Source organism: Geodermatophilus sp. SYSU D00708 (assembly GCF_054050115.1).
Map to the genome: position 1 here is coordinate 1 of NZ_JBJGYS010000022.1, position 57342 is coordinate 57342.

49 protein-coding genes and 1 other RNA gene (1 of these 50 only partly in view) are annotated in these 57342 nt (G+C 74.3%); 30 read left to right on the plus strand and 20 right to left on the minus strand.

The window, feature by feature from the left end; genetic code table 11:
* Positions 1-76: 76 nt before the first annotated feature.
* A complete protein-coding gene (locus ACI79D_RS17635; protein ID WP_456919752.1) occupies positions 77-1579 on the minus strand; it encodes a flavin-containing monooxygenase in 1503 nt (500 codons plus the stop codon).
* A 320-nt stretch (positions 1580-1899) separates the two neighbouring features.
* On the opposite strand from ACI79D_RS17635, the gene ACI79D_RS17640 reads away from it, so the two are divergent.
* The gene (locus tag ACI79D_RS17640) at positions 1900-4569 is read left to right on the plus strand and encodes a putative bifunctional diguanylate cyclase/phosphodiesterase (RefSeq protein WP_456919753.1); all 2670 of its coding nucleotides are present in this window, start codon (positions 1900-1902) and stop codon (positions 4567-4569) included.
* A 6-nt stretch (positions 4570-4575) separates the two neighbouring features.
* On the opposite strand, the gene ACI79D_RS17645 is transcribed toward ACI79D_RS17640, so the two are convergent.
* Positions 4576-5526 (minus strand): helix-turn-helix domain-containing protein, encoded by a 951-nt coding sequence (locus ACI79D_RS17645; RefSeq protein ID WP_456919754.1) that lies wholly within the window; start codon positions 5524-5526, stop codon positions 4576-4578.
* A 207-nt stretch (positions 5527-5733) separates the two neighbouring features.
* Between ACI79D_RS17645 and ACI79D_RS17650 the strand changes: the two genes are divergently transcribed.
* The 5 genes from ACI79D_RS17650 to ACI79D_RS17670 all read left to right on the plus strand — a co-directional run bounded on the left by ACI79D_RS17650 (position 5734) and on the right by ACI79D_RS17670 (position 13273).
* Complete coding sequence (locus tag ACI79D_RS17650; protein ID WP_456919755.1) at positions 5734-6555, plus strand: alpha/beta fold hydrolase; 822 nt, start codon at positions 5734-5736, stop codon at positions 6553-6555.
* 12 nt (positions 6556-6567) lie between these two features.
* Positions 6568-7443 (plus strand): alpha/beta hydrolase, encoded by an 876-nt coding sequence (locus ACI79D_RS17655; protein WP_456919756.1) that lies wholly within the window; start codon positions 6568-6570, stop codon positions 7441-7443.
* A 969-nt stretch (positions 7444-8412) separates the two neighbouring features.
* Positions 8413-10224 carry a glycosyltransferase family 2 protein gene (locus tag ACI79D_RS17660; RefSeq protein WP_456919757.1) on the plus strand — a complete coding sequence of 604 codons (1812 nt, stop codon included), beginning with the start codon at positions 8413-8415 and terminating at the stop codon, positions 10222-10224.
* Positions 10221-12227 (plus strand): galactose oxidase-like domain-containing protein, encoded by a 2007-nt coding sequence (locus ACI79D_RS17665; RefSeq protein WP_456919758.1) that lies wholly within the window; start codon positions 10221-10223, stop codon positions 12225-12227. Before ACI79D_RS17660 ends, ACI79D_RS17665 begins: the two co-directional genes overlap by 4 nt.
* Entirely contained in the window at positions 12224-13273 is a 1050-nt protein-coding gene (locus ACI79D_RS17670; RefSeq protein ID WP_456919759.1) for a glycoside hydrolase family 6 protein, read from the plus strand. Before ACI79D_RS17665 ends, ACI79D_RS17670 begins: the two co-directional genes overlap by 4 nt.
* Before the next feature lie 15 nt (positions 13274-13288).
* Here ACI79D_RS17670 and ACI79D_RS17675 read toward each other — a convergent pair whose 3' ends face one another.
* Positions 13289-13525 (minus strand): hypothetical protein, encoded by a 237-nt coding sequence (locus ACI79D_RS17675; protein ID WP_456919760.1) that lies wholly within the window; start codon positions 13523-13525, stop codon positions 13289-13291.
* Between the two features lie 61 nt (positions 13526-13586).
* Here ACI79D_RS17675 and cutA point away from each other — a divergent pair, with 61 nt between their 5' ends.
* The gene (gene cutA / locus ACI79D_RS17680; RefSeq protein WP_456919761.1) at positions 13587-13916 is read left to right on the plus strand and encodes a divalent-cation tolerance protein CutA; all 330 of its coding nucleotides are present in this window, start codon (positions 13587-13589) and stop codon (positions 13914-13916) included.
* A 121-nt stretch (positions 13917-14037) separates the two neighbouring features.
* Positions 14038-15801, plus strand: coding sequence for a putative bifunctional diguanylate cyclase/phosphodiesterase (locus ACI79D_RS17685; RefSeq protein WP_456919762.1), 1764 nt, complete (start codon positions 14038-14040; stop codon positions 15799-15801).
* Positions 15802-15814: 13 nt separating this feature from the next.
* Here the strand turns inward: ACI79D_RS17685 and ACI79D_RS17690 are convergent, their stop codons facing one another.
* Complete coding sequence (locus ACI79D_RS17690; protein ID WP_456919763.1) at positions 15815-16105, minus strand: DUF6343 family protein; 291 nt, start codon at positions 16103-16105, stop codon at positions 15815-15817.
* 44 nt (positions 16106-16149) lie between these two features.
* Here ACI79D_RS17690 and prfB point away from each other — a divergent pair, with 44 nt between their 5' ends.
* The 3 genes from prfB (at position 16150) to ftsX (ending at position 19161) form a co-directional block, all read left to right on the plus strand.
* Positions 16150-17265, plus strand: a complete 1116-nt coding sequence (prfB, locus tag ACI79D_RS17695; RefSeq protein ID WP_456919764.1) for a peptide chain release factor 2 — start codon at positions 16150-16152, stop codon at positions 17263-17265.
* Positions 17266-17542: 277 nt separating this feature from the next.
* On the plus strand, positions 17543-18232 hold the full coding sequence (gene ftsE / locus ACI79D_RS17700) for a cell division ATP-binding protein FtsE (protein ID WP_456919765.1): 690 nt from the start codon (positions 17543-17545) through the stop codon (positions 18230-18232).
* A 44-nt stretch (positions 18233-18276) separates the two neighbouring features.
* Entirely contained in the window at positions 18277-19161 is an 885-nt protein-coding gene (gene ftsX, locus ACI79D_RS17705) for a permease-like cell division protein FtsX (RefSeq protein ID WP_456919766.1), read from the plus strand.
* A gap of 68 nt (positions 19162-19229) precedes the next feature.
* Here ftsX and ACI79D_RS17710 read toward each other — a convergent pair whose 3' ends face one another.
* A complete protein-coding gene (locus ACI79D_RS17710) occupies positions 19230-20693 on the minus strand; it encodes an Nramp family divalent metal transporter (protein WP_456919767.1) in 1464 nt (487 codons plus the stop codon).
* 285 nt (positions 20694-20978) lie between these two features.
* Between ACI79D_RS17710 and smpB the strand changes: the two genes are divergently transcribed.
* From smpB to ACI79D_RS17745, 7 genes are all read left to right on the plus strand, one after another.
* Positions 20979-21455 (plus strand): SsrA-binding protein SmpB, encoded by a 477-nt coding sequence (gene smpB / locus ACI79D_RS17715; RefSeq protein WP_456919768.1) that lies wholly within the window; start codon positions 20979-20981, stop codon positions 21453-21455.
* The gene (locus ACI79D_RS17720; protein ID WP_456919769.1) at positions 21455-22378 is read left to right on the plus strand and encodes an NADP-dependent oxidoreductase; all 924 of its coding nucleotides are present in this window, start codon (positions 21455-21457) and stop codon (positions 22376-22378) included. The genes smpB and ACI79D_RS17720 overlap by 1 nt, the downstream gene beginning before the upstream one ends.
* Positions 22375-23271 carry an amidohydrolase family protein gene (locus ACI79D_RS17725; protein WP_456919770.1) on the plus strand — a complete coding sequence of 299 codons (897 nt, stop codon included), beginning with the start codon at positions 22375-22377 and terminating at the stop codon, positions 23269-23271. Before ACI79D_RS17720 ends, ACI79D_RS17725 begins: the two co-directional genes overlap by 4 nt.
* Positions 23268-23681 carry a VOC family protein gene (locus tag ACI79D_RS17730; protein ID WP_456919771.1) on the plus strand — a complete coding sequence of 138 codons (414 nt, stop codon included), beginning with the start codon at positions 23268-23270 and terminating at the stop codon, positions 23679-23681. The genes ACI79D_RS17725 and ACI79D_RS17730 overlap by 4 nt, the downstream gene beginning before the upstream one ends.
* Positions 23681-24055, plus strand: coding sequence for a VOC family protein (locus ACI79D_RS17735; protein ID WP_456919772.1), 375 nt, complete (start codon positions 23681-23683; stop codon positions 24053-24055). Before ACI79D_RS17730 ends, ACI79D_RS17735 begins: the two co-directional genes overlap by 1 nt.
* A 97-nt stretch (positions 24056-24152) precedes the next feature.
* Positions 24153-25637 (plus strand): FAD-dependent oxidoreductase, encoded by a 1485-nt coding sequence (locus ACI79D_RS17740; protein ID WP_456919773.1) that lies wholly within the window; start codon positions 24153-24155, stop codon positions 25635-25637.
* Complete coding sequence (locus ACI79D_RS17745) at positions 25634-26509, plus strand: alpha/beta fold hydrolase (protein WP_456919774.1); 876 nt, start codon at positions 25634-25636, stop codon at positions 26507-26509. Before ACI79D_RS17740 ends, ACI79D_RS17745 begins: the two co-directional genes overlap by 4 nt.
* 51 nt (positions 26510-26560) lie before the next feature.
* On the opposite strand, the gene ACI79D_RS17750 is transcribed toward ACI79D_RS17745, so the two are convergent.
* The gene (locus ACI79D_RS17750) at positions 26561-26881 is read right to left on the minus strand and encodes a GYD domain-containing protein (RefSeq protein WP_456919775.1); all 321 of its coding nucleotides are present in this window, start codon (positions 26879-26881) and stop codon (positions 26561-26563) included.
* A gap of 168 nt (positions 26882-27049) precedes the next feature.
* Between ACI79D_RS17750 and ACI79D_RS17755 the strand changes: the two genes are divergently transcribed.
* From ACI79D_RS17755 to ACI79D_RS17770, 4 genes are all read left to right on the plus strand, one after another.
* The gene (locus ACI79D_RS17755) at positions 27050-28045 is read left to right on the plus strand and encodes a GNAT family N-acetyltransferase (RefSeq protein ID WP_456919776.1); all 996 of its coding nucleotides are present in this window, start codon (positions 27050-27052) and stop codon (positions 28043-28045) included.
* On the plus strand, positions 28042-28461 hold the full coding sequence (locus tag ACI79D_RS17760; protein ID WP_456919777.1) for a protein-tyrosine phosphatase family protein: 420 nt from the start codon (positions 28042-28044) through the stop codon (positions 28459-28461). The genes ACI79D_RS17755 and ACI79D_RS17760 overlap by 4 nt, the downstream gene beginning before the upstream one ends.
* 196 nt (positions 28462-28657) lie before the next feature.
* On the plus strand, positions 28658-29521 hold the full coding sequence (locus tag ACI79D_RS17765; RefSeq protein ID WP_456919778.1) for an SCO6745 family protein: 864 nt from the start codon (positions 28658-28660) through the stop codon (positions 29519-29521).
* A 102-nt stretch (positions 29522-29623) separates the two neighbouring features.
* Positions 29624-31240, plus strand: a complete 1617-nt coding sequence (locus ACI79D_RS17770) for an SLC13 family permease (RefSeq protein ID WP_456919779.1) — start codon at positions 29624-29626, stop codon at positions 31238-31240.
* Here the strand turns inward: ACI79D_RS17770 and ACI79D_RS17775 are convergent.
* On the minus strand, positions 31237-31863 hold the full coding sequence (locus tag ACI79D_RS17775; protein ID WP_456919780.1) for an ATP-dependent Clp protease proteolytic subunit: 627 nt from the start codon (positions 31861-31863) through the stop codon (positions 31237-31239). The genes ACI79D_RS17770 and ACI79D_RS17775 overlap by 4 nt on opposite strands.
* 396 nt (positions 31864-32259) lie before the next feature.
* On the opposite strand from ACI79D_RS17775, the gene ACI79D_RS17780 reads away from it, so the two are divergent.
* On the plus strand, positions 32260-33402 hold the full coding sequence (locus ACI79D_RS17780) for a magnesium and cobalt transport protein CorA (RefSeq protein ID WP_456919781.1): 1143 nt from the start codon (positions 32260-32262) through the stop codon (positions 33400-33402).
* 33 nt (positions 33403-33435) lie between these two features.
* Here ACI79D_RS17780 and ACI79D_RS17785 read toward each other — a convergent pair whose 3' ends face one another.
* The 6 genes from ACI79D_RS17785 to ACI79D_RS17810 all read right to left on the minus strand — a co-directional run bounded on the left by ACI79D_RS17785 (position 33436) and on the right by ACI79D_RS17810 (position 40165).
* The gene (locus ACI79D_RS17785; protein WP_456919782.1) at positions 33436-33915 is read right to left on the minus strand and encodes a (2Fe-2S)-binding protein; all 480 of its coding nucleotides are present in this window, start codon (positions 33913-33915) and stop codon (positions 33436-33438) included.
* On the minus strand, positions 33912-34796 hold the full coding sequence (locus ACI79D_RS17790) for an FAD binding domain-containing protein (RefSeq protein ID WP_456919783.1): 885 nt from the start codon (positions 34794-34796) through the stop codon (positions 33912-33914). Before ACI79D_RS17790 ends, ACI79D_RS17785 begins: the two co-directional genes overlap by 4 nt.
* Positions 34793-37168, minus strand: a complete 2376-nt coding sequence (locus ACI79D_RS17795; protein ID WP_456919784.1) for a xanthine dehydrogenase family protein molybdopterin-binding subunit — start codon at positions 37166-37168, stop codon at positions 34793-34795. The genes ACI79D_RS17790 and ACI79D_RS17795 overlap by 4 nt, the downstream gene beginning before the upstream one ends.
* Positions 37165-38085 (minus strand): dioxygenase family protein, encoded by a 921-nt coding sequence (locus ACI79D_RS17800; RefSeq protein WP_456919785.1) that lies wholly within the window; start codon positions 38083-38085, stop codon positions 37165-37167. The genes ACI79D_RS17795 and ACI79D_RS17800 overlap by 4 nt, the downstream gene beginning before the upstream one ends.
* On the minus strand, positions 38082-39899 hold the full coding sequence (locus ACI79D_RS17805; protein WP_456919786.1) for a CocE/NonD family hydrolase: 1818 nt from the start codon (positions 39897-39899) through the stop codon (positions 38082-38084). The genes ACI79D_RS17800 and ACI79D_RS17805 overlap by 4 nt, the downstream gene beginning before the upstream one ends.
* Before the next feature lie 110 nt (positions 39900-40009).
* Entirely contained in the window at positions 40010-40165 is a 156-nt protein-coding gene (locus ACI79D_RS17810; RefSeq protein WP_456919787.1) for a hypothetical protein, read from the minus strand.
* A 181-nt stretch (positions 40166-40346) separates the two neighbouring features.
* On the opposite strand from ACI79D_RS17810, the gene ACI79D_RS17815 reads away from it, so the two are divergent.
* Positions 40347-41324, plus strand: coding sequence for an ornithine cyclodeaminase family protein (locus ACI79D_RS17815; protein WP_456919789.1), 978 nt, complete (start codon positions 40347-40349; stop codon positions 41322-41324).
* A 108-nt stretch (positions 41325-41432) separates the two neighbouring features.
* Here the strand turns inward: ACI79D_RS17815 and ACI79D_RS17820 are convergent, their stop codons facing one another.
* On the minus strand, positions 41433-44867 hold the full coding sequence (locus ACI79D_RS17820) for an Ig-like domain-containing protein (RefSeq protein ID WP_456919790.1): 3435 nt from the start codon (positions 44865-44867) through the stop codon (positions 41433-41435).
* A 287-nt stretch (positions 44868-45154) separates the two neighbouring features.
* Between ACI79D_RS17820 and ACI79D_RS17825 the strand changes: the two genes are divergently transcribed.
* Positions 45155-45667, plus strand: coding sequence for a DinB family protein (locus ACI79D_RS17825; RefSeq protein WP_456919792.1), 513 nt, complete (start codon positions 45155-45157; stop codon positions 45665-45667).
* Between the two features lie 10 nt (positions 45668-45677).
* Here the strand turns inward: ACI79D_RS17825 and ACI79D_RS17830 are convergent, their stop codons facing one another.
* The 3 genes from ACI79D_RS17830 to ACI79D_RS17840 all read right to left on the minus strand — a co-directional run bounded on the left by ACI79D_RS17830 (position 45678) and on the right by ACI79D_RS17840 (position 48842).
* Positions 45678-46865: an anti-sigma factor RsbA family regulatory protein gene (locus tag ACI79D_RS17830; RefSeq protein WP_456919793.1), complete on the minus strand. Its 1188-nt coding sequence runs from the start codon at positions 46863-46865 to the stop codon at positions 45678-45680.
* 196 nt (positions 46866-47061) lie between these two features.
* Positions 47062-48261 (minus strand): MFS transporter, encoded by a 1200-nt coding sequence (locus ACI79D_RS17835; protein ID WP_456919794.1) that lies wholly within the window; start codon positions 48259-48261, stop codon positions 47062-47064.
* A gap of 17 nt (positions 48262-48278) precedes the next feature.
* Positions 48279-48842 (minus strand): TetR/AcrR family transcriptional regulator, encoded by a 564-nt coding sequence (locus ACI79D_RS17840; protein WP_456919795.1) that lies wholly within the window; start codon positions 48840-48842, stop codon positions 48279-48281.
* A 221-nt stretch (positions 48843-49063) separates the two neighbouring features.
* Here ACI79D_RS17840 and ACI79D_RS17845 point away from each other — a divergent pair, with 221 nt between their 5' ends.
* Both ACI79D_RS17845 and ACI79D_RS17850 read left to right on the plus strand, forming a co-directional pair.
* Positions 49064-49237, plus strand: coding sequence for a hypothetical protein (locus tag ACI79D_RS17845; RefSeq protein WP_456919797.1), 174 nt, complete (start codon positions 49064-49066; stop codon positions 49235-49237).
* A 91-nt stretch (positions 49238-49328) separates the two neighbouring features.
* Entirely contained in the window at positions 49329-49904 is a 576-nt protein-coding gene (locus tag ACI79D_RS17850) for a dihydrofolate reductase family protein (protein WP_456919798.1), read from the plus strand.
* Positions 49905-49989: 85 nt separating this feature from the next.
* Here the strand turns inward: ACI79D_RS17850 and ACI79D_RS17855 are convergent, their stop codons facing one another.
* Together ACI79D_RS17855 and ssrA are read right to left on the minus strand one after the other, a co-directional pair.
* On the minus strand, positions 49990-52347 hold the full coding sequence (locus tag ACI79D_RS17855) for a WD40 repeat domain-containing serine/threonine protein kinase (RefSeq protein ID WP_456919799.1): 2358 nt from the start codon (positions 52345-52347) through the stop codon (positions 49990-49992).
* 322 nt (positions 52348-52669) lie between these two features.
* Positions 52670-53044: a transfer-messenger RNA gene (ssrA, locus tag ACI79D_RS17860) on the minus strand.
* A 169-nt stretch (positions 53045-53213) separates the two neighbouring features.
* Here ssrA and ACI79D_RS17865 point away from each other — a divergent pair.
* Positions 53214-54182: an AraC family transcriptional regulator gene (locus ACI79D_RS17865; protein ID WP_456919801.1), complete on the plus strand. Its 969-nt coding sequence runs from the start codon at positions 53214-53216 to the stop codon at positions 54180-54182.
* A gap of 8 nt (positions 54183-54190) precedes the next feature.
* On the opposite strand, the gene ACI79D_RS17870 is transcribed toward ACI79D_RS17865, so the two are convergent.
* Positions 54191-54742, minus strand: a complete 552-nt coding sequence (locus ACI79D_RS17870; RefSeq protein WP_456919802.1) for a cupin domain-containing protein — start codon at positions 54740-54742, stop codon at positions 54191-54193.
* Positions 54743-55107: 365 nt separating this feature from the next.
* On the opposite strand from ACI79D_RS17870, the gene ACI79D_RS17875 reads away from it, so the two are divergent.
* Together ACI79D_RS17875 and ACI79D_RS17880 are read left to right on the plus strand one after the other, a co-directional pair.
* Positions 55108-56172, plus strand: a complete 1065-nt coding sequence (locus tag ACI79D_RS17875) for an ABC transporter permease (protein WP_456919804.1) — start codon at positions 55108-55110, stop codon at positions 56170-56172.
* Between the two features lie 116 nt (positions 56173-56288).
* On the plus strand, positions 56289-57342 hold the 5' portion of the coding sequence (locus ACI79D_RS17880) for a sugar ABC transporter substrate-binding protein (protein ID WP_456919805.1). 38 nt of this gene lie beyond the right edge of the window; the window shows 1054 of its 1092 coding nt (coding positions 1-1054); its start codon is at positions 56289-56291; its stop codon lies beyond the right edge, outside the window.

Below are 57342 nucleotides of genomic sequence, written 5' to 3' on the forward strand. Positions count from 1 at the left end.
GCTCTGCCCAGCACCGTGGGCAGAGCACGAGCACCCGGCAGGAGGGTGTGCCGGTCGGGGCTCGCGGCCGGCTACCTCACTTGTAGAGGAGAGCGCCGTCGTCGAGGTCGGCGGCGGGGAGGATGTCGCGCTCCTCGTAGTACTCGTGCAGGTGCACCCACGGCTCGCGGTCGCCCTGCGTGGGCATCAGGTGCATCGATCGGGCCAGGTAGCCGGGGTTGAAGTTCTCCGGGTCCACCCACGGCCGGCGCGGCATGTCGACCTCGTCGTCCCGCAGCGTCGGGACGACCATCGTCGCCCCCTGCTCCTCCATGTGCGCCAGCAGCCGGCAGACGAAGTCGGCGATCAGGTCGGCCCGCAGCGTCCAGCTGTGCCGGAAGTAGCCGAAGACGTAGGCCAGGTTCGGGACGCCGGTGAACATCAGCCCGCGGTAGGTCACCGTGCCGGAGAAGTCGACCGGCTCGCCGTCCACGGTGAACGCGATGCCGCCGAAGACGCTGAGGTCGAAGCCGGTGGCCGACACCACGATGTCGGCCTCGAGCACCTCGCCGGAGGAGACCCGGATGCCGGTCTCGGTGAACGTGTCGATGGTGTCGGTGACCACCGAGACCCGGCCCTCGCGGATCGCGGTGAACAGGTCGCCGTCGGGCAGGACGCCGATCCGCTGCTGCCACGGCCGGTAGGTCGGGGTGAAGTGCTTCTCGATGTCGTAGCCCTCGGGCAGCTGCGGGCGCATCGACTCGATGAGGAACGCCCGCAGCTCCTCGGGCGCCTCGTAGGACATCCGGGCCAGCTCGCTGAACTCGGCGATGTGCTGCCGCCGGAGGATCTCGTGGGTCCACTCCTCGGGGACGTCCAGCGCCCGCAGCGTCGTCGCCAGCTCGTGCGTCTTCGGCCGGGCGATGAAGTACGTCGGCGACCGCTGCAGCATGGTCACGTGCGCGGCGGTCTCCGCCATCGCCGGCACCACCGTCGCCGCGGTCGCGCCGGAGCCGATCACCACGACCCGCTTGCCGGCGTGGTCGAGGTCCGCGGGCCACTTCTGGGGGTGGACGACGGTCCCCTGGAACCGGTCCATGCCCGGCCACTGTGGGCGGTGCGGCTCGCTGTGCTTGTAGTAGCCGTGGCACATCCACAGGAAGCCGGTGGTGAAGCGCAGCTGCTCGCCGGTGTCGCCGCGGGTGACCTCGACAGTCCAGCGGCGGTCGTCGGTCGACCAGGTCGCCGCGGTCACCTCGTGGCGGTGGCGGATGTGCCGGTCCAGGCCGTTCTCGGCGACGACCTCGTCGAGGTAGGCGAGGATCTCCTCCGACGTCGCGATCGACGGGCCGCGCCAGGGCTTGAACCGGTAGCCGAAGGTGAACAGGTCGCTGTCGGAGCGGACGCCGGGGAAGCGGTGGGTCCACCACGTCCCGCCCGAGCCGTCGAGGGCGTCGAGGATGACGAAGCTCGTCCCCGGGCGCTGGGTCAGCAGGTGGTAGCCGGCGCCGATGCCGGAGATCCCCGCGCCCACGATGAGCACGTCGACGTGCTCCACGTGCTCCGCGGTCGCCGTCTGCGACTCCTCGGTCATGGTCATGCCCTGGCTCCCCTCGGTCGGTCCGCGGCGCGGTTCTACCACCGGGACGACCGACAGTTGTGGTGTACGTCACAACCATCGGGCGGGTGGGCACGCACGGTGCCCGTCCCGACACCGGCGGCTGACCAGCGTCGTCGCGGCCCGGCCGGAGGACCGGGCCGCGGGACGTGGCGCTGGAGCAGCTGCTGACCGCGGACGAGGACCCGTCGGCACCCGGTGGGGTGGGTCACCCCGGGGGGTGAGAACCCCGGCCCGCCCGTACAGCGCGGCCCCGGTCGCGTCGATCCCCTCGGCACCCGACGAGGAAGAGGCGGTGCCGAGTGCGTGCACGAGTGCTCCAGCGGGGCGGCCGGCGCCGGCCGTCGTCCGCCGGTGGCCTGCTGCTGGTCGTCGCCGTCCTGGCGGTCTACCCCGCGGTCTACGGGACGAGTGCGGCCGACGCGGTCTACCTCGCCGTGATGGCCGTGGCCTCGGGCGCGGCCTGGTGGGGTGCGCTGCGGCAGGGGTTGCGGTCGGCCGCCGTGCTCGTCGCCCTCGGCGTCACCCTCACCACCGCGGGGGACGCGGTGTGGTTCCTCTACAGCTGGACCGGGTCGGTGCCCGACATCTCCGTCGCCGACGTCGCCTACCTCGCCGGCTACCTCGCGCTCGCCCTCGGCCTGTGGCGGATGGCGAACACCCGCGGCCGCTCCCGGGGGCAGCAGCTCGACGGCTGGCTCGACGGGACCGGCGTCTTCATCGCGGTGCTCATGCTCGTCTGGCAGCTGTCGGTCGCCGGCACGGTGACCGACAGCTCCCTCCCGGTGCTGACCCGCGTCGTCTGGGCGCTCTACCCGGCGCTGGACGCCGCCTTCATCGGCCTGGTGTTCCGGCTGGTCAGCACCCGGTCCCGCGGGGAGCGCGCACCGCTGGCGGTCGCGGCCGGCGCCGCCTGCTGGCTCGCCTCAGACCTGGGGTTCCTGCTGATGGCCGACCCCGAGGTCGCCAGCGTGTGGTTCGACACCGGGTGGCTGCTCGGCGCGCTGCTGCTGGCCGCCGCCGCCGGTGTCCGCGGTGGCCCGGAGGGCGCCGCGGAGCCGGTCGAGGCCGTCCCGTCGCTGGCCCGGCTCGCGGTCAGCCTCGGCGCCCTGCTGGTGCCCGCCGGCCTCGAGGTGTCCCGCGACGTCACGGGCGCCACGAACGCGCCGGTGACCGTCTTCGGCGGCACCTCGGTGCTGACCCTCCTGGTGTTCGTGCGGGTGGCCCGGCTGCTGCGCGCCGCGGCCGCCGCCCGCGCCCTCGTCGGCTCCCAGCAGCGGTACAGCGCGGCCCTGGCCCGGCACTCCTCGGACGCCGTCGCGGTCGTCTCCGCCGACGGCCGGCTGCTCGGCGACCCCGCCGCCCTGCGCAGCGTGCTGGGCGCGGACGCGCCCGCCGTGCCGACCGCCGGCGACATCGTGCGGCTGTCCGGCGTCGACGGCGACGAGGCCCGTCGCGTGTTCGCGCAGGCGGTGGCCGCCGACGGCGCCGTCGTCGACGCCGAGCTGCGGTGCCGCCGCGGCGGCGAGGAGCGCTGGCTGGGCGTCCGGCTCGCCGACCTCAGCACCGACCCGGACGTCGGCGGCGTCGTCGTCCACATGACCGACATCACCGACCGCAAGCGCGCCGAGGAGGCGCTGACCCACCAGGCCTTCCACGACGCCCTCACCGGCCTGGCCAACCGCGCGCTGTTCGCCGACCGGGTCGGCCAGGCACTGCACCGCCGCGCCCGGGGGGACGGCGCCGCGGCGGTCGTCTTCATCGACCTCGACGGCTTCAAGGCGGTCAACGACACCCTCGGCCACCAGGCCGGCGACGCGCTGCTGCGGGAGGTGGCCGACCGGCTGCGGTCGACGGTCCGCGCCGGGGACACCGTCGCCCGGCTCGGTGGCGACGAGTTCGCCGTCCTGGTCGAATCCGCCGGCGACGGCGTGGCGCCGGCCGGCGTCACGGCCGACCGGGTGCTCGCCGCCCTGGCCCGGCCGATGGAGCTGGCCGGCCAGCGGGTCACGATCAGCGGCAGCGTCGGCATCGCCGTCGCCACCGCGGACGCGACGGGGGAGTCACTGGTCCGGGACGCCGACATCGCCATGTACGCGGCCAAGGTGTCCGGGCGCGGGCGCTCCGTCGTCTTCGACCCGGGCATGCGCACGGCCGCCGTCGAGCGCCGCCGGCTGGAGCAGGAGCTGTCCGGGGCGCTCGCCGCCGAGCAGTTCCGGCTGGTCTACCAGCCCGTCGTCAACCTGGCCGACCAGCGGGTGCTCGGCTTCGAGGCGCTGCTGCGCTGGCAGTCGCCCACCCTGGGCGCCGTCCCGCCGGCTCGCTTCGTCCCGGTCGCCGAGGACCTCGGCCTCATCGGGGAGATCGGCGGCTGGGTGCTGCGCGAGGCCTGCCGGACCGCCGCCGACTGGCGCCGGGAGCACCGCGCCGCCGCGGACACCACCATGTCGGTGAACGTCTCGGCCGTGCAGCTCACCGCGCCGGACCTGCTCGACCAGGTGAGCGGCGCGCTCACCGCCAGCGGCCTGCCGGCGTCGGCGCTGGTCCTGGAGGTCACCGAGACCGCGCTCGTCGGCGACCCCGAGCGCGCCGCCGCGTCGCTCACCGCGCTGCGGGCCCTGGGCGTGCGGGTCGCCCTCGACGACTTCGGCACCGGCTACTCGTCGCTGGGCCACCTGCAGCAGTTCGCCGTCGACGTGCTCAAGATCGACCGGTCCTTCGTCGCCACGATCACCGGCGACGGCGAGATGCCGCCGATCGTCCGCGGCCTGGTCGACCTCGGCCGCGCCCTGGACCTGGAGGTCGTCGCCGAGGGCATCGAGTCGGAGGCGCAGCGGGCCATGCTGCTCGACGGCCGGTGCGGCCGCGGCCAGGGATACCTGTTCGCCCACCCGCTGGAGGCCACCGACGCCGAGCTGCTGCTGCTCGGCCAGCGCTCCGGCACCGGCGCCGCGGAGCTGCCGCGGACCTGACCGGCCTCAGCCGGGGGTGGACCGCTGCCACTCCCGGGGGGTCGTCCCGAACGCGGCCCGGAACCGCCGGGTGAAGTGGCTGGGGTCGGTGAAGCCGCAGGAGCGGGCCGTCGCCGCGATCGACCGCCGCCGTCCCGACGGCGACGCCAGCATCGAGCGCGCCAGCTCCAGCCGCTCGGCGATCACCGTCTGCTCCAGGCTCAGCCCCGCCTCGGCGAACTCCTTGTACAGCTGCCGCACCGAGACGTTGTGCGCCGCGGCGATCCGCTCCGGGGTGAGCCCGGGGTCGGTCAGCCGCCGGCGGACGTCGGCCAGCACCCGGGTCACCGTGGTCTCGGCGGGCGCCGCCGGTGTCGGCCGGTCGGGGGCCGCCGCCGACAGCAGCAGCGCGCGCACCAGCTCGGTCGTCGCCGTCCCCACGGTGGCCGCGCCGGGGTCCCCGGCGATGCGGTCGGCGTCCCGGGTCAGGCGCACGAGGTGGTCGCGCACCAGGTCGTGCAGCGGGCTGGCGCGCAGCCGCGGAGCCGCCGCACGGACGACGGCGACGGGCAGCCCGAGCTGCTCGGTCGACACCTGGAAGGCCCGCGAGCCGCCCGAGCCCGACCAGGAGAACGCGTAGGGCTCGGCGAGGTCGTTGACCATCAGCTCACCGGGGCGCACCAGCCGGTCGGTGCCGAACTGGCTGAACCGGCCCACCCCGCTGGACTGCACGGCCAGCGCCACCACGGGGGTGCTCGCCATGCGGACGTGCCGCTCGGTGCGCACCAGCGAGAACCCGGTCGAGTCGGTCGTGAACAGGTTGGTGGTGCCGTACTGCCACAGGTGCATGCGGGTGCGCAGCTCCCGGCTCGGGCCCAGGTGCTCGATCCGGCAGGGGACCGAGGCCTGGCCGAAGGCGGCGCGGAAGGCGGCGGGCCGGTCCTCCGGCGGCAACCGGGCGGTGTCGAGCAGGAGCATCGGGTCCCCTTCGGGCGCACGCGCGCGGAGCCGACGAAACGCCCGCCGAGTCTGGCAGGGCCGGGCCCCCGCGGAGAAGGGCCGCCGGACCACGTCCGTCCGTGCACGCAGGGGCCGGAGGTGTGCAGCCAGGGGCCAGCAGCCCGGACGGCGTCCTGCCAGGCTCCGCGCGGAGGGAGCCCGAGACCATCCGACGGGAGCTGCGCGATGAGCACCTTCACGACCTCCGACGGCACGGACATCTTCTTCAAGGACTGGGGATCGGGGCAGCCGGTGGTGTTCAGCCACGGCTGGCCCCTGTGCGCCGACGCCTGGGACGGCCAGCTGTTCGCGATGGCCTCCCACGGCTTCCGCGCCGTGGCGCACGACCGCCGCGGGCACGGCCGGTCGGGCCAGCCGTGGACCGGCAACGACATGGACACCTACGCCGACGACCTCGCCGCGCTCCTCGAACTGCTCGACCTGCGCGACGTGATCCTGGTCGGGCACTCCACCGGTGGCGGCGAGGTCACCCGGTACCTGGGCCGCCACGGCACCGGGCGGGTCGCGAAGGCCGTGCTGCTCGGGGCGATCCCCCCGCTGATGCTCAAGACCGACGCCAACCCCGAGGGCACGCCGCTGGAGGCCTTCGACGAGATCCGTGCCGGCGTCCTCGGCGGGCGCTCGGAGTACTACCGGCAGCTCGCCATCCCGTTCTACGGCGCCAACCGCCCCGGCAGCCAGGTGAGCCAGGGCCAGCTCGACGACTTCTGGCGGATGAGCATGATGGCCGGCCTCAAGGGCGCCCACGACTGCATCCACGAGTTCAGCGAGACCGACTTCACCCAGGACCTGGCCCGCATCGACGTCCCGGTGCTGGTCGCGCACGGCGACGACGACCAGATCGTGCCGTTCCATGACTCCGCGCCGAAGACGGCGGAGCTGCTCAAGAGCGCCGAGCTCAAGGTCTACCCGGGCCAGCCGCACGGCCTGACCGGCGCCCACGAGAAGGAGTTCACCGCCGACCTGCTCGCCTTCGCGCGGGCCTGACAGGAGGACGACGTGAGCGACGCGATCCCCACCCCGCGCGCCGAGGGCCGCCCGGCCGACGGCGCCCCCGACACCATCGTCCTGGTGCACGGGTTCTGGGTGACCCCGCGCAGCTGGGAGGAGTGGAAGGCGCGCTACGAGGCCCGCGGCTACCGGGTGCTCACCCCGGCCTACCCGGGCTTCGAGGTCGAGGTGGAGGCGCTCAACGCCGACCCCACGCCGATCGCCGAGCTGACCCTCCCGGAGATCGTCGCGCACCTGGAGTCGGTGATCGGCGAGCTGGACCGGCCGCCGATCCTCATCGGCCACTCCGCCGGGGGCACGCTGGTGCAGCTGCTGCTCGACCGCGGTCACGGTGCGGTCGGCGTCGTGCTCAACTCCGCCCCGACCGAGGGGGTGCGGGTGCTGCCGCTGTCGCAGCTGCGCTCGACGTTCGTCGCGTTCAAGAACCCGGCCAACCGGCACCGGGCGGTGCCGCTGACCCACGAGCAGTGGCACTACGCGTTCACCAACACGTTCAGCGAGGAGGAGTCGCGCCGGCTCTACGAGCGGTACGCGATCCCGGCGTCCGGCCGGATCCTGTGGAGCTCGGTGCTGGCCAACTTCATGCCGGGTCCCCAGGACGCCGCGGTCGACTACGCCAACGACGACCGGGCGCCGCTGATGTTCGTCTCCGGCGGCGAGGACCGCCTCATGCCGCCGAGCGTGCAGCGGTCGAACGCCAAGCACTACCGGTCCCCGCACACCGTCACCGAGATCCGGGAGTACGCCGGCTACGCGCACCTGCTGCCCTCCCAGCCCGGCTGGGAGGAGATCGCCGACTCCGTGCTCGAGTGGGCCGTGGAGCACGCGCGGCCGGGGCGCCCGGAGGTCGCCGGCACCCCGTGAGCACCCGCCCGGCGGGGACCGTCCGGCTCACCCACGACACCCACGGCGACGACCTCGACGCCGGGAACGCGCTCCTGCCGCCGGACGGTGTCGTCGCGACCACGCCCTCCGGCGCCCGGCGGCCGGCGGCTCGGCGCGCGGGCCGGCCCCGGAGGGGACGACGACGCTGACGGCGCCCGGCCGCCCGCCGATGGAGGTCACCGCGACCCCGCCCGCCACGGCCCGCCGCGCGGCCTGAGCCGGTCACCCGTCCGGAGGTCACCTTGCGTGACACCGGGCCACCTCGCGTCCGTCACCGACGGTAGCCGTGACCGCTGGCACTGCTGGGCGCTGCGAGGCACGTGACCGACGGATGTGTGGGCTGCTGTGCTGGTCAACGTCTCACCCCGGCGATGCGTCCCCGCGTACCGGTGACGGTGCGCGGCCGAGTCGACGCGCTGCGATGTAGCCCGTCCGGGTGAACCACTCGAAGTGGGTAGCTCTGCGTGATCGCACGTGACTAACGTCGGTCACGGCACGTGATCACGTGCCAGGACGACGTTGAGATCCGGGTGGTCCCACCGCCGCCGCATCGGTGCTCGGGGGAGAAGACGGTCGCCAGACCATCCGGGGAACGAGTGGCGAGACCGCCGTCCTGTCAGGGCCGACCCGCCTGAGCAGGAGAACCATGACCCGCGCCGCGCGCCCCCGTCCACCCACGCGAGTGGCCGCCACGCGCTGAGCACGCCGGCGTGAGGGGCGCCGTCCGCGCTCCCGTCGCGGACCGCAGCCCTGCGCCGCGCGGCTCCCGCCGGCCCCTGCTGACCGGTCCCGCTCCGGAGCACGCCCGCCTGCACCCCGTGCCGTCTCGCCGTACCGAAGGTCCTCCCATGCCCTCGTCCGCCCCCGAACTCCGTGCTGCGGAGTCCCCGGCCGCCCTCCGGCTGACCGGTTCCCAGGAAGGAGGCAGCCCCGTGGTCACGTCCCGGCGTGGCTGAGCCCGCCGCCCAGCCGACCTACCCCTACGCCGACTTCAGCGAGCTCGCCGGTCCGGTGCAGGAGCCGCCGGAGGACCGCCGCGTCCGGTTCCGGCCGGTGACCCGGGGCACGGCTCGCGTCCGGGCCTGGCTGCTGGTCAGCGCCGCCCTCGTCTTCGAGTTCGTGTTCCTGTCCTTCCTGCTGCGCCCGGTGCACTACCCGGTGTTCACCGGCGACTGGCAGTCGGTCCTGGCCGTGGGGCTCATCGGCAGCATCGCGGTGATCGAGGTCCTGCGCCTGGTCAACGTGTTCACCCTCGCGGTGGCGACCCTGAACGCGCGCGACCCGATCCCGATGACGCCGGTGACCGGCCGGCGCGTCGCCTTCCTCACCACCATCGTGCCGAGCAAGGAACCGCTGGAGATGGTGCGCCGGACCCTCGAGGCCGCCGTCGCCGTCCGGTACGACGGCACGTTCGACGTCTGGCTGCTCGACGAGGGCGACGCCCCCGACGTGCGGGCCATGTGCGCTGAGCTCGGCGTCCGCCACTTCACCCGGCACCGCGTGCCGGAGTGGAACCAGAGCACCGGACGGCACAAGACCAAGACCAAGCACGGCAACTACAACGCCTGGCTGGACGCCCACGGGGACGACTACGACTTCTGGGTGTCGGTCGACTCCGACCACGTGCCGCTGCCCAACTTCGCCGAGCGGCTCATGGGCTACTTCCACGATCCCGACGTCGCCTTCGTCGTGGGCCCGCAGGTGTACGGCAACTACGACAACTTCGTCACCCGCGCCGCCGAGTCTCAGCAGTACCTGTTCCACAGCGTGCTGCAGCGGGCCGCCAACCGGTTCACGACGGCCATGTTCGTCGGCACCAACAACGCCGTCCGCCTGTCGGCGCTGCGCGCCATCGGCGGGCTGCAGGACTCGATCACCGAGGACGCCGCGACCAGCGTCGTCTGGCACGCCAGCGTGAACCCGGAGACCGGGGCGCCCTGGAAGTCGGTCTACACCCCGGACGTCCTGGCGGTCGGCGAGGGGCCCTCGACCTGGCGCGACTACTTCACCCAGCAGGGCCGCTGGGCCCGCGGCACCGACGACGTCGTCCTGCGCCGGTTCCGCACGGCGTCCCGCGGGATGTCGTCCTGGCGGCGGGCGCACTACAGGCTGCTCATGGCCTTCTACCCGGCGACCGCGATCAGTTGGGTGCTGGGCATCTCCAACCTGGTCGCCTACCTGCTCACCGGCGTGGCCGGCCTGCTGGTCTCCGCGCAGCTGTGGGTGATGCTCTACGCCAACGCCGCGGTGCTCCAGGTCGCCGTCTACTTCTGGAACCGCCGGCACAACGTCAGCCCGCACGAGGAGGAGGGTTCCTCGGGCATCAGCGGCATGCTCGTGTCGGTCCTGTCGACGCCGGTGTACGTGAGCGCGCTGTGGGCGGCGATCCGCAACCGCGACATCAACTTCGCCGTCACCCGCAAGGGCACGGTCAGCGGTGACCGGGTGAGCTCGTTCGCCAAGCACCTGCGGTGGGCCGCCCTGCTCGTCGTGGCCCTCGTGCTGTCGGAGCTGTGGGGGCACACCCACCCCGAGATCCGCGTCTGGGCGGTGCTGAGCCTGGCGGCCTGCCTGCTGCCGGTCGCGATCTGGGCCACCGGCCGGGTGCGCGAGCGCCTCCACCGGCCCGTCCCGACGCCGTCCCGGCCGGGGCCCGGCGTCCCTGCCCTCGACCTCGTCGACGGTGACCGCACGCCGGCCGTCACGTTCGTCGGCAACCACGCCGCACCCGTCCCCCTGACGCAGGAGAGCACCCGATGACCCGCCGCAAGCCACGGCCGATGCGCCGGCTGCGCAACGCCGCCCTCGTCGTCGCCACGGCGGCCGGGCTGGTGGCGGCGAACGGCCCGGTCGTGACCGCGGTCGCGCAGGACGCCTACACCGACTTCCAGCGCAGCCGTCCCGACTACAAGGCGCAGTACGGCTCCTGGGAGACCATCGAGCTGCCCGAGGAGTACCGCGTCCAGGCCATCCACGCCGCGTTGCTGTACACCGGCAAGGTGCTGCTGATCGCCGGGTCGGGCAACAACGCCCGGGACTTCGAGGCGGGCACGTTCCGGACCATCGTGTGGGACCCGGTGACCGGGGAGTCGAAGGAGGTCCCCACCCCGGAGGACCTCTTCTGCTCCGGGCACGCGTACCTGCCCAACGGCAACCTGCTCATCGCCGGCGGCACCCGGGAGTACGAGGTCCTCGCCGCGGACGTGAGCCGGGCGGCCGGCGTCATGACCGTGAAGAACGAGCGCGACGGCGGCCCGGTCACCCTGCCCGCCGGCACCCGTTTCACCGCCGGCGGCAACACCTACCGGTCGACCGAGGACGTCACGGTGCCGCCCGCGCACACCATGCCCGACGGCAGCCGGATGGCCGGCGCGCAGACGGTGTGGGTCGAGGCCGAGGAGGAGGGCGACGCCTACGTCGTCACCGGCAGCCGGCAGTTCCAGATCCGGGACGTCGCGCCCGACCGGCGCAACGACGTCTACGGCCAGGCCGACAGCCTCACCCTCGACAAGCAGAACTACCGCGGCCTCGACGCCTCCTACGAGTTCGACGTCGCCACCGAGACCTACCGGCGGACCGGCCGGCTGACCGAGTCGCGCTGGTACCCGACGCTGGTCGGGCTGGAGGGTGGCGAGGTGCTCGCCGTCTCCGGCCTCGACGAGCACGGTGTCGTCATCGACGGGGCCAACGAGGTCTACGACCCGGCCACCCGGACCTGGGAGGAGCGGCCGGACCTGGAGCGCTACTTCCCGACCTACCCCCACCTCTTCCGGCTCGTCGACGGCCACCGGCTGTTCTACAGCGGCGCCAACACCGGCTACGGCTCGCACCTGGAGGGGCGCCAGCCGGGGATCTGGGACCTCCGCGACAACTCCTGGACCGACGTCGAGGGGCTCGCAGACCCCGGCTTCAACGAGACCGCCACCTCGTTCCTGCTCGCGCCGGCGCAGGACCAGCGGGTGGCCATCGTCGGTGGTGGCGGGGTCGGCGACAGCGAGGAGTCGACGGCCCGGTTCGACGTCGTCGACCTCACCGACCCGGAGCCGCGGTACGTCCCGCTGAGCGACTACCCGAGCCCCGCCCGCTACATCAACGCCGTCACGCTGCCCGACGACCGCACCCTGCTCACCGGTGGCTCGGTGGGCTACCGCGGCAACTCGCAGAGCGACCTGCACCTGACGAGGCTGTTCGACCCGGCTACGGGGGAGACACTGCCGGCGGCGCCGAACGAGGTGGGGCGCAACTACCACGCGACCGCGGTGCTGCTGCCCGACGGGCGGGTCATGACCATGGGCTCGGACCCGCTGTTCTCCGACGAGGAGAACACCATCCCCGGGCGGTTCGAGACGCGGATCGAGATCTACTCCCCGCCGTACCTGTTCGCCGGGGAGCGTCCGGCCCTCACCTCCGCACCGACCGAGATCACCCGCGGAAGCACCTTCCGCGTGTCCACCGCGGGCGTGGACGTCGCCGGGGCCCGGCTGCTGCGGCCCAGTGCCGTGACCCACCAGACCGACCCCGAGCAGCGCTCCATCGCCCTCCACGTGACCCCCGGTGCCGGCTGCCCGGCGGGCGAGGACGCCCCGACCGCCCAGGAGCCGCAGGGGCACTGCCCGGACGGCTGCTGCGGGTCCGGCGGGTCGGGGACCTTCGACCTGGCCGTCCCGGCCGAGGAGGGTCTGACGCCGTCCGGCTGGTACATGCTCGTCGTGCTCGACAGCGAGGGTGTCCCCTCCCCGGCGCGATGGGTGCACGTGGCATGAGCCGGCGGACCTCGCTGCGGCGATCCGTGCGGACGGTGGTCCTGGCCGCCGCGGCGGGCGCGACCGTCGCCTGCACCGGCGCCTCGACGGCCGGGCCCGACCAGGGCCCACCGGCACCGGCCGTCGTCCAGGACACCGACCGGCTGGCGGGCGAGCTGTGGGTCAACCCGGAGGGGCACGGCCCCCTCGCCGTCGAACAGGCGCTCGCGGAGGGCCGGACCGCCGACGCCGACGCCCTCGCCCCGCTGGCCGAGCAGCCCGCCGCCACCTGGATCGCCACGCCGGCCAACCCCTACGAGGCGGTGCTCGAGGTCTCCCAGGCCGCTGCCGCCGCCGGGCAGCTGCCCGTCCTGGTGGCCTACAACGTGCCGGGACGCGACTGCGGCTCGTACTCCGCCGGGGGCGCGGCCGGCGTCGACGAGTACCTGAGCTGGATCGGCAGCTTCGCCGCGGCCCTCGGCGACCGGCCCGCTCTCGTCGTGCTGGAGCCGGACGCCGTCGCGCACGCCGTCGTGGGCTGCGCGGGCGTCGACCCCGAGGCGCGCTTCGAGGCGCTGGCCCAGGCCGTGGCGATCCTCGACCGCCAGCCGCAGGCCCGCGTCTACCTCGACGCCGGCAACGCCAGCTGGATCCCCGACCTGCCTGCGCTCGCCGACGCCCTGCGGCGCAGCGGCATCGACCAGGCGGAGGGCTTCGCCCTGAACGTCGCCAACTTCGAGACCACCGAGGTCAGCGCCGAGTACGGGCTGGCCCTGTCCCGGGAGCTCGAGCGAGGCGCGGCGCCCGGGGCCCCCGCCATCCACTTCGTCATCGACACCAGCCGCAACGGCGCCGGCCCGGTGCCGGAGACCGGGTCGGACGAGGACCGCTGGTGCAACCCGCCCGGGCGGCGGCTGGGTGCGCAGCCCAGCACGTCGGTCGACCACGAGCGGGTCGACGCGCTGCTCTGGGTCAAGCAGCCCGGTGACTCCGACGGTTCCTGCCGGGGCGCGCCGCCCGCCGGCCAGTGGTGGCCGGCGGGCGCCGCCGAGCTGGTCGCCGGCTGATCCGGACGACGCCGGTCAGCCGCCGCGCTGCACCTCGGCCTGCACGATCCCGCGCAGCGCCGTGCGCAGCGCCTCGTCCCCGGTCTCGCCGCGCTCCAGTGCCGCCCGCGCGTCCTCGGGCAGGACGGCGGGGTCGACGTCGTCGAGCCAGCTGACCTCGCCGGCGACCCGGCGGCCCACACGCAGCCTGCTGCCCTCGGACCGCAGGACGTACTCCTCGCTGTCGACCCGGACGGTCATCTCGTCGCTCATGGCGGGGGACTACCCCGCGCGGCGACCGGTCCACCCGCGCGCCGGGAGCGAGGATGGGCACGTGGAGGACTGCTGCGAGGTCGTCGTCACCGGTGCCGACGCCGACTGGCTGGCCGGCTACACCCGGACGCTGGTGGAGGAGCGGCTCGCCGCCTGCGGGCACCAGCTGGCCGCGATCCGCTCGGTGTACCGGTGGGAGGGCGAGGTGCACGACGAGCCGGAGGCCCGGGTCGCGCTGCACACCCGCCGGTCGCTGGTGCCGGCCGTGGTGGCCCGCACCGCCGAGCTGCACCCGTACGACGTCCCCTGCGTCATCGCGCTGCCGCTGGTCGACGGGTCGCCGGACTACCTGCGGTGGGTGGTCGCCGAGACGCGGGAACCGGAGCGCTGACCCGGTCGTCAGCCGGTCGGGGGGACTGGGTATGACGGAGCTGTCCCGGCGGTCGCGCCGGCCGAGGGGAAGCGACGGAGTGGTCACCGGTGGCGGTGACCGGCAGACGGCAGGAGAACGCGTGCCAGGACCAGCGGTGCCACACCAGCTGCCGGTGGACGTGCGTCGCCGCGTCGGCGGGTCCAGCAGCTCGGCTGTCGCGGTCGAGGCGGTCCTCGACGCGCTGCCCTCGCCGACGCTGCTGATCGACGCCCAGGGCCGGGTGCTGCTGGCCAACACCGCCTGGCAGACCGCCGCGCCACTGCTCGACGACGACCGGGTCCGGCTGGGCCTCGACGACGACTACTACGCCATGGCCCGGCGGCTGAGCGCCGGTTCGGGCTCGGAGTCCCTCATCGACCGGCTCCGGGCGCTCTCCCGCGGCGAGTGCGCCTCGGTGCAGGCCGACTACGCCCTGGAGCGCGCCGACGGCACCCGCTGGTACCACCTGCAGGCGTCCCGGGTCGACCAGGCCGGGCAGGTCGTCGTCACCCACACCGACGTCACCTCGCGGGTCCGGGCCGAGCGGGCCTCGGACTGGCGGGCCCGCCACGACACCCTCACCGAGCTGCCCAACCGTGCGCACCTGCACGAGCTGATCGACGCCGAGCTGCAGCGGCTCGACCGCGGCCCGGTGTCGGTGCTCTTCCTCGACGTCGACGGGTTCAAGGACGTCAACGACTCCCTCGGGCACGACGCCGGCGACGACCTCCTGCGCCAGATCGCCGGCCGGCTGACCGGCAGCACCCGCGCCGGCGACACCGTGGGCCGGCTCGGCGGCGACGAGTTCGTCGTCCTGTGCCGGGAGTGCGACACCGCGGGCGCCGAGGCGCTGGCCGACCGCTGCCGCGCCAGCATCGACCGGCCCTTCGACCTCGGCGGCCGGATGGTCCGGCTGGGGGTGAGCATCGGCATCGCCACCGCCCCGGACCCCGGTCCACCGCTGCGCTCCACCGACCTGGTCCGCGACGCCGACCTCGCCATGTACGCGGCCAAGGCGGCCGGCCGCAACCGGGTCCGGCTGTTCACCGCCGACCTGCGCACCGCCGCGCAGCGGCGGGCCACCGTCGCCAACGAGCTGCGGGAGGCGGTCCTCGACGACCAGCTCGTGCTGCACTACCAGCCGGTCCTGCACCTGCCGACCGGGCGGATCACGGGGGTGGAGGCGCTGGTCCGCTGGGAGCACCCGCAGCGCGGGCTGCTCCCGCCCGCGGACTTCCTCCCGATCGCCGCGCAGCACGACCTGATGACGCCGGTCGCCCGCTGGGTGCTGCGCGCGGCGACGCGGCAGGCCGCGGCGTGGGGACGCACCGGCCTGCGGCTGGTGACCGGCGTGAACATCAGCGCCGGGCACTTCTCCACCGGCACCCTGGTCCGCGACGTCGAGGACGCGCTGGCCGACTCCGGGCTGCCACCCGAGCAGCTGGTCGTGGAGCTGACGGAGAGCTCGGTGGCCGAGGACGCCGACCGGGCCGCCGCCCAGTTCGCCCAGCTGCGCCGCCGGGGGGTCGAGGTGTGCATCGACGACTTCGGCAGCGGCTACTCGTCGCTCAGCCAGCTGGTCGCCATCCCCGCCGGGATCCTCAAGGTCGACCGCAGCCTGACCACCTTCCCCGAGGGGCGCCGCGGTCCGGCGGCCGCCGCGATCGCCGCCGTCGTGGCCCTGGCCCGGGCCTGCGGCATGCGCACCCTGGTCGAGGGGGTGGAGACCGCCGAGCAGCTCGAGCTGGCCGCGCAGCTGGAGTGCCCCCTCGCCCAGGGCTTCCACATCGCCCGGCCGATGCCGGCCGAGGAGGTCGCGCCGTGGGTGGCGGCGCGGAGGACGGCCGGCAGCGCGTCCGGCTGACCGGCGGCGCGCCTCAGCCGGGCTCGCCGCGCCGCTTGCGCCGCACCACCACCACCAGGTCGACCAGCGCGACGGCGGCGAGCACGAACAGCACGGCGGCGGCCCATCCCGGCAGGCCGGCGGCCAGCCACAGGACGCCGCCGACGACGCAGACGACCAGGCCGAAGGCGGCCAGCACCAGCCGCAGGGTCAGGGCCGACTGCGCCGGTGGCGCGCCGGCGAGACCGGCCGTGGGGTCGTGGTGGTCGGGCAGGCCGCGCTCGTAGTCCTCCCGCGACCGCGGTCGCCGCCGGGGATCGGTCATGCCGCACTCCGTACCCCCGCGGGAGCGCACTACCCTGGGTCGACGTGGCCGCTGACTTCTCCGTCGTCCTGGACGAGCTCGACACGACCCTGAGGTCGATCGAGGCGGTCCTCGACGTCGACCGCCTCCGCCGCGAGGTCGCCGACCTCGAGCAGCAGGCCGCCGCGCCCGACCTGTGGAACGACGTCGAGGCCGCGCAGGCGCTCACCTCGAAGCTCTCCTACCTGCAGGGCGACCTGCGCCGGGTGGAGGAGCTGCGCAGCCGGCTCGACGACGTGGGCCTGCTGCACGAGATGGCCGCCGAGGAGGGCGACGACGCCACGCTGGCCGAGGCCGAGCGCGAGCTGGAGAGCCTGCGCAAGGCGATCGACGAGCTGGAGGTCCGCACCCTGCTGTCGGGCGAGTACGACTCGCGCGAGGCGCTGGTGACCATCCGCTCGGAGGCCGGCGGGGTCGACGCCGCCGACTTCGCCGAGATGCTCATGCGCATGTACCTGCGCTGGGCCGAGCGGCACAAGTACCCCGTCGAGATCTACGACGTCAGCTACGCCGAGGAGGCCGGCATCAAGTCGGCCACGTTCGCGGTCAAGCAGCCCTACGCCTACGGCACCCTCTCGGTGGAGCAGGGCACGCACCGGCTGGTGCGCATCTCGCCGTTCGACAACCAGGGACGCCGGCAGACCTCCTTCGCCGGCGTCGAGGTGCTGCCCGTCGTGGAGCAGACCGACCACGTCGACATCCCGGAGAACGAGATCCGCATCGACGTCTTCCGGTCCTCCGGCCCGGGTGGGCAGAGCGTGAACACCACCGACTCCGCCGTCCGCATCACGCATCTGCCGACCGGCATCGTCGTCTCCTGCCAGAACGAGAAGAGCCAGATCCAGAACCGCGCTGCGGCGCTGCGCGTGCTGCAGGCGCGGCTGCTGGCGGTGCGGCAGGCCGAGCAGCGGGCCGAGATGGACGCGCTGAAGGGGGAGGGCGGCAGCAGCTGGGGCAACCAGATGCGCTCCTACGTCCTGCACCCGTACCAGATGGTCAAGGACCTGCGCACCGAGCAGGAGACGGGCAACACCGCCGCTGTCCTGGACGGCGACATCGACGGCTTCATCGAGGCCGGCATCCGGTGGCGCCGTCAGCAGGACAGCGTCACCGCCGGCTGACGGCCGCGGGAGCATCGCAGCGAGCGCCAGCGAGCGAGGAGCGGACCGTGGCGCGGAAGCCGGCCAGTGTCACCGCCGGCTGAACGAAGGCGCCGAGAGCGGCACCAGGCGTCCCGTTCGTCACAGGGGTCCCGCGGCGTGGAGCGGAATACGCCACGCTGGGTGACGGGGGACCTGGGACGTCGCAGGTCCCCGTCACGCTGCGCGGATACCGAGTCCAGGCGGTTCCGTGGCGAACAGACCAGGATGCCCCTCGCGGAAGGTACCGTGGCCCCTCGTGATCGAACTGCAACACGTCACCAAGCTGTACCCGGCGAGCTCCCGGCCGGCTCTCGATGACGTGTCCACGGAGATCGACAAGGGGGAGTTCGTCTTCCTCATCGGTTCCTCCGGCTCGGGCAAGTCGACCTTCCTGCGACTGCTGTTGAAGGAGGACGACCCCACCAAGGGCACGGTCAAGGTCAACGGCAAGACGCTGAACTCGATGAGCAAGTGGCAGGTGCCCAAGCTGCGCCGCACGATCGGCTGCGTCTTCCAGGACTTCCGCCTGCTGCGCAACCGCACCGTGGCCCAGAACGTGGCCTTCGCGCTGGAGGTCATCAACAAGCCCCAGCGCACGATCAAGCGCGTCGTCCCCGAGGTGCTGGAGATGGTCGGCCTGGAGGGCAAGGCCGAGCGGCTGCCCTCCGAGCTCTCCGGTGGTGAGCAGCAGCGCGTCGCCATCGCCCGGGCGTTCGTCAACCGGCCGCTGGTGCTGCTCGCCGACGAGCCGACCGGCAACCTCGACCCGGAGACCAGCGAGGGGATCATGCTGCTGCTGGAGCGGATCAACCGCACCGGCACGACCGTGGTCATGGCGACGCACGACTACCACATCGTCGACTCGATGCGCCGCCGCGTCATCGAGCTCAACGGGGGCGTGCTCACCCGCGACCAGTCGCGCGGCGTCTACGGCGTCGGCCGCTGACCGGTCGAGCCTCCCCGCCTGCCTGAACTCACGACAGGGAATCCATGCGCGTCAACTTCGTGCTCTCCGAGGTGGCCACCGGGCTGCGTCGCAACCTGACCATGACGGTCGCGATGATCCTGACCACGGCCATCTCGCTCGGACTCATGGGCACCGGCCTGCTCATCGCCGGGATGATCTCCGACATGAAGGAGATCTACTACGACAAGGTGCAGGTCTCCATCTTCCTGGCCGACGACGTCACCGACGACCAGCGGTCGGCGATCGAGCAGCAGCTCGAGGACTCACCCGAGGTGGCCAGCTACCTCTACGAGTCCAAGGCGGAGGCGTACGAGCGCTTCCAGCAGCAGTTCAGCCAGCAGCCCGAGCTCGTGGAGAACACCCCGCAGGACGCGCTGCCCGAGAGCTTCCGCGTCGAGCTGGTCAACCCCGAGCGCTACGAGGTCATCGCCGCGGAGTTCCCCAACGGGGAGAACGGCGTCGACCAGGTCCGCGACGAGGGTGACTTCCTCGACCGGCTGTTCAGCCTGCTCAACGGCGCCCGCAACGCGACGATCGCGGTGGCCGTCGTCCAGGCGCTGGCCGCCCTGCTGCTGATCTCCAACACGATCCAGCTGGCCGCGTTCAACCGGCGCAACGAGACCAACATCATGCGGCTGGTCGGCGCCTCCCGTTGGTACACGCAGCTGCCGTTCATCCTCGAGGCGGCGCTGGCCGGGCTGATCGGCGCGCTGCTCGCCGTCGGCGGTCTGGTGCTGACCAAGGTGCTGTTCGTCGACAAGACCCTCGCCGGGCCGATCAAGGCCGGGATCATCCCGCCGGTCGACTGGGGCGCCATCGCCACGATCAGCCCCATCATCGCCGCCGCCGGGGTGGGCCTGGCCGGCATCGCCGCCTACGTCACGCTGCGGCTGTACGTGCGGCTGTAGTCCGCGGCCGGTCCCGGCGAGGGCGCCGATCCCGGTGGGGTCGGCGCCCTCGCCGTGTCACGGGTGGCTCACCCGAACAGCTGGCCCGCCTGGTCCCACAGCAGGATGGCCGAGAAGAAGCCGTAGAACAGCACGGCCCAGCCGATCGCCACCAGCCGGCCACCGCGCAGCCCGATCTCGCGGGGCAGCGTCCGCCGGTTCAGTTGGATCAGCAGGCACGAGTACACGAACATCACCAGCCCGTTCAGGGCCGAGGCGATGACGAGCAGGACCAGCGGCTGGGTCACCCCCGACAGCAGGATGACCGACCCGAACACGATCTCGGCCCACACGGTGGCGAAGTAGATCCGGCTCTCGGTCCACGTCGTGCTGGCCGCCAGCGGCCCGGTCTTGAGCACGTCGGCCGTCACCCGTCCCACCATGTCCAGCACCGCGAGGTTGGTGGAGAACAGGACGACGGTGCCGATCAGCCAGAACGTCACCCCCAGCCAGTCGCCCTGGCGCGCCTGCAGCGCCTCGCCCTCGACCCGGATGAAGTCGAAGCTCTCGGCCGAGCCGCCGACCCCGACGGTCACGTACGTCAGCGCCATGAAGGTCAGCAGCGCGACCGCGCCGACGACGAAGAAGGTCACGAACTGCTCGCGGTCGGCGACCCGCCACCAGCCGCGCCACCGCCGCATGTTGCCCTCGTCGCGGCGGAAAAAGTAGCCGATCGAGGGTTCGGCCTCCTCCTCGCCCGTGATCGGCGAGACGATCTTCGGCAGCCGCGCGCCCATACCGAGGCCCTTGTCGCGGGCCCAGTTGGACTGGACGAGGTTGAGCGAGCCGCCCGCGCCGGCGAACGCGATCGCGCCCAGCAGGGTGGCGGCGCCGATCGCCTGGACCCCGTCGGGGATCCGGCCGACCTCGACGAACCCGCGGCCCAGCGCGGCGTAGCCGTCGGCGCCGAGCAGCGCGACGAGCGCGTACAGCATGAACAGGACGATCAGCCCGACGAAGAAGAACTGGATCTTCTCGACGGTCCGGTAGACGACCGGCGACACCGTGAGGACGGCGCCGATCAGCAGCAGGACGCCGATCGTGATGTAGGGGATCGCCGCCTCGGAGTACCCCAGCACGAAGCTGAGCGTCGTCGTCCCGCCCGTGGCCCAGCCGGGCCACGCCCACGGCACGATCGTCATCACGATGAACAGCGGGCCCCAGGCCTTCCACAGCCGGGTGAAGCCGGTGACCGCGGTCTCCCCGGTCGCCAGCGTGTACCGCTCGATCTCCATGTTGAGGAAGTACTGGGTGCCGACGCCGATCACGACCAGCCAGACCAGGCTCAGCCCGACCTGCGAGGTGATGTAGGGCCACAGCACGTACTCGCCCGAGCCGATCGCGCCCGCCAGCAGGAGCACGCTCGGCCCGAGCACCTTCCGCATGGGCAGTGGCTCCGGCAGGTCGGCGTACCTCAGCGGCGCCAGGTTCCTGCTGGGGATCTCGGTGGCGACGTCCCCGCCACCCACGGTCTCAGGGCGCGACTCGGCCACGGTCCTCTCCTCGGGGTGTGGGAGCCCACCGGCCCGGGGCTCCCGGGATCGCGGCGCCGGGGGAGGCGGCGGCCGGGGCGGTCGGCCCGCCCGCCCGTCGCGACGCCGACGTGGTGTGCACGGGGCAGCCGGGATCGGCGGGGGCGCCGGCTCCTGCGGCTGCGGCCATCGGCTCCTCCAGGGTGACCGGCCGGTCGTCCGTGGCGTGGAGCGGTCGTGCGTCGTAGCAGGTTAGGCCCGGTACACGCGCGGTGGAAGGTCCCGGTGCGGCGCTAACCTGGGGACATGCCGCGAGAACAGGGGCGGAAGCTGATCGCCCAGAACAAGAAGGCGCGGCACGACTACTCGATCCTCGACACCTACGAGGTGGGCCTGGTCCTCACCGGCACCGAGGTGAAGAGCCTGCGTGAGGGCCGTGCCTCGCTCGTCGACGGGTTCGCCACGGTGGACGACGGCGAGGTGTGGCTGCAGCACGTGCACATCCCCGAGTACACGCAGGGCACCTGGACCAACCACGCGCCGCGCCGCAAGCGCAAGGTGCTCATGCACCGGTCGGAGATCGACAAGCTGATCGGCAAGACCAAGGAGGGTGGCCTCACCCTCGTGCCGCTGGACCTGTACTTCAAGGACGGCAAGGTCAAGGCCACCCTCGCGCTGGCGAAGGGCAAGAAGTCCTACGACAAGCGGCAGGACATGGCCGAGCGGGACTCCCGCCGCGAGATCCAGCGTGCCTTCGGCCGGTACGTGAAGGGCCGCCGTTGATGCGGGGTGCCGCGTACGACCGGTTCGGCGGCCTCGACGTCCTGAGCGTCCGCGACGACCTGCCCGACCCGCCGGTCGGCCCGGACACCGTGCTGGTGCGGGTGCACGCCGCCGGGGTCAACCCCGTCGACCTGGCGATCCGGCAGGGATTCCTCGCCGGTGCCTTCCCGCACCACTTCCCGATCGTCCCGGGCTGGGAGCTGGCCGGGGTGGTCGAGGCGGCCGGCCCGGCGGTGGTCGACTTCGCGCCCGGCGACGAGGTGTTCGGCTACATCCGGCGGGACGACGTCCAGTGGGGCGCCATGGCCGAGTTCGTGCCGGCCCCGCAGCGGTGCCTGGCGCACCGGCCGCAGTCGCTGTCCTTCGCCGAGGCCGGGGCGCTGCCGCTGGCCGGGCTCACCGCCTACCAGGCGCTCACCGAGGTGCTCGGCGTCGGCGAGGGCGATCGGGTGCTGGTGCACCGCGCCGCGGGCGGGGTCGGCTTCAACGCCGTCCAGATCGCCGTCGCGCTCGGGGCGCACGTCGTCGGCACGGCGAGCCCGCGCAACCACGGCTTCCTCCGCGACGCCGGCGTGGCCGAGGTGCTCGACTACTCGGCCGGACCGATCAGCGCCCAGCTGGCCGAGCCGGTGGACGCCGTCCTCGACCTCGTCGGCGGGGACACGCTGGCCGACGCGCCCGCGCAGGTCCGCGACCGGGCCCGCGTCGCCAGCGTCGTCGACCCCTCGGTGAAGGCGATGGGCGGGCGCTACGTCTTCGTCCGCCCCGACACCCACGACCTCGAGGAGCTCGGCCGGATGGCCGACGCCGGCCAGCTGCGGGTGCCGATCGCCCGGGCGTTCCCGCTGGAGCAGGTGGCCGACGCGCAGGCCCTGGTCGCCGAGGGGCACGTGCGCGGCAAGGTCGTGGTCACGCTGCGGTGAGCGCTCTGCAGCCGCCGGTCGACGACGCCGACGTCCCGCGGTACTGGCGGGAGCTGGGCCTGCCGGGCCTGGTCGACGTGCACGTGCACTTCCTTCCCGAGCGGGTGCAGGCCAAGGTCTGGCAGTACTTCGAGGCGGCCGAGACCCACTACGGCGCGGCCTGGCCGATCCGGTACGCGCTGCCCGACGACGAGCGGCTGGCGCGCCTCGAGGCTCTCGGCGTCCGGGCGTTCCCCACGCTGCCCTACCCGCACAAGCCGGGCATGGCCGCCTGGCTCAACGACTGGTCGGCGGAGTTCGCCGCCGCGCACCCGCAGGTGCTGCAGTCGGCGACGTTCTACCCCGAGCCGGAGGCGCCGCACTACGTCGCCGAGGCGCTGGCCGGCGGCGCCCGCGTGTTCAAGGTGCACGTGCAGGTGGGCGCCTTCGACCCGCGGCACCCGCTGCTGGACCCGGTGTGGGCGCGGCTGGAGGAGACCGGGACGCCCGTGGTCATCCACTGCGGCTCGGGCCCGCTGGCCGGCGAGCACACCGGGCCGGAGCCGATGACCGGCCTGCTCGAGCGCCACCCGCGGCTGCGGCTGGTCATCGCGCACCTCGGCATGCCGGAGTACCGGGAGTTCCTCGACCTCGCCGAGCGGTTCGAGCGGGTGCACCTGGACACCACGATGTTCGCCACCGACTTCACCGAGCGGCTGATGCCCTTCGACCCCGCCGACCGGCCGCGGCTGGCCGGGCTGCGGGACAAGGTCCTGCTGGGCAGCGACTTCCCCTCGATCCCGTACCCGTACGCCCACCAGTTGGCCGCGCTGCACCGGCTGGAGCTGGGGGAGGAGTGGCTGCGCGCCGTCCTGTGGCACAACGGAGCGCGGCTGTTCACGATCGAGTCGTGACCCCGGCCATCCGCCTGACCGCCGCCGTCCTCGGCACGCCCGATCCCCGGGGACTGGCCCGCTTCTACGGCAGGCTGCTCGGCTGGCCGCTGCGCGACGACGACCCGGAGTGGGCCACGCTCCGCCCCGAGGACGGCGGCCCGGGGCTGTCCTTCCAGCTCGAGGCCGACCACGTGCCGCCGGTGTGGCCGCCCGAGCGGGGCACCCAGCAGATGCAGCAGCACCTCGACTTCGAGGTCGCGGACCTGGCCGCGGCGAGCGCACACGCGGAGGCCGTCGGCGCCCGCCTGCTGTCGCACTACACCGAGCCGCACGAGGACGTCCGGATCTACGCCGACCCGGCCGGCCACCCGTTCTGCCTGTTCGTGCGTCTGGGCGGCCGGCAGCCGTCGTCCGGTCGGGAGGGCTGATGCCGTCGTTCTCGCTGACCGCGACGGTCCTCGACACCCCCGACCCGCAGGGGCTGGCGCGGTTCTACCAGCGGCTGCTGGGCTGGCCGCTGGGCGACGACGACCCGCAGTGGGCGACCCTGCGCCCCGCGGACGGCGGGCCGGGCCTGTCGTTCCAGCGCGAGGAGCAGCACGTGCCGCCGGTGTGGCCGGCCGGGCCCGGCGACCCTCGCATGCAGCTGCACCTCGACATCGAGGTCGACGACCTCGACGCGGCCGTGGCGCTCGCCGTCGAGGCCGGCGCGACCGTGGCCGGGTTCCAGCCGCAGGACGGCGTCCGGGTGTGCCTGGACCCCGCCGGTCACCCGTTCTGCCTGTTCCTCCCCGGCTGGTGAGCCCCGGCCCGGTCAGGGCACTTGGCCACTGGCCGGGGCGCCACCGGGCGGTGTGGGCTTGTAGGCGGTTGGGTGCGTCGTCCGGGGAGGACGAGCGATGACCACGACACCCGCAGTTCGCAGCGAGACGGCCGCCGGCTCGGCCGTGGTGATCGGCGCCAGCATGGCCGGCCTCGTGGCCGCCCGAGTGCTGGCCGGCCACATGGACCGCGTGACGCTGGTCGAGCGGGACCGGCTCCCGGACGGCGTCGCCAACCGCAGGGGCGTGCCCCAGGGCCGGTTCGTGCACGCCCTGCTCGCGCGCGGGCTGACCGTCCTCGACGCGCTCTTCCCCGGGTTCAGCCGGGACCTGGAGGCGGCCGGGGCGGTACCGGTGCGCATCCCGGGCGAGACGGTCGCGCTCGGCCGGTCCGGGTGGCTCGACCGGCGGGCTCACGGGTGGACGGTGCTGTCGGCCAGCCGGCCGCTGATCGAGGCGACGGTCCGCCGGCGGCTGCTGGAGCTGCCGGGCGTGACCGTGGTCGACGGCACCGAGGCGACTGCCCTGCGCGCCTCGGACGACGGCCGGGTCGTGCACGGGGTCGCCCTGCGCCGGGTGGACGGCGAGGCCGAGGTGCTCTCCGTGGACGCCGACCTCGTCGTCGACGCCTCCGGTCGTGGGTCCCGCGCGGTGTCGTGGCTGGCCGAGCTCGGCTACCCCGAACCGGAGCAGACGCGCGTCGACCCCGACGTCGCCTACGGCAGCCGGGTCTACCGCATCCCCGCGGGGTTCGCGGCGGACTGGAAGGTCGTGCTCCTCTTCTCGTGCCCACCGGACGTGCCGCGCACCGGCTTCCTGTTCCCCATCGAGGACCGGCAGTGGATCATCGGGCTGATGGGGGCCGCCGGTGACCACCCACCCACCGACGAGGACGGCTTCACGGCCTTCGCCCGCAGCCTGCGCCACCCGGTCATCGCCGACGCGATCGCGGGCGCCGAACCGGTGACCCAGATCCGCGGCCACCGCGGCACGGCCAACCGGATGTGGCACTTCGAGCGCATGCCGCGCTGGCCGGAGCGCTTCCTCGTCGTCGGTGACGCCGTCAGTGCCTTCAACCCCATCTACGGCCAGGGGATGACCACCGCTGCCGTCGGCGCGCGGACCCTCGACGCGTGCCTGCGTGCCCAGCGGCAGCGGCGCCCGGACGACGACCTCGACGGCCTGGGCCGCCGGTTCCAGCGGCAGCTCGCCCGGGCCAACGCCGACCCGTGGATGTTCTCCACCGGGGAGGACCTGCGGTTCCCGACGACGACGGGCGCGAAGGCCGGCCTCGCCACCAGGGCCATGCACCGCTACCTGGACCGCGTGGAGACGGCGGCGACCCGCGACCCCGCGATCACCGAGGTCTACACACGGGCACTCGGCATGCTGGAGGGGCCGACGGCGCTGTTCCGGCCGTACGTCCTCGCCGCCGCGCTCCGGACCCGGCCGGTGCGCGTGACCGGCACGCCACCCGCCGCGGCCCCTCCCCAGGCCCCGCCGGTCACCGGCCTGCCTTCGCCCCGGACCCCCGTCGAGGCGACGCAGGAGGTGCGGTCGTGACCGCGGCGGGTCTGGCACCGGTGACCGAGGGCGCCGTCACCGTGGCCGGCGTCCGCTCCCCGTACCTGACCGCCGGACCGGACGACACCGAGGAGGCCGTGGTCTTCGTGCACGGCAACCCCGGTCCCGCGGAGGACTGGCGGCGCCTGGTGTCCCGCACCGGCGACTTCGCCCGGGCGGTGGCCCCGGACATGCCCGGCTTCGGCGGCGCGGACAAGCCGGACGCGTTCGTCTACACGGTCGACGGCTACGCCCGGCACCTCGCCGGCGTCCTCGACGAGCTCGGGATCCGCCGGGCGCACCTGGTGCTGCACGACTTCGGCGGACCGTGGGGGCTGTGGTGGGCAGCCGACCACCCGGACCGCTTCGCCGGCGCGACGCTGGTCGGTATCGGGGTGCTCCGCGGCTACCGCTGGCACTCGCTGGCCCGGATCTGGCGGACCACCGGGCTCGGTGAGGCGTTCCTGCGCACCAGCACCCCGCGGGTGTCGCGGCTGATGCTGCGCCGCGGCAACCCGCGCGGCCTACCCCGGGACGCCGTCGACCGCCTGTACCGGAGCCTCAAGGACCCGGGCACGCAGCGCGCCGTCCTGCGGCTGTACCGGGCCACCGACATGGCGGCGGTCTCCGAGGACCTGCACCGGCGGCTGGAGGGCGTCGACCGTCCGGTGCTGGCCGTGTGGGGACGCCGGGACCCGTACCTGCCGGTCGGGTACGCCGAGCGGCAGCGGGAGACCTTCCCGCAGGCGCAGGTCGTGGTGCTCGACGACAGCGGCCACTGGCCCATGCTCGACGACCCGGTCGGCCTCGAGCAGGTCGTCCTGCCCTTCCTGTGTCGGGTCACGGCGCGGGAAGGGGCCCCGGCGCGGTGACGGGCGCGGGCCGGGCCGCCCGACCGGGCGGCCCGGCCCGTCGACCCGCGTTCAGGCGCCAGGCGGCTGGTAGTCCGGGTGCACCTGACGTGCGGCGTCGACCTCCTCGGGGCTCATGAGGAGCACCGTGCGCACGTGGGCCACCCCGCTGGCGTTGACGGTGAGGGCCATCGCAGCCGCGGTCTTGTTGTCCGGCAGGTCGACGATCGTGTAGACGTCCTCCTCGCCGAAGGCGAAGTCGAAGGTCTCCAGGCGGCCATCCAGGTCGGTGACCATCTTCTCGATCGCGTTGCGGCGGGTGGTCCCGCCGGCCGCCATGATGGCCTTGGCGCCCTGCGGCGCGTACTTGGCGATGAACAGGAACCGGGGCATCGCGACCTCCGTGTCAGGCCCCCGTGCCCGTGCGATGGTCCGGACGGCCCGGTCGGCCCGCAACACCCGTCCCCACGCGGGGGGCGGTGGCAGCGTGGCGACGACGGACCGTCGGGCCCCCGGAACCGGGTCGACCACCGGACGTCGGCGTCCCTACGCTGCGACCCCGTGCACGCGCTGCCCGAGGGCCTGTCCGCCCGCCCGCTGACCCTGGACGACGTCCCCGCCGCGGCCGAGCTGCTCGCCGCCGCGGAGGCCGTGGACGCGACCGGTGAGCACGAGGACGCCGACGACCTCGCCGAGTTCTGGGGCGACGACCGCATCGACCTGACCCGGGACGGGCGGGCCGTCTGCACGGCGGACGGGCGGCTGGTCGGCTGGGCGACCGCCATCTCCCCGGGCAGCGGGCGCGACGCCTTCCGGGTGTGGCTCGAGGGCCGGGTGCACCCGGACGCGCGCGGCCAGGGCATCGGCCGCGCCCTGCTGGACTGGCAGCGCGGCCGCGGTGCGGAGCTGCACGCCGCCGTGCAGCCGGAGGCGCCGGCGCGGCTGACCGTCTCGGTGTACCCGGCCATGGCCTCCCTGGAGGCGCTGCTGCGGCGGGCGGCGTTCGAGCCCGAGCGTCGGTACTGGGACATGGAACGGCCGCTGACCGACCGGCCGGAGGTGCCGGCCGTGCCCGGGATCGACCTGGTGCCCTTCGGCTGGGACCGCGACGAGGAGGTGCGCCGCGCGCACAACGCCGCCTTCAGCGAGCACTTCGGGTCCACCGTGCTCGACGAGGCCGGGTGGGGCACCTGGTTCACCGGGCAGCGCGCGTTCCGCCCGGACCTCTCGGTGCTGGCCCTGGCCGACGGGGCGGTCGTCGGGTACGTCCTGGCCTACGTCTTCGAGGCCGACACCCGCGCCACCGGGACCCGGCAGACCCACCTCGGCCAGATCGGCGTGGCGCGGCCGGCGCGCGGCCGCGGCGTTGCCTCGGCGGCGATCACCGCCGCGCTGCGGGCCGCGGCGGAGGCCGGCTGCGCGACGGCGGGGCTGCAGGTGGACAGCGAGAACTCGACCGGCGCGCCGGCCCTCTACCGGCGGCTGGGCTTCGCGCCGGTCCGCACCCGCACCTCCTGGGCGGCGATCCTCCCGCCCGCACCGACCGCCGGCCCGTGAGCGGCGAGCCGTGGGGGGACGACGCGGGCCTGGTCGTCCTCCCCGGCGGCGCCCGGGTCCGCGGCCGCCGGCTCGCCGCCCCGGCGACCCCGGCCGACGCCGCCGTGGTCCTGGGCGCCGGTCCGCTGCCGGCCTGGCCGGCTCGGCGGGTCCGGTGGCCGGACTTCTGGGTGCCCCTCGACCGCGCCGACGTCCTCGACGCGCTGCGCGAGGCGCTGGAACGGGCACGCGCGGGGGAGCGGGTGGAGGTGGCCTGCCGCGGCGGCGTCGGGCGCACCGGCACGGCGCTGGCCGCGCTCGCCGTCCTGGACGGGCTGCCGGCCGACGCCGCGGTCGCCTGGGTCCGCCGGTGCCACCATCCCCGTGCCGTGGAGACGCCCTGGCAGCGCCGCTGGTTGCGGTCGATCGAGTCGTGAGCGCGGTCCCGCCGCGAGCGTGCGAGGGGTGAGGAGGACGGGGTCCCGCCTTGGCCGTTGGCCCCGTCCCGGGTCCCGCCGCGAGCGTGCGAGGGGTGGGGAGGACGGGGTCCCGCCTTCGCCGTTGGCCCCGTCCCGGGCCCCGCCGCGAGCGTGCGAGGGGTGGGGAGGACGGGGTCCTTCTAGGGTCCCCTGCATGGTCAGCGCCGATCACCTCGCCGACGTCGCCCGTGCCCACCGCGCGGTCGAGCCGCTGCACAACCACCTGTACTTCGCGCCCGAGCAGGACGAGCACCTCGGCGCGGTGGGCCTGCGCCCGGGCCGGATGTGCTATTTCGCCGGGCGGGCGGCCCCGATGGGCGCGGTCGGCCCCGGCCTGGTGACGGCGACCTTCTCCAACTTCGCCCCGGCCATCGTGGCCCGGCACGTGCCGCGCTGCTGGACCCTCGCCACCCCCGAGCAGGTGGTCGAGGCGCGCGCGGCCGCCGCGCGGGCCTCCCTGACCCGGCTGCTCGGTGCGGAGACCGCGGCCGGCCCGGAGGTCGCCGAGCTCGCCGCCCTGCTCCGGGAGGCGTGCACCGCCCTGACCCCCGAGGGCCGGCCGATCTTCGCCGGCACCGCCGACCTGCCCTGGCCCGACGAGCCGCTGCTCGCCGTGTGGCACGGCGCCACGCTGCTGCGCGAGCACCGCGGCGACGGCCACGTGGCGGTCCTCCTGCGGCACGGCCTGTCCGGGTTGGAGGCACTGGTCACGCACACCGCCACCGGCCGCGGCTTCACCGAGGCCGCCGCCCGGGCCACCCGCGGCTGGAGCGAGGAGGAGTGGGCGGCGGCCTGCACGCGGCTCGCCGAGCGCGGCCTGCTGGCCGACGGCGGCCTCACCGACGCCGGGCGGGAGCTGCGGGCGGGCATCGAGGCGGAGACCGACGAGCTGTCGGCGGCGCCGTGGGCCCACCTGGGCCGTGAGCGCACGGCCCGCGTCGTGGAGCTCGGCAAGGCGCTGTCGGGGCGGCTGGTGGCGGCCGGCGCCTACCCGGCCGGGACCTTCGCCGCACGCTGAACCCGGGCGCCCCTCCCGCAGGGTCCCGCCGCGAGCTCGCGAGTGGTGGGGGCGAGCGGGTCCATCTCCTATGGTCTGGATCACACTCCTGGGGAGGGCGTCATGACCGCCACCGATCGCAGGCCCGGGTCCGGTCAGCGGACCGACGTCGACGCCGCGTTCCGCGGCTCCGCCACCTACCGCAGCCTCGGGGAGCAGCAGCTCAGCCCGGCCGAGGAACGGTTCGAGAAGGGCCGCCGGACCGTCGGGCTGTTCCTCGCCCCGGTCGTCACGATCGTCTTCGCGCTGCTGCCGCTGGACCTGCCGCGCGACCAGCACCTGCTCGCGGCGGTCCTGCTCGGCGTCATCGTCCTGTGGATCACCGAGCCGGTGCCGATCCCGGTCGGCGGGCTGATCGGGGTCGGGGCGATCGTCGTCCTCGGCGTCGTCCCGGCCGACGACGCGGTGGGGCCGCTGGGGTCGACGACGGTCTTCACCTTCATCGGCGCCTTCATCCTCGCCGCGGCGATGCTCAAGCACGGCGTCGCGCGGCGGTTCGCGATGGCCATCCTGTCGATGAGGTGGGTGGGCGCCTCCACCGCGCGGGTGGTCATCGCCTTCGGGCTGATCACCGCCCTGCTGTCGGCGTTCGTCTCCAACACCGCCACCGTCGCGATGCTGCTGCCGACGGCGATCGGCATCCTGTCGGTGATCGCCAAGCTGATGCAGGACCGGGAGATGGTCGCCCCCGACTTCGACCCGCTGCGGCTGCGGGTGGGCGTCGCGCTGATGCTGATGCTGGCCTACGGCGCCAGCGTCGGCGGTCTCATCACCCCGGTGGGCACCCCGCCCAACCTGATCGGCCGTGGGCTGATCGAGGAGGCGACGGGGGAGCGGATCAGCTTCCTCGACTGGATGCTGATGGCCCTGCCGATCTGCGCGCTGATGTTCGTGGCGCTGGCCGCCGTCCTGCTGCTGCTCAACCGTCCGGAGATCAAGCGGATCGAGGGCGTGCACGAGTACGTGCAGCGCGAGCGCGCGGAGCTCGGGCCGATGTCGCGGGCGGAGAAGAACACGCTGGCCGCGTTCGGCGCCACCGTGCTGCTGTGGATCTTCCCCGGCGTCATCGCGCTGACGGCCGGCACCGACTCCGACCTCTACGGAACGATCTCCGACCGGCTCGACGAGGGCGTCGTCGCCGTCCTCGGCGCCTCGCTGCTGTTCCTGCTCCCCACCGACTGGAAGCGCCGGGAGTTCACGCTCAACTGGTCGGACGCGGCGAAGATCGACTGGGGCACGATCCTGCTGTTCGGCACCGGGATCATCTTCGGCTCGCTGCTGGCCGACACCGGCCTGGCCGAGACCATCGGCACCAGCTCGGCCGAGACCCTCGGCCTGACCAGCACGCTGGCGATCACCGTCTTCGCGGTGATCCTGGCGATCGTCATCTCCGAGACGACCAGCAACACCGCCTCGGCCGCCGTGGTCGTGCCGATCGTCATCCCGGTCGCGGTGGCCGCGGGCATCAACCCGTTCGTGCCGGCGCTGGCGGCCACGTTCGCCGCGTCGTTCGGGTTCATGCTGCCGGTCTCCACCCCGCAGAACGCGATCGTCTACGGCTCGGGCGTCGTGCCGATCACCAAGATGATCCGCTCGGGGATCTCCTTCGACGTCCTCGGCGCGCTGCTGATCGTCCTGCTGCTACCGCTGTTGATCGACCTCGTGCTGAACGTCGGTTAGTCGCCCCGCTCGGGCAGGGCGGCGGCGCGGGCGACGACGTGGTCGACCAGGCCGTACCGCAGCGCCTCCTCGGGGGTGAACCACCGGTCGCGGTCCGAGTCGGCCTCGACCTGTTCGACGGTCTGCCCGGAGTGCTGCGCCTGCAGCTCGTTGATCTCCCGCTTGAGCCGCCGGAACAGGTCGGCCTGGATGGCGATGTCCGACTGCGTGCCCCCGACGCCGGCCGAGGGCTGGTGCATCATGATCCGGGTGTGCGGCAGGGCGTGCCGCTTGCCCGGCGTGCCGGCCGACAGCAGGAACTGGCCCATCGAGGCGGCCATCCCCAGCCCGTAGGTGGCCACGTCGCAGTCGACAAACCGCATGGTGTCGTAGACGGCCATGCCGGCGCTCACCGAGCCGCCGGGTGAGTTGACGTAGAGGTGGATGTCGCGCTTCGGGTCCTCGGCGGCCAGCAGCAGCACCTGTGCCGAGACCCGGTTGGCGACGGCGTCGTCGACCGCCTCGCCGAGGAAGACGATCCGCTCGCCGAGCAGCCGGTCGTAGACGGCGTCGGGAAGGCTCGCCGACGGGCCTCCGGTGAGCAGCAGGGGGACGTCCGGGCTGGTCGACGCGGCAGTGTGCATGGTCCAAGTCCTCTCGCGCAGCGGGGTGTGCCGACGCCTGGGAGTCTGCTCGGAATGGCGCGGAGAATGCAGTAGGAAATGGACGATTGCGCTTTCTGCTGAATTGTTGTGCCCTCGGAGGAATGCGGTTGACATCGCCGTCGGCCGGCGCGGCGGCACGGCGTCGTCGTCCCGGCGCCACGCGCCGTTCACCCGCCCGGGGGAGCCGGTTGGACAGGACGTGTCACGATGGACGACGGCCCGCTGACCTGCGCGGGCCACCGACGACGGGAGGGAGCGAGCGCGTGCGCAGCGAACCGCCCAGTACCGGCACCGAGGTCCACCCCGCTTGACGCCGCGGGCGGGTGCGGACCTCCGACGCGTCCCCCCGCCCCAGCTTCCTCCCGGGAGTCCGTCGTGGTCGACCGCCGTCGTGCGTCCCTCACCGCCCTGTCCCTCGGCCGCCGTCCGCGGCCCGAGCTGACCCTCGCCCCCGCACCGGTGGCGCAGCCGGCTGCGGCCGACGGCGCCCGGCGGCCGTCGCTCATCGTCGACAACGCCGTCTACTCGTCCGGCCGGCGGGTGGCGACGCCGGAGACGGTCGCCGAGAGCCACGACTGGCTGGTGGAGGACCCCGAGCGCCTCGTGTGGCTGGGCTTCTACCGGCCCGAGCCGGGAGAGCTCGGCGAGCTCGCCGAGCAGTACGACCTGCCCGAGCTCGCGGTCGAGGACGCCATCAAGGCCCACCAGCGGCCCAAGTTCGAGCGCTACGGCGACACGCTGTTCGTCGTCCTCAAGGCCGCGCGGTACCTCGACGCGGCCGAGGAGGTGGAGTTCGGCGAGCTGCACCTGTTCCTCGGCCGCAACTTCGCCATCACCGTGCGGCACAGCGAGTCGCCGGACCTCTCCCGGGTGCGTCGCCGGCTGGAGAGCGAGCCGGCGCTGCTGGAGAAGGGCAGCGAGGCGGTCCTCTACGCGATCCTCGACGCCGTCGTCGACGGCTACCCCCCGGTGGTCGCCGGGCTGGCCAACGACATCGACGAGATCGAGACCGAGGTCTTCCGCGGGGACCCGGGGGTGTCCCGGCGCATCTACGAGCTGTCCCAGGAGGTGCTGGAGTTCCAGCGCGCCGCCCAGCCGCTGACCGGCATCCTCGCCCAGATCGCCGCCGGGTTCGACAAGTACGGCGTCGACGAGGACCTGCGCAGCTACCTGCGCGACGTCGAGGACCACGTCGTCCAGGTCAACGAGCGGGTCGAGGGTTTCCGGCTCCAGCTGCGCGACATCCTGACGGTCAACGCCACGCTGGTCGCCCAGCGGCAGAACGAGGAGATCCGGGAGCTCACCGAGGCCTCGATCGCCCAGGGCGAGGAGGTCAAGAAGATCTCCGCGTGGGCGGCCATCCTCTTCGCGCCCACGCTCGTGGGCACCGTCTACGGCATGAACTTCGACTCGATCCCCGAGCTGCACTGGCACCTGGGCTACCCGTTCGCCCTGGTGCTCATGGTCGGGGTGAGTGTGACCCTCTACTGGGTCTTCAAGCGCCGCGGGTGGATCTGACCGGCGCGGTCAGCCGCCGTCGGGCCGGCGCGGTCAGCCGCCGTCCGGCCGGCAGCGCAGGACCGCGTCGACGATCGCGTCGTACCCGGTGCACCGGCACAGGTTGCCGCTGAGGGCCTCGCGGACCTCGGTCTCGGTCGGCGAGCCGACCCGCTCGAGCAGGTCCTCGGCGGCGAGCAGCATCCCCGACAGGCAGAAGCCGCACTGGAAGGCGTTGGCGTCCCAGAAGGCCTGCTGCAGGGCGGTGAGCGTGCCCCCGTCGGCCAGGGACGCGATCGTCGCGACGTCGGCGCCGTCCTCGGCGACGGCGAGCCGCAGGCAGGACTTGGCGATCGCGCCGTCCACCCGCACGGTGCAGGCGCCGCAGTCGCCGGTGCGGCACCCGGCCTTGGGGGCGGTCGCACCGAAGTCCTCGCGCAGCGCGTCCAGCAGCAGCGAGCGGGGGTCGACCGCGGCGGTGCGCCGCGTGCCGTCCACCGTGAGCGTCAGCTCCACCCGGTCGTCCCCGGTCACGGCCGTCCTCCCTCGCCTCGGGCAGTCGCTTCCTGCGCGGTGGCCACCGCCGCCGCCAGCGCACGCCGGGCCACCGGGCCGGCGACCGCGGCCCGGTAGGACGCCGGCGCCAGCACGTCCTCCCACGGCTCGGTCACCGCGGCGGCGGCCCCCTCCGCGGTGGCCCGCAGCTGCGCCTCGCCGGGGACCGAGCCGACCAGCGGCGCGACGTCGACGCGCACCGGGACGGCGGCCACCCCGCCGAGCACGAGCGTGGCCGCCGTGCACACCCCCGCGGCGTCGAGCCGCACCAGCGCCGCCGCGGTGGCGATCGGCCACGAGCTGGCGCCGCGCTTGAGCTTGACGTAGCCGTGCCCGGCGCCGGCCGCGGACGGCAGGTCGAACCCGGCCAGCAGCTCCCCGGGGCCGACGGCGGACCGCATCGCCCCGGCGAACAGCTCGTGCACGGGGACGGCCCGCTCCCCGTCGGGGCCGGCCACGAGGGCCACCGCGCCGGAGGCGACCAGCGCGGCCGGGACGTCTGACTGCGGGCGGGCGGCCACCGCCGCGCCCCCCACCGTGGCCTGGTTGCGCAGCGCCCAGCCTCCGGTGATGCCGGCGGCCATCGTGCGCAGCAGGGGCGCGTGCGCGGCGACCTCGGCACTGGCGAGCAGGTCGGCGTAGGTGCACGTGGCACCCAGCCACAGCCCCGTCGCGGTGGGAGACACCCCGCCGAGGCCGGCCCGGCGCAGGTCGACCAGCCGGGCCGGGGCCGACTCGCCGCGGTCCATCTCCGGCAGCACCCAGGTGCCGCCGGCGAGGACCCGGCCGCCGTCGGCCAGGGCCGTGAGGCAGCCGGCGAGGTCCCGCGGGGCGACGTAGCCGAACCGGGCCGGGATCACGCGCAGGCCTCGGCGAGGGCCGCCAGCACGCGCGGCGGGCTGACCGGTGTGGACTCCAGCGCGGCGCCGCGGGGTGCCAGCGCGTCGTTCACCGCGTTGACCACGGCGGCCAGCGCACCCGAGAAGCCGGACTCGCCGACCCCCTTCGCGCCCAGCGGCGTCCCGGGGGCGGGGGTGCACAGGTGCTCGAGCTCGACCCGGGGCAGGTCGGCCGCCCGGGGGAGGAGGTAGGTCTTGAAGCCGGTGCTGAGCGGCACCCCCGAGGGGTCGTAGCGCAGCTCCTCGCCGAGGGCCGCCCCGATCCCCATGGCCACCCCGCCGGTGACCTGTCCGTCGACGAACATCGGGTTCACCACGGTCCCGCAGTCGTGGGTGACCACGTGCCGCAGCAGGGTCACCACCCCGGTCTCGGCGTCGACCTCGAGCACCGACGCGTGCACCGCGTACGGGTAGGTCGTGTACGTCTGCATCCGCCCGAGCGCGTCGGGCTGCTGAGAGACGTTGCCCGGCCGGTAGGTGCGCGTGGACTCCAGGTGCGGCTCGATGTCGAGGTCGAGCCGGTAGGTCAGCGTCGCCACGGCCTGCGCGACCGCGCTGATCGGCACCGCCCGCCCCGGCGCCGCCTCCGCGACCCCGCCGGCCAGCCGCACCTCCTCCTCGGGCCCGGCCCCCAGCAGCGCCCGGGCCGCGGTGCGCAGCTTGGCGGCCACGTCGCGGGCGGCCAGGACGGCGGCGTTGCCGCCGGTGATGATCGACCGGCTGGAGATGTTGCCGAAGCCGTAGGGGCAGCGGTCGGTGTCGCCCTGGACGACGGTGACCGCGTCGAGCGGCACGCCGAGCTCGTCGGCCACCAGCTGCGCGATGGCGGTGTCGTTGCCGGTGCCCGGGGAGGTCACGCCGGTGAGGACGGTGACCCGGCCGGTGGGGGAGACCCGCACCGTCGAGGTGTCGAACGCGGCGACCATGGCCCCCGGGATGTCCGCGCTCTCGGGCATCAGCTCGAAGGCCAGGCCGATCCCGAGCAGCCGGCCCTCGCGGCGGGCGGCCGCCTGCTGCGCGCGCACGGCGGGCAGGTCCAGCCGGCGCAGGGTCAGGTCAAGGGCCGCGGCGTAGTCGCCGCTGTCGAGCTCCAGGCCGGAGGTGTGCGCGTGGGGGAACGCGCCGGGCGGCACGAAGTTGCGGCGGCGGACCTCGGCGGGGTCGAGGCCGACCGTGGCGGCCACCCGTTCCAGGACGCGCTCCACCAGCAGCGTCGCGCCGTCCTTGCCGAACGGCTTGGTGCCCACCCACGGGGTCTTGTTCGTGACGACGACCTGGTAGCGCACGTGGCAGGAGGTCAGGGCGTAGCCCAGCCCGGTGGCCAGCGCGCCCACGTGCGCCATGCCCCAGCCGTGGGTGGCCGCGGCCGCGCCGTGGTCGGAGATCGCGTGCACGTCCAGCGCGCACAGCCGGCCGTCGTCGTCGAAGGCCACCCGGTAGCGCATCACCTGCTCCCGGGTGCCGGCCTGCAGCGTCGCCGAGCGCTCCTCCACCCAGGTCACCGGCCGGCCGACCAGCAGGGTGAGCAGCGGGGCCAGGAAGTCCTCGCGGTTGCCGTACATCTTCAGCCCGAACGACCCGCCGAGCCGCGGCGCGACCACCCGGATCTGCTCCTCGTCCAGCCGCAGGCAGGCCGCGAGCACGGTGCGCAGCACGTGCGGGTTCTGCGTGGTGGCGTGCACGGTCAGCCGGCGGGTGGCCGCATCCCAGGAGGCCACCGACGCGCGGGGCTCCATCGGCGCGGCGGTGCCCCGGTGCGCGCGCACCTCCCCGTCGAGCAGGTGCGCCGCGCCGGCCGAGGCGGTGGCGAAGTCGTCGGGCCCGACCTCCCGCTCGATGAGCAGGTTGTCGCCCCACTCCGGGTACAGCAGGGGCGCACCGGGGCGCAGCGCCTCCTCCGCGTCGAGCACCACGGGCAGCGGCTGGTAGACGACCTCGACCGCGGCGGCCGCCGCGGCCGCGTCGGCGGCGGTCTCGGCGACGACGGCGGCCACCGGCTCGCCGGCGTACACGACGGTGCCCTCGGCCAGCGGCCGGACGACGGCGTGGTGGCCGCCGAGGTGGCCGGCGTCCAGCCCGTGCGGGATCTCGTCGCAGTGGCGGGCGGCCTCGGTCCCCGTCACGACGGAGACGACCCCCGGCAGTGCGCGGGCGGCGGCCGTGTCGACGGAGACGATGCGCGCGTGCGCGTGCGGGGACCGGACCAGCACCGCGTGCGTGGTCCCGGGCAGGGCGACGTCCCCGGTGTAGACGGCTCGCCCGGTCAGGTACAGGTCGCCGTCCTGCTGGCGGACGCGCTGCCCGACGAGCCGGTCGGGGACGGTCGCGGTCACGCGGCCGGTGCCCCCTCCGGCTGCACCACCAGGTCGATGACGGCGCGCCGGAACGGGTTGGCCACCCCGAAGCCGGCCGCCTGCTGCGGGTCGTCGACCGGGGCGAAGTCCCGCACCAGGCTGTGCTTCACCGCGAACACCGCGTCGGAGTCCAGGTAGGGGCTGCCCGCGACGAAGATGTGCGTCGTCACCGGCACGTGCCCGGGCGCCTGGGCGATGAAGTGGATGTGCGCCGGCCGGTAGGAGTGCCGGCCCGTGGCCGCCAGCAGCTCGCCGACCGGGCCGTCGGTCGGGATGGGGTAGTGCGCCGGGACGACGGTGCGGAACCAGAAGCGGCCCTCGGCGTCGGTGGTGAACAGTCCGCGGCCGTTGCCCGGGGGCTGCGCGTCGGGCCGCTGCACGTCGTAGAAGCCGTCCTCGTCGGCCTGCCACACGTCGACCGTGGCCCCGGCCAGCGGCTCGCCGGAGACAGACAGCACCCGGCCCTCGACGACGCACGGCTGCCGGCCGCCCACCTCGTCGATGGAGTCCCCGTTCTCGCGCACCGGGGAGACCGTCATGTGGAACGGCCCGAGCACGGTGGCCTCGGTGGCGCCGGCGACCTTGCGGTGGTTGATGTTCTCGACCAGGGCCGAGACCCCGAGGACGTCGGAGAGGAGCACGAACTCCTGCCGGACGTCGTCGCACTTCTGGCCGGTGCGGGTGAGGAAGTCGATCGCCGTCTCCCACTCGGCGATCGTGGGCTCCACCTCGCGGACCGCGGCGTGCAGGCCGCGGACGACCGCCGACAGCAGCTCGCGCAGCCGCGGGTCGGAGGTGCCGGCGAAGCTGTCGACGGTGGCGTCGGTGACGGTCTCCTCGGTGATGTCCTCCGGCACGACGGCCGGGTCGGTGTGCGGGCTGTGCAGGTCGGTCATGGGTTCGTGCCTCCGGTGGTCCCCGCGTCGAGCGGGATGACGGGCAGCAGCAGCGCCGAGGGCCGCGCCGTGTCGTGGTAGATGGTGTGCAGCGTCGTCCGGGAACTGGTCACGTGGTAGGGGACGTACTCGGCGTTGGTCGCGCCGGCCACGCCGGTGGGCACGTCCATGCTGGTGATCTCCACGCAGATCCGGTGGCCCCGCTCGAAGAGGTTCGCCGTCGCCAGGATCTCGATCTCGTACTCGACCACCTCGCCCGGGGGCACCGGCTCGGCCGCGGTGCGGGTCAGCTTGTGGAACGGCTTCCACTCGGTGCTGCGCTCGGGGTCCAGCGCGCGGTTGGACGCCTTGAGCCACCCGCGGGTGAGCTCCCGCTCGGGCAGGTCGGAGCGCAGCTCGCGCTCGCCCTCGCGGACGGTCATCACGTGCGGGTCGGGCCCGATGTCCTTGAGCGACACGATCCAGGTCGTGTCCTCCTGGTCGATCGCGGCGAACAGCCGCAGCGTGGCCGGGCCGGCGATCAGCAGCGGCTCGCTGAGCGGCTCGCTGACGTACCGCAGCCCGGTCACCTTGCGGGTGTGGGTGAGCGGCATCTGCACGAACGCGTCCGGCGGGATGGTGTCGTCGACCGACGAGGGCACGAACGGCTGCGGCCGCAGCCGCTCCCAGCTGTTGAGGTAGAAGGGCGTCCACTGCGTCTCGGGCAGCGGCCAGTCGGTGCCGGTGCGCCACTCGTTGGCCCCGGTCACCCAGTAGCGCACCGGGGGCTCGTCGAGGACGCCGGTGTCGATGCCCTTCAGCCAGTGGTCGTACCAGCGCAGGATCTCCGAGTGCAGCCCGTGGAAGGGCCGCTCCAGGTGCGCCGGGCCGGCGAACAGCAGCTTCTTGTCGGTGCTGGCGATGTGCCGCCAGTAGGTCTGCGCGCCCTGCAGGTGCGTCTTGTAGGTGTAGGCGTACCAGCCCGACCCGGTGTAGACGGGCAGGTCGATGGCGGCGAACTCGGCCTCGCTCTGCTCGAGCACGCCCTCGGCCTCGTACGGGTCGATGAGCACGTTGAAGAAGGCCGGCATCAGCTGGCCCTTCATCGTGATCACGTTGTAGAGGTGCGGGTGGATCTTGTAGTCGGGGTCGGCCATCGCCTCCCGCCACAGCGCCTCCCGCTCGGGCGACAGCTCCCCGGGCGCCGTCCGGTTCTGGTGGAACGTGCCGAAGTGGCCCACCAGGTAGCGGAAGAGGTGGACGACGCCGCCGGGGTACTCCTCGCGGAAGCCGCCGAGCTCGCCGTAGGCGCCGCGGGGGTCGAACGGGAAGACCGCCTTGAGCGACGGCGGCCGCTGGCGGGCCACGTGCACCTGCTCCGCGCCGAAGCCGGAGATGCCGACCATGCCGACGTTGCCGTCGCACCACGGCTGCTGGGCGATCCACTCGATCAGGTCGTAGGAGTCCCAGGTGCGGGAGCCGCCGCTCTCGGACTTGCCCACCCCGCGCGGCATCCCGATGACGTGGACGTAGCCGCGGGAGACCAGGAAGCGGGTGTCGCCGGCCTCCATCGGACCGCTCCACAGCGGCGACCAGGCCGGCTGCGGCGGGATCGCCGTCGCCGTGTCGGGGCCCTGGATGTCCTTGTTGTAGATCGCGAACGCCAGCAGCGCCGGCAGCGGCTCGTCGGTGTCGGGCCGGTGGACGTCGACGCAGAGGGAGACGCCGTCCCGCATCGGCACGTAGACGTCCCGGTCGACGACCATCCCCTCGTACTGGGGCGGGCGGTCGTACCCGGGCGGTACGTGCTCGGGGGACGGCGGCAGCGTCGGCATCGGCGGCGACACCCTTCATCGGCGGCGTGAGCCCGGTCACGCTAGCCGGGGCGCTCCGCCGGTCCTGTCCGCCCAGCGCGGGCGGCAGCCGGAAACCGCGACGGGTCCGCTCAGGCCAGGACGGCGTCGGCCTCGGTGGCCTGGAGGGTGAGGTCGGCCGCCGTGGTCAGCCACCCCGCGACCAGCAGCAGCGGCCACGGCTGCTCGTCGTCCAGCGACGCGGTCGCCGCCGCCAGTGAGGCCTGGGCCACCGCCCTGCACGCCATGCTCCGCACGACCAGCTCCTCTCGTCCACTTGCGAGCAGGGTCGGCACCGGAGCCGCGACACTCCAGCGGCGCAACAGGAACGTCATCCCGACGGGTGGGGCGGCGATCCGGGCAACGGGCCGGAAACTGCGTCGGCGCCGGCCGTTGACCGGCCCGCCCCCGCGCGCGCAGCATCGGGCGGTGCTCCTCCTGCGACGGCGGGACGTCGAGCAGCTGCTCGACGTGGGTGACCTGGTCGACGCCCTGGCGACGGCGATGGCCGACCTCTCGGCCGGGCGGGCCTCGGTCCCGCCGCGCGTGGCCGCGCGCGTCGACGACCGGGGCCTCCTGGCGGCGATGCCGGGCTACAGCCCGACGCTCGGGTGGCTGGCGGTCAAGGTGCTCTCGGTGTTCCCGGGCAACGCCGACCCCCGGACCCCCACGCACCAGGCGCTGATCGGGCTGTTCGACCCGGAGACCGGGACGCCGTGCGCGCTGATGGACGGCAACGCGATCACCGCGGCCCGGACCGCGGCCTGTTCCGCCCTCTCGGTGCGGCTCCTGGCCCGGCCCGACGCCGCCGTCCTGGCCGTGCTGGGCACCGGCGTCCAGGCCCGGGCGCACGCGCTGGCCGTCGGCGCCGTCCGGGACCTCGAGGACGTGCGCGTCGCCGGGCGGCACCCGGAGCGGGCCGAGGCGCTCGCCGCCGAGCTGCGCGCGGCGGGCCTGCCGGCCCGGGCGGTGCCCTCGTGGGCCGACGCCACGCGCGGCGCCGGGCTGGTGTGCGCCGCCACCGCGGCTGAGGAGCCGGTCGTGCGGCGGGAGTGGCTCGACCCGGGCACGCACGTGACCTCGGTCGGCTTCACCGCGACCGGCCGCGAGGTGGACGACGACACCGTCGCCGACGCCCTCGTGGCGGTCGAGCACCGGGAGACCGCGCTGGCGGCCTATCCGGTCGGCAGCAACGACCTCGCCGACCCCCTCGGCCGCGGCCTGCTGCTGCCCGACGACGTCGTCGAGATCGGCGAGCTGGTCGAGGAACGGCGGCCCGGGCGGACGACCCCCGACCAGCTCACCCTGTACAAGTCCGTCGGCGTGGCGGTGCAGGACGCCGCGGCCGCCGGCCTGGTCTTCGCGGCCGCCTGCCGCACGGGCGTGGGCCACCGGCTGACCATGTGAGGCCGGCGCCCGGTCGATCGCGTCGTGCGCGCCCTGACCGCCGACCTCGGCCGCTGAACGCACGAGGGCCGGGCCGCCACGGTGGCGGCCCGGCCCTCGCGCGTCGGATCAGCGCGTGCCGGTGGTGAAGCTCCATCGCGTGGTGGCCAGCGGGTTGCCGGCCGCGTCGCGGATGGCTGTGGTCCCGCCGGTGAGGGTGACGGTGTACTTCGTCCGGGCGGCCAGCGTCGCGCTGGGGTTGAGCGTGACGGTGCGCCGGGCCTTGTCGTAGGTGACCCGGGCGGGGACGGTGGCGCCGGTCGGGCTGCGCAGCACCACGGTGGCGGTGCCGACGCCGGTGACCGGCTCGCTGAAGCGGGCGGTGACGTTGGCGCCGCGGGCCACGTTCGCCGTGTTGGCCGCCGGGCCGACCACCGCGGTGGGCGCGGGGCCGGTTGTGAACGTCCAGCTGCGGGTGGCCAGCGGGTTGCCGACCCGGTCGCGGATCCCGGCGGTCAGCGTCGCGGTGTACCTGGTGTCGGCGGCCAGGTTCGCCTTCGGGTTCAGCGTGGCGACCCCGTTGGTGTAGCCGACGACCGCCGGGACGGGCTTGCCGGCCCGGTCCCTGAGCACGAACGTGGTGCCGCTGACGCCGGTCACCGCCTCGCTGAAGGTCGCCGTCACGTTGCCGGCCACGGCGACCGCGGTCGCGTTGGTGGCCGGGCCGGTCGTCTTCACCGTCGGCGCCGGGCCGGTGGTGAACGTCCAGCTGCGGGTGGCGAGCGGGTTGCCGGCGGTGTCCGTGATCCCGGAGGTGAGGGTGGCGGTGTACTTCGCGTCGGCCGCCAGGTTGGCGGCCGGGTTCAGCGTGGCCACCCGGGTGGTCGGGTTGTAGCCGACCGCCGCCGTCACGGCCCGGCCGGCCGGGTCCTTGAGCACGAACGTGGTGCCGCTGAGGCCGGTCACCGCCTCGTTGAAGGTCGCCGTGACGTTGCCGGCCACCGCGACGGAGGTCGCGTTGGTCAGTGGGCCGGTGGTGGTCGCCGTCGGCGCCGGTCCGGTGGTGAACGTCCAGGTCCGCGTCGCGAGCGGGTTGCCGGCCGTGTCCGTGATCCCGGAGGTGAGGGTGGCGGTGTACTTCGTGTCCGCCGCCAGGCTCGCGGCCGGGTCCAGCGTGGCCACCCGGGTGTCCGGGGCGTAGCTGACCGCCGCGGTGACGGGGTCGGCCGCGCGCTCCAGCGTGAAGGTCGCCCCGGTCACGCCCGTCACGTCCTCGTTGAAGGACGCAGTCACCGTGCCGGTCACGGCCACTGCCGTCGCGTTGGCAGCGGGTGTGGTGGTCACGACGGCGGGCACCGTGGTGTCCCCGAACCTCACGGTGCCGGACAGCTCGGTCGTCGTCCCGTCGTAGTCCACGAGCCCTGCGCCGTCGGTGCCGCCGGCGAGCAGCCAGGTGTAGGTGCCGAAGGGCACCGCGGCCCCGGCGCCGTCCGTGCCGTCCCAGGTGACGGTCGCCGCGGCGTGCGGGGAACCGCAGTCCAGGGTGCGCACGACCTGCCCGGCGGCGTTGCTGATCCGCACCTCGCAGGAGGTCAGCACCCGCGAGGTGACCACCCGCGCGGTCCAGGTGCCACCGGCCGGGAGGGTCGCCGCCGTCCCGGGAGAGGCGAGCAGCCGCGGCCGGTCCTCGTACGCCGGCAGGGCGAACACCGCCGGCCGTCCGTCGAAGTCGGTGGCGACGACCGTGTTGCCGTCGATCACCGCCCCACCGGCCTCGAGCTGGGTCATCGTGCCGGTGGCCAGAGCGACCCAGGCTTCGTCGCAGAAGCCCGAGTCACAGCCCAGTCCCAGCGCGTAGCCGGTGGAGAGGTCGTGCAGCTCGTACAGGTCCAGGGGGACGGCCGGTTCCATCGTGACGACGTCGCGCATCCGGACCTCCGGCGGGCCGGGCTCCTCGTGGGTCAGGCTCCAGGCGACGACGTCGCCGGCGATCTGCACGGAGCCCTCCACGGACGAGGCGGTGCTCTTCACCCGGACCTGCGTCCAGTCCCCACCGGTGCGCAGATCCGTCACCCAGACCGAGCCGTCCCGGTCGAGGCGAGCCAGGCGCTCGCCCCACAGGTCGTAGTCGAGCGCGTCGGGCAGCACGGTCGGCGTCGCCGTCCGCAGGTCGCGGATGCTCCAGGCCGCCGTCGGGGAGGCGACGTCCACGGCGTGCACGAGCAGTCGGTCGCCGGAGAGGTTCGCCCGGTCGGCGTTCCCGGGGACCACCTGCGCCGTGCCGGCGTCGGAGAGCACCAGCTGCGGGCGGCCGCTGCTGCTCTCGACGGTGTAGGTCGACCGGTTCCCGCTGACGCCGAGCAGTGTCCTGCCCGGCACGGTGCTGCTCGTGACCCGCTGCGGGGTGCCCGGCGTCGGGCCGTCGGCGCTCGGGGTGAGGTCGCTCCGCCAGACGCTGCCGTCGGCCGTCGCGTTGTCCGCCCACATCACCTGCCCGGGAGCGACCGCGAGGTCGAGGGCCGTCCGCGGCGCCGCATCCGCCACCCGGACCTGCGTGGGCTGCCCCCCGTCGGCCGGCACGGCCCAGATGCCGGCCTGGCCCACCGGGCCGCCGCGGGAGACCACGACCGCCTGCGCCGGATCGGTGCTGCGGGCCAGCTCCCCGGAGAGCCGGAAATCCGCGCCGAGGCGCAGCGCGGGAGCGGCGGCGGCGTCCTTCCAGATGGAGAGCGTGTAGCGGGCGGTCGCGTCGTCCTCCGAGAGGAAGGCGACGCCGTCAGTCATCGGGACCAACCTGGACGGGTCCATGGCGACGTCGGCGTCGACGGTGACGCCCGGGCCGCCGGTGAGCGGGAGCCGGGTCAACTGCTGCTGGGCTCCGGTGTCGACCAGACAGTAGAGCGCCGCGCTGCTCAGGGCGCAGTCGTTCGCCTTCGCCGGGGCGGTCGGTTGTCCGGGCCCCTGCCCCTCGAAGGGGAAGTAGACGAAGGGGCCGGGCTCCTGATCGGGGTCCTGCGGCCAGGGCCGCAGGGCGACGCCGCGCGGTCCGACGAGGAGCTGGGAGTCGGTGAACGAGGTGGCGGAGGTGCCGAACACGGTCGTCGTCCCCTCGTGGAGGAGGTCCACCGCCACCAGTTCGTAGGAGTCGCCGCTGTCGCTGCTCCGTGCGGCGACGTAGCCGGTGGCCGTCGGGGCCAGGTAGGACGCGCCCTCGGGCACCGGCGTCGTGTGCGCCGTGGGATCGGCGATCGTTCGCCACGAGACGGTGTCCGACGGGTAGCCCGCCGTCAGGACGTCGCCCGGAGGGTCCGGCCAGCCGAAGGTGGTCGGCTCGACGGTCTCGGCCCCGGTCGGCTGGACGTAGATGCCACGGTCGGTCGAGCTGCGGTAGACGAGGCCTGCGGCGGTGTGGACGAGCGGCACGTCCAGGATCCCGGTGGCGCTGGGCTCCGCGGGGAAGAGGGGGACGGCGTCCGCGGGCAGCGCCTGTGCCGGTGAGGCACCGAGCACGCTGGCGACGAGGGCGGGGACGGCCAGCAGGCACGTCCGGGTGAGTACACGCACGGGGAGGCTCCAGTCCGCGGCGGGGAAGGATCGCCTCGGGACGGAGGCGCGGACGGAGCGTATTTATTGCGGAACTGTTAGTGATCAATCGTTTCGGAACCGATACTTCCGAAGCGGTGCGGCTGGGCCATCGAGACCCGCCCGCACCGGACCGGCGGGAGCACGGGCGGGGCCCCGGCGCCGACGCGGGCGAGCGAACCGGCTCGGACGACCGGGCCGGGCCCGGTTCACGGCGCGCTCGCCTCGGTGCCGCAGGTCAGCCCCGTCGGCCTGACACCATCGCGGCCATGACGACGACCGAGCGCGGCATGCCGCCGCTCCAGGCCGACGAGCGGGCGACGCTGGAGGGCTGGCTGGACTTCTACCGGGCCACGCTGATCGGCAAGTGCGAGGGCCTCCCCGACGAGCAGCTGCGGACGCCCTCCGTGCCGCCGTCGCCGCTGACCCTCCTCGGGCTCGTGCAGCACATGGCCGAGGTCGAGCGGAACTGGTTCCGGCGGGTGCTGCTGGGGGAGCGGGTCCCGCCCATCCATGACCCGTCCGCCGACCCCGACGGCCCGGACGGCGGCTTCGACCTGGCCCCGGATGCCTCGCTGGCCACCGCCCGTGCCGTCTGGGAGGAGGAGGTCGCGCGGAGCCGGGCCAACTGCGCCGGGCGCGACCTGGACCGGACCAGCCCGTTCATGGGCGGGCAGGTCACGCTGCGGTGGATCTACAACCACCTGGTCGCCGAGTACGCCCGGCACGCCGGCCACGCCGACCTCATCCGCGAGCGCATCGACGGCGCGACCGGCGTCTGAGGCCCCCGGGTCACGGCGGCCCGAGGCCGTCGTCGCCGGGCGCGAGGAGCTGGCACGGTGGGCAGCGATGGTCGAGGGGCACCTCGGACCAGGGCGAGCCGTCGAGCGGGACGAGGACCTCCGCGTCGACGAGGCCGCAGAGCGAGGAGTCGTCCCCGTCGACCACGTGCACGCTGCCCGGGCCGGGCGCGACCCCGTGCGGCGTGCCGGTGCGGAGCGCGACGGTGGGCGCAGTGCCCTCGGCCGGGGCGGGCAGCGGACCGCTGCGCAGCCGCACGGTGAAGCCGTCGGCGGCGATGAGGGCGATGTCCACGTCGTCGAGCTGGTGGCTGAGCCACAGGCCCAGACCGGCACCGGTCGCGCTGTCGGGCACGGGGACGAGCCCGGTCAGGGGGTCGGCCGGGCCGGGGCCGGTGTCGTGCACGTGGACGACGACCCGATCCGGTCCCGTCCAGACCTGGACGGTGGTGGGTGGCCGGCCGTACAGCTCCGCGTTGACGACGGCCTCGGACAGGGCGAACAGCAGGTCGTCGCGCGCGGTGGCGCTGATCCGCCCCGATGCGGCGGCCGCGACGCGGCGCCGGACCTGCTTGAGCGAGACGTTGGTGAGCCGGAGGGCCGGGGTGGTCGCCTCCAGCGCGTCGGCCGTCGGCGGCAGGCACGCGTACTCGGCGACGTCCTGGTAGCGGGCGCTGGCGCTGGCGCCGCCGTCCGCGGTGACGAGGCGGCGGTGGGTGCGCTCGACGACGTCGCGCACGTCGTCGGCCACGGTGGTGGCGTCGTACAGGCAGCGGCTCCACACGGGGTAGTCCTGCCAGACGGTGTTGACGGCGGACTCGTACCGGTCCCAGCCGTCGAACCGCCCGCCGTTGCCCTCGTGCGGGACGTCGCCGGCGATCCGGACCTGCCCGGCGCCGGTCGCCAGGTGCTGCTCGAACTGCTGCCGGTACGCCTCGATGGCGCGCGCGGGGGAGGCGTAGAGGCTCTGGTCGACGATGAAGGTGACCCCGTCCAGCCGGGGCAGCGCCGCCCGGATCAGGTCGCTCTTGCGGGAGTCGTACCCGAGGACGACCGGCTCGCCGGCGGCCACCCCCTCGGTCACGAACGGCACGATCAGCGCCAGGAACTCCGGGTCGGAGCGGTAGAACCCGGCCTCGTGGAAGTTCCCGACCTGACCGTGCGCGGCACCGGTCCTCATGACTGCGCTCCCAGCTCTGCTGGCCGCAGGTAGGACGCCGGCGACAGGTCGATCAGCCGGGTCGCGAACGGCGGGGTCGCCCGTAGGGACCTGACGTACCCCGCGGGCCCGGGGGTAGTCACCGACGGCGGCAGGAAATGCCGCCCGGGTGACCTCGACGACGGGCCCGGGCTCCCGGGCCGGCGGGGCCGGCGGGTCAGCCGGCGGGCCGGCCCGCGGCCCGCCGGCCCGGCAGTGCCCGGCCGAGCACCAGCGTGCCGATCCCGGCGAGCACCACCGTGAGCAGGGCGACCCGCAGGCTGGTGGCGTCCGCCAGCGCGCCGATCAGCGGCGGCGAGACGAGGAAGCCGATCCGCAGCAGCCAGTTGATCGCCGCCAGCCCGAGCCCGTGCGGCAGTCCGGGCAGCTCGTCGGCCGCCTGGTACACGGCCGGGATGAGGGTGGCGACGCCGAGCCCGGCCAGGGCGAAGCCGGCCAGCGTGCTCGGCACCGACGGCCACGCCAGGGCCAGGCCCATCCCCGCCGCGGTGAGCGCACCCCCGGCCCGGGCCACCCGGCGCTGGCCGAACCGGTCGACGACGCGGTCGCCGGTCAGCCGTCCGACGGTCATCGCCACCGACAGCGCGACGAAGCCCAGCCCGGCGGTGGCCGCGCCGGCGGTGAGCTCGGTGCGCAGGTAGAGCGCGCTCCACGAGGACCCGGCGTCCTCGACGAACGCCCCGCAGGCGGCCAGCACGCCGAGCACCGCGAGCGCCGGGACGGCGGCTCGCCGGCGCGGCCGCTCCCGGGGGTGCTCGTCGGCGGCCGGCGCGGGCTCGTCCCGGCCGGGCAGCATCGCCCGCGAGGCGACCAGCGCGACGGCGCCGAAGACGACGGCCGAGGCGGCGAGGTGGACGACGAGCGGCACGCCGAGCCCGGCCGCGGCCGAGCCGAGCAGCCCGCCGGCGACCGCGCCGATGCTCCAGATGCCGTGGAAGGCGTTGAGGATCGAGCGCTCGTAGAGGCGCTGCACGCGCAGCCCGTGTGCGTTCTGGGCGACGTCGATGATCGCGTCCAGCGCGCCGGCCACCAGCAGCGCCGCGGCGAGGCGGAACCAGTTGGGGGCCACCGACACCGTCCACACGGTGACGCCGAGCAGCACCAGGCCGTAGGAGGCGACCCGGCCCGAGCCGAACCGGCGGATCAGCGCGGCGGAGGACAGGCCGGCCAGCAGCGCGCCCAGCGGCAGCGCCGCCAGCGCCGTGCCGAAGGCGGTGCTGCTCAGCCCGAGCTGCGCCTTGACCTCCGGCAGCCGCGGGACGAGGCCGGCGTAGAAGACGGCGTTGAGGAAGAAGCAGGCGGCGACGGCGCCGCGGGCACGGCGCAGGCGCGCGGCGTCGAGCGTGGGTGTGTCCACGGTGTCCTGTCGGTGTGTCAGCCGGCGAGCCGGGAGAGGGCGGAGCGGATCTGGGCGGTGTCCATCGGGTCGGTGGACAGGGCGCTGTGCAGGACCAGCCCCTCGACCAGCGCGTCGACCTCCCGCGCGGTCACCGGGTCGAGGTGGCGCTCCAGGCTGCGGCGGCTGCGGGACATCCAGTCCTGGGTGACCGCACGCAGCGCCGGGTTCCGGGCCGCGGCGACGTAGAGCTCGACGGCGAGCACCAGGTCGCGGGGGGAGCCGAGCAGGTCGCCGGTCAGGTGCTCGACCAGCGCCTCGAGCGCCGCGGCCCGGTCGGGCGCGGCGCGCATGCGCTCGTCGAAGCGGGCCGCGACGGTGTCGACGTGCCGGGTGAACGCCGCGGCCAGCAGGTCGGTCAGCGAGGCGAAGTGGTAGGTCAGCGACCCCAGGGGGACGTCGGCGGCGCGGGCGATGGCCCGGTGCGTGGCGGCGGCGACGCCCTGCTCGGCGATGACGTCGAGCGTGGTGTCCACCAGCCGGTCGCGCCGTCCCGGGTCGTACCGGCGGGCCCGCCGCGCGGGGGCGGGAGCGGCGCTCACCGGCCGGTCGCCGCCGGCGCGCGGACGACGGTCGTCGCCGACGGTGATCGGTTCGGTCGCGTGCCGCTCGTCCCGGTGCCGGGGATCGCGGACCGGAGGCTCATGAGAACGACCGTACACATCGGGGTGGCCGTGCGCGCGAGCCGAGGAGGGGCGTGGCGGAGTGGCCGGCAGGGTAGGACTGCGCCGCGTCAGCAGATCGCGACCCGGGCAGGTGTGCGATGCAGGACCGACAGAGCGCCTCGGACCACCCGCGCAGCGACGACGTGAAGGGCAGGGACCGGCAGGACGACGACCGCGGAGGCGGCGACCAGGGAGCCGCCCCCGGCGCGCCGGTCCCGGCCACGCCTCCCGGCGACGGCGCCGAGGACCCGGGGCACACCGGAGCCCCGTGAGGAGCCGGCGCGGGGAGCTCCCGGGTCCGGCCGGCTCCGGGACCCGCGAACCGCGCCGCAGGACGGCCTCGGTGCGGAGGGAGGGGACGGCGTGCGGGATCTCGTCTACTACATCGGGCTCTCGCTCGACGGCTTCATCGCCGGGCCCGATGACCAGGTCGACTTCTACCCGGCGTCGGAGCCGTACCAGCAGTGGATGGCCACGGAGTTCGCCGACGCGCTGCCCACGCACGTCCGCCGGCACCTGGGCATCGACGCGACGCTCAACCGGCGCTTCGACACCGTCGTCATGGGCCGGCGCACCTACGAGCCGGCCCTGCAGCTCGGGGTGACCAGCCCGTACGCCCACCTGCGCCAGTTCGTGGTGTCCCGCACGCTCGAGTCACGGGACCCGCGCGTGACCGTCGTGCGCGACGACCCGGTCGCCGCCGTGCGCGCGCTCAAGCAGGAGGAGACCGGGTTCGACGTCTACCTCGCCGGGGGCGGGCGACTGGCCGGTCAGCTCCTCGACGAGATCGACCGCCTGGTGGTCAAGTACTACCCGGTCGTCGCCGGCGCGGGTCGCACGGCCTTCGGCGACCGGTTCGCCCCCACCCGGTTCGAGCTGGATCAGGTGCAGACCCATCCGGGGGGCAACGCCGTCCTGTACTACTCGCGACGTCGCTGAGCCGGCGCAGCGGCCGCCGGCGCGCCCGACCGCACCCGCAGGCCGGCCGGTGCCGGGGGCCGTGGTCACCCCGCGCCTGCGGAGGTCAGCTCCCGTGCCACACCCGGACCCCACCGTCCTCGCAGCCGGTGGCGAACAGCCGCCCGTCGGGGGAGAACGCCACCGCCGCCACCCACTCCCGGTGGCCGGTGAGGGCACCCACCTGTTCGCCGGTCCCCGGGTCCCACAGCCGCACGGCCTCGTCGTGGCCACCGGTGGCCAGCAGTCGCCCGTCGGGGGAGAACGCCACCGTCCTGACCCCGTTCGTGTGGCTGCTGAGGGCGTGCACGCGCTTGCCCGTCCGCGGGTTCCACAGCCGCACGGCCTCGTCGCCACCGCCGGTGGCGAGCAGCCGTCCGTCGGGGGAGAACGCCACCGTCCTGACCCCGTTCGCGTGGCCGGTTCGGGTGTGCAGGCCCTTGCCGCTCCGGGGGGTCCACCGCTTGCCGCTCTGCGGCTCCCACAGCAGGACGGCCTTGTCGCGACTGCCGACGGCGAGCAGCCGTCCGTCCGGGGAGAACGCCACCGCCGCGACCGAGTGCTGGGGACCGGTGAGGACCCGTAGCTGCTCACCCGTCCGCGGGTCCCACAGCCGCACGGTCTCGTCGTCGCTGCCGGTGGCCAGCAGCCGCCCGTCGGGGGAGAACGCGACGGTGTGGACCCAGCTGCCGTGCCCGGTGAGGGCGCCCGACTGCTCGCCGGTCTGCGGGTCCCACAGCCGCACGGTCCGGTCGTCGCTGCCGGTGGCGAGCAGTCGCCCGTCGGGGGAGAACGCGACGGTGTGGACCCAGCTGCCGTGGCCGGTGAGGGTGCGCAGGTGTTCGCCGGTCCGCGGGTCCCACAGCTCCACGGTCTCGTCGTCGCCGTTGGCGGCCAGCAGCCCCCCGTCGGGGGAGAACGCCACGCACCGCACCCCCTCGTCCAGGGAGCCTCCTGCCTCGTGGCCGCGCAGCATCGTCGGCGCCGCTGCGGTCCACCCGAGCGACCCGGCGTCCCCCGGGGACGTCGACAGCAGGGGCAGGTCCGGCGCCGCGGGCCGCGGGAAAGGGACGGAGACCGGCCCCCCAGCCAGGGTCGGGGCCCGGTGCGCTCCGGTGGGGTGCGCGGGCGCGCCGGCCGTCACTGGCGCGGTGCGGGCGTCGACGACCGTTCGGCCGGTGGTGGACGGGCCGGGTGACAGCGCCGGCGCCCGCACTCGTGCCCGGGTGGTCGGCTCGGTCGGCGGTGGCGGACCGGCGGCCTCCAGCGTCGCCAGCAGGTCGACCATCGCCTGCGGGCGTCCAGGGCCGGCCGGGTCGAGGACCACCCGCCGGACGCGGTCGCGGGAGACGATCTCGATGGTCACGGTCGCGGGTGCGGGCGACGAGCCGGCCGGAGCGGAGGGGAGGTCGACCAGCGACTCGGGGAGGTCGAAGAACCGGGTCCTGCGGACCAGGTCGGCGAGACGCTCGCTCTCGGCCGTCGCCAGTTCGTCGCTGCTCATCGGCCCCACGGTCGACGGCGGGCCCGACCCGGTGCGCCTCAGCTGCACCCGGTACGGAGGGGGCGGAGGTGCGGGGAAGGCGTCGATCGCGTCCGCGAGCGCCGCGGCGAGCGCCCGGCACGTCGGGAACCGCTGTGCGGGGTCCTTCGCCATCGCCTGGGTCACGACGTCGTCCACCGCCGGCGCCAGCCACGGCACGAGGTCGGTCGGGCGCGGTGGGGGCAGCAGCAGGTGCCCGCGCATCTTGGCGGTGACCGACCCGCCGGGGAACGGGACGCTGCCGGTCAGCATCCGGTGGGCGACGCAGCCCAGCGAGTACACGTCGGAGCGCGCATCCAGGGGCGCGGCCTCGATCTGCTCCGGGGAGGCGTACTCCAACGTGGCGACCACGTCGCCGGTGCGGGTCAGCTGCGTGTCGGCGTCCAGCGACTTGGCGATGCCGAAGTCGGTCAGGAACACCCACTCGGCCTCGTCGTCGCCGGGTGCGGTGAGCAGCACGTTGGCCGGTTTGACGTCGCGGTGCACGAGGTTGCGCTTGTGCGCGTGGTCCAGCGCCGCGGCGACCCCGGTGACGACGTGCAGGACCCGGTCGGCGGGCAGGAGGCCGCCGGCGGCCTGGAGCGCCGTCTCGCCGTCGACCCCGTCGACGTACTGCATGCTCAGCCACAGCTGCCCGTCGTGCTGGCCGCGGTCGAGGATCGAGACGATGTGGGGGTGGGACAGTCCGGCGAGGGTCTCGACCTCGTGCTCGAACCGCCGGGCGAAGTCCGGGTCGGCGCAGAGCTCGGCGCGGAGCAGCTTCAGCGCGACGAACCGCGGCATCCGGGGGTGCTGGGCGAGGTAGACCGCGCCCATGCCGCCCTGCCCCAGCTGCCGGAGCACGGTGTACCCGGCGAACACGTCTCCTGGCGCCAGCGACACGGCGTCCTCCTCGGACGGCGAGGAAGACGATGGTAGTTCCGGCCCCACCGGACGGTCTGCCCGCCCGTACGGACGAGACGGTGGTGCTCGCGTCGTCCTGACTCCCTGCGCTCGCGAGGCTGCAGAGGCCGGCGTACGGCGCCCGGCCTCTGCCTCACGGTCATGCGGGCTGGGCCGTCCGGCAGCCGCACGCGCGCACGTCCTGTCCTCGACGACACGGCACGACCGCAGCCCGAGACGACGGAAGCCGGGGCCACCGCTGTTCGCGGTGGCCCCGGCTTCCGTCCAACTGTGGGTGTGGCACGTCGCCAGACCCCGGGGTGGGTGGAGGTGGCGGGAATCGAACCCGCGTCCTTCGACGCATGTCCAGGGCTTCTCCGAGCGCAGTCCGCTCCGTCTCTGCTCGGCCCCATCGATCCCACGAACAAGTCGATGTGACGGGCCCAGTCGCTGTGCGGTGTCCCGTGCGCGCCCGCGACCGGCACGCACGGTGAGTCATCTAGCTGATGCCAGGATCCGGGTCGATGACGAACCCGGGCTGACAGACCCGCCTACGCTGCTCAGGCAGCGAGGGCGAAGTCGCGCTGACTGGAGTCGGCGCTTGATTGGTTTCCGACGCGTGGTTAACGAGCTCATCGTCGGCTTCCTCGGCTCGCTTCCCCTGGCCACCCGACCGAAGTCGAGACCATTCACCCCCTGTGTAGTTGTGCAGACAGGGTAACCGGGTCCGCTGCCCAGTTGTTCCCCGCACGCGATGACACGACCGGGCGACACGAGCCGGCCTCGGCGGCCGGACCTGTCGCAGCGTGGAACGGCCATCTACCGTGGGTCGCCACTGTGTCCACCGCCACGTCGCAAGGGGCCCGATGACCTCGGCACCGCCGTTGCAGCGCTTCCCGCTGTGCCGCTCGAGTGACGTCTCCGAGTTCACCGCCCGGCTCAACGCCGTCTACTACCCGGCGAGGGTGCGACCGGAGGCGGCCGGACGGTTCCCGGCCCCCTCGCTGCTGCACGCGCTGCACGAGCCGGACTTCACCTTCGGCTACATCCGCCCGGGCGGCGGTGTGCAGGTGACCCCGGACCAGGGGACGACCACCTACCACGTCAACCTCGTGCTCTCCGGTTCGGTGGTCGCGGTCAGCGGTCGCGACGAGGTGCTCGTGCAGCCGGGGTCGGCCGCGGTGCACGGTGCGGGGGAGCGGCACGAGCTGCGGGCCCGAGCCGGCAGCGACCTGGTCGGGATGAAGCTCAGCCGCGCGCTCGTCGAGAGCGAGCTGGAGGGCATGCTCGGGCGCCCCGTTCCCGGCCCGGTCCGGTGGACGGCCGCCTTCGACCTGCGCTCCGGCGCCGGCCGCTCCTGGCTCTCGCTGGTCCAGTTCACCCTGGCCGAGCTGGACCGGCCCGGGCTGATGGACTCCCCGCACGTGCGCCGGCGGCAGGTCCGCACGCTGGTGGCCGGCCTGCTGGCCGCGCAGCCGCACAACTACTCGACCGCCCTGGCCGACGTCGCGAGCCCGCTGCGGCCGCGCACCGTCCGGCGGGCGCAGGAGTTCATCCACGACCACTTCGCCGAGCCGCTGACGGTGACCGACGTGGCAGCCGCGGCCGGGTCGAGCACGCGCCGGCTCCAGGAGGCCTTCGGCGCCGCGTTCGGCGTCTCGCCGATGACCTACCTGCGCGACGTGCGACTCGACGAGGTGCGCCGGCGGCTGGCGGTGGGGGACGAGAGCGTCACCGAGGTGGCGCTCTCGTGCGGGTTCACCCACCTCGGCCGGTTCTCGGCCGCCTACCGCGCCCGGTTCGGAGAGCTGCCCTCCCGGACCCGCGCCGGCTGACCTGCGGCTCAGGCCTCGTCGGGGAGGTTGCCGCCGACCAGCACGAAGGCCAGCAGGCACGGCTCGTCGGACCGGTTGGACCAGGCGTGCGCGGTGCCGCGCTGCACGAGGACGTCGCCGGCGGTCATCCGGACCTCGGTGGCGTCCAGGACCGCCCAGATCTCACCGCTGAGCACGATCGCGTAGTCGATGGAGCGGGTGGTGTGGAACGCCAGCGGGCGGATCTCGTTGCCGTCGGCGTCGAACCGCCACTCCCGGTCCGGCGGGAGCTCGAGCGTACGGAAGATCGTGCCCCGCTGCGGCGGCCCGACGCTGAGCGGCTGGTCCGTGTCGTAGGGGTCGCGCAGCGGGCCGGTGTTGTCCGCGGGGGAGTCCTCGGTCCGCCACAGCTGGGTGGCCACGTAGGTCGGCACCCCGTGACCGGCGGCGGCGTGCCGCCCGACGTCCTCCATCACGATCGTGGAGCGACCCTCGGCGTCGAGGCCGGTGACCAGGCGGCGCACCTTCCGCGTCGTCGGAGCGGGGTCCACGCCACTGGCGAACGGGTTGTAGTCGGCCACGTCATCGCCTCCCGGGCAGCTGTCCGGTAGGCGGTCCGGCCCCCGGCTGACCCGCGGAAGGTAGGGCCGAACGGCCGACCTGGCTATCCCGATCGCGTGCCCGCTGTCCGGTTCGCGCGACCCGTTTCGCCCCTGGTGAAGCCTCGATAACGAAAGCGAGACGCGTCTCACACGTGTGCTTGACAACACTCCGGGGCTCGCTCAAGGTCCTGCGTCAACAGCGGACAGGTGTTCGCTCTGCGAACGACAGATCGGGCACCCGAGCCCGGCCCGCGGTGCGGGCGGGGACCGCCCCACCCGGGGACGACGGAGGAGAACCACGTGGACGTCGCCAACGACCGGCCGCTCTCGGCCGACCCGCGCCGATGAGCGAGGCCGCGGTCTCGTCGCAGCCGGCCGCCGGCACCGAGCCCGGACCCCCTCCGGGGCGGTCCGGCGGGGACGGCTCACTGCGCCGTGCGGGCCGGACGGTGCTCTCGCAGGAGTACCTCGGGGTGCTCATCGCCACGGTCGTGCTGGTCATCGCGATCGGGGTGTTCTACCCGCGGTTCCTGCAGTTCGACCAGCTGATGGCGATCCTGAACCAGGCCACCTACATCGGGATCCTGGCCTGCGGCATGGCGTTCCTGCTGGCGATGCGGGAGCTGGACCTGTCGGTCGGCTCCATCTACGCGCTCACGGCGCTGGCCTGCGCGATGTTCGTGCAGAGCGGGCTGAACTCGTGGCTGAGCGCGCTGCTGGCCATCGTGGTCGGCGGGCTGCTGGGCCTGTTCAACGCGCTGCTCATCCAGTACTTCAAGCTGCCGTCGATCGTCGCGACCCTGGCGACGCTGGCCATGTTCCGCGGCCTCACCCTCGCGCTCAGCGAGGGCACCCAGGTGCTGGGCCCGCCGGTCGACGACTCGTTCTCGCAGGTGGTCGGTGGCGACGTCGCCGGCGTCCCGGTCCCCGGGATCGTCCTGGTCCTGGTGGCGCTGGTGCTCACCGTCGTCCTGCGGGCCACGCCGTTCGGCTACCGGGTCCGGTCCATCGGGTCCAACCCCGAGGCCGCCGCGTTCAGCGGCATCCCGGTCAACCGCGTCCGGATGCAGGCCTTCGTGCTCAGCGGCGCGCTCGGCGGACTCGCCGGGGTGCTCACCATCGGCTACCTGGGCGCCTCGGACCCCAACACCGGCAGCGGCTACGAGCTGCTGGCCATCGCCGCCGCCGTCATCGGCGGCACCTCGCTGGCCGGTGGCAAGGCGACCATCGTGGGCGCGGCGCTGGGGGCGGTCCTGCTCGGCGTCGTCGCCAGCGGCCTGGCCTACTTCAGCGTCCCGATCAACTGGAACCAGTTCGCCACCGGCGCGGTCATCCTCGCCGCGGTCTCCCTCGACAGCGTCGTCCGCCGTCGACGAACGGCCGCGCGCGCCAGCGCCCCCTCGCTGTAGCACCCGGCGCCTCCCCGGGCGTCCGTCCCCGATCACCCAGGCGAGCCCCTCGCTCCACCCGTCTGGGGCGTCCCCACCCTGCCCGGACCCGGGCACCATCCCCCAGGAGGAACATCGTGCGCACACGTTCGGGCGGGACCGGCCGCACCGGTCCCGCGCTGCTCGCCACGGCCATGGTCGTGCTCGTCGCCGCCTGTGGCGGCAACGACGGCGGCGGCGGTGGCGGTGCTGACGCCGCCGCGGCCGAGGACCTCAACATCGCCTTCATCGCCGCCGACGGCAGCCAGAACTTCTCGCAGGAGATGCTGGCCGGTGCCGAGGCCGCCGGCGAGGAGTTCGGCGTCGACGTCCAGGCGATCGCGCCCACCAAGCTCGACGGGCCGGCGCAGGTCAAGATGGTGGAGGACGCGATGCGCACCGCCACCGACGGCATCGCGATCATGACGCTCACCCCCGACCTGCTGGTCCGGCCCGAGGCCCGCGCGGTGCAGCAGGGCATCCCCGTCCTGGCCGTCGACACCGCTCCGCTGCCCGGCTCGAACGTGACCAGCTACCTGGGCAACGACAACGTCGCGGCCGGGTCGATGCTGGCCGAGGAGGCGATCCGCCGCCTGCAGGAGGTCGGGACCACCACCGGCTCGGCCGTCGTCGCCAGCCCCATCCCCGGCGTGCCCGCGCTGGACAACCGGGCCCTGGGCATGAAGCAGGCCTTCGAGCAGGACATGTCGGGCTTCCAGGTCGTCGGCCCGGTGGCCAGCGCCCCGGACCCGACGGCGAACTTCAGCACCTGGAACAACCTGGTCTCGGCCAACAGCGACGCCTCGGTGTTCCTCGACGCCGGCGACGCCGCCCTCGCCTCCCTGGCCCGGATCAACCGGGACAGCGGGGGTCGCTACCTGACCGGCGCGTTCGACCTCAACGAGGCCGGGCTGGAGGCCGTGGCCGACGGCACGAACTTCGCCGCCGCCGACCCGCAGCACTTCCTCAAGGGCTACCTGGCCACCCGGCTGCTCATCGAGAACGCCCTGGGCGAGCGGGAGCTGTTCGAGGGCTGGTGGGTGAGCACCGCGGAGCTGGTCACCCAGGAGAACGTCGCCGACATCCAGGCCCGCCAGGAGTCGAACGAGAACAAGCGCGAGTACTACAGCGACATCATCGACGAGCAGCTCG

What these genes read in the sequence shown, in the direction of transcription:
- ACI79D_RS17675 (WP_456919760.1), bottom strand. Translation starts at nt 13,525, where the DNA reads ATGAGCGACGAGATGACCGTCCGGGTCGACAGCGAGGAGTACGTCCTG.
- ACI79D_RS17800 (WP_456919785.1), bottom strand. Translation starts at nt 38,085, where the DNA reads ATGACCGACCTGCACAGCCCGCACACCGACCCGGCCGTCGTGCCGGAG.
- ACI79D_RS17805 (WP_456919786.1), bottom strand. Translation starts at nt 39,899, where the DNA reads ATGCCGACGCTGCCGCCGTCCCCCGAGCACGTACCGCCCGGGTACGAC.
- ACI79D_RS17765 (WP_456919778.1), top strand. Translation starts at nt 28,658, where the DNA reads ATGGTCAGCGCCGATCACCTCGCCGACGTCGCCCGTGCCCACCGCGCG.
- ACI79D_RS17690 (WP_456919763.1), bottom strand. Translation starts at nt 16,105, where the DNA reads ATGACCGATCCCCGGCGGCGACCGCGGTCGCGGGAGGACTACGAGCGC.
- ACI79D_RS17775 (WP_456919780.1), bottom strand. Translation starts at nt 31,863, where the DNA reads ATGCACACTGCCGCGTCGACCAGCCCGGACGTCCCCCTGCTGCTCACC.
- ACI79D_RS17635 (WP_456919752.1), bottom strand. Translation starts at nt 1,579, where the DNA reads ATGACCATGACCGAGGAGTCGCAGACGGCGACCGCGGAGCACGTGGAG.
- ACI79D_RS17720 (WP_456919769.1), top strand. Translation starts at nt 21,455, where the DNA reads ATGCGGGGTGCCGCGTACGACCGGTTCGGCGGCCTCGACGTCCTGAGC.
- ACI79D_RS17670 (WP_456919759.1), top strand. Translation starts at nt 12,224, where the DNA reads ATGAGCCGGCGGACCTCGCTGCGGCGATCCGTGCGGACGGTGGTCCTG.
- ftsX (WP_456919766.1), top strand. Translation starts at nt 18,277, where the DNA reads ATGCGCGTCAACTTCGTGCTCTCCGAGGTGGCCACCGGGCTGCGTCGC.
- ACI79D_RS17735 (WP_456919772.1), top strand. Translation starts at nt 23,681, where the DNA reads ATGCCGTCGTTCTCGCTGACCGCGACGGTCCTCGACACCCCCGACCCG.
- ACI79D_RS17750 (WP_456919775.1), bottom strand. Translation starts at nt 26,881, where the DNA reads ATGCCCCGGTTCCTGTTCATCGCCAAGTACGCGCCGCAGGGCGCCAAG.
- ACI79D_RS17845 (WP_456919797.1), top strand. Translation starts at nt 49,064, where the DNA reads ATGCAGGACCGACAGAGCGCCTCGGACCACCCGCGCAGCGACGACGTG.
- ACI79D_RS17810 (WP_456919787.1), bottom strand. Translation starts at nt 40,165, where the DNA reads ATGGCGTGCAGGGCGGTGGCCCAGGCCTCACTGGCGGCGGCGACCGCG.
- ACI79D_RS17875 (WP_456919804.1), top strand. Translation starts at nt 55,108, where the DNA reads ATGAGCGAGGCCGCGGTCTCGTCGCAGCCGGCCGCCGGCACCGAGCCC.
- ACI79D_RS17865 (WP_456919801.1), top strand. Translation starts at nt 53,214, where the DNA reads ATGACCTCGGCACCGCCGTTGCAGCGCTTCCCGCTGTGCCGCTCGAGT.
- ACI79D_RS17825 (WP_456919792.1), top strand. Translation starts at nt 45,155, where the DNA reads ATGACGACGACCGAGCGCGGCATGCCGCCGCTCCAGGCCGACGAGCGG.
- ACI79D_RS17650 (WP_456919755.1), top strand. Translation starts at nt 5,734, where the DNA reads ATGAGCACCTTCACGACCTCCGACGGCACGGACATCTTCTTCAAGGAC.
- smpB (WP_456919768.1), top strand. Translation starts at nt 20,979, where the DNA reads ATGCCGCGAGAACAGGGGCGGAAGCTGATCGCCCAGAACAAGAAGGCG.
- ACI79D_RS17830 (WP_456919793.1), bottom strand. Translation starts at nt 46,865, where the DNA reads ATGAGGACCGGTGCCGCGCACGGTCAGGTCGGGAACTTCCACGAGGCC.
- ACI79D_RS17645 (WP_456919754.1), bottom strand. Translation starts at nt 5,526, where the DNA reads ATGCTCCTGCTCGACACCGCCCGGTTGCCGCCGGAGGACCGGCCCGCC.
- ACI79D_RS17740 (WP_456919773.1), top strand. Translation starts at nt 24,153, where the DNA reads ATGACCACGACACCCGCAGTTCGCAGCGAGACGGCCGCCGGCTCGGCC.
- ACI79D_RS17770 (WP_456919779.1), top strand. Translation starts at nt 29,624, where the DNA reads ATGACCGCCACCGATCGCAGGCCCGGGTCCGGTCAGCGGACCGACGTC.
- ACI79D_RS17665 (WP_456919758.1), top strand. Translation starts at nt 10,221, where the DNA reads ATGACCCGCCGCAAGCCACGGCCGATGCGCCGGCTGCGCAACGCCGCC.